Source organism: Allorhodopirellula solitaria, assembly GCF_007859855.1.
GTDB lineage: Bacteria > Planctomycetota > Planctomycetia > Pirellulales > Pirellulaceae > Rhodopirellula > Rhodopirellula solitaria.
Genome location: NZ_SJPK01000020.1, coordinates 1 through 52,797, shown reverse-complemented (window position 1 = coordinate 52,797; position 52,797 = coordinate 1). Strand labels below are relative to the sequence as shown.

The 52,797-nt window shown below is 57.9% G+C and carries 42 protein-coding genes; 25 read left to right on the top strand and 17 right to left on the bottom strand.

From position 1 onward, the window contains the following. Positions 1 to 286 precede the first annotated feature (286 nt). The 7 genes from tilS to CA85_RS22210 all read left to right on the top strand — a co-directional run bounded on the left by tilS (position 287) and on the right by CA85_RS22210 (position 7,824). On the top strand, positions 287 to 1,420 hold the full coding sequence (gene tilS, locus CA85_RS22240; protein WP_146393555.1) for a tRNA lysidine(34) synthetase TilS: 1,134 nt from the start codon (positions 287 to 289) through the stop codon (positions 1,418 to 1,420). Positions 1,421 to 1,655: 235 nt separating this feature from the next. Then, positions 1,656 to 2,132 carry a thioredoxin-dependent thiol peroxidase gene (gene bcp, locus CA85_RS22235; protein ID WP_146393554.1) on the top strand — a complete coding sequence of 159 codons (477 nt, stop codon included), beginning with the start codon at positions 1,656 to 1,658 and terminating at the stop codon, positions 2,130 to 2,132. Between the two features lie 2 nt (positions 2,133 to 2,134). Then, positions 2,135 to 4,066: an Hsp70 family protein gene (locus CA85_RS22230; protein ID WP_146393553.1), complete on the top strand. Its 1,932-nt coding sequence runs from the start codon at positions 2,135 to 2,137 to the stop codon at positions 4,064 to 4,066. A gap of 46 nt (positions 4,067 to 4,112) precedes the next feature. Then, a complete protein-coding gene (gene map / locus CA85_RS22225; protein WP_146393552.1) occupies positions 4,113 to 4,910 on the top strand; it encodes a type I methionyl aminopeptidase in 798 nt (265 codons plus the stop codon). 112 nt (positions 4,911 to 5,022) lie between these two features. Beyond that, a complete protein-coding gene (locus tag CA85_RS22220; protein ID WP_186775138.1) occupies positions 5,023 to 6,444 on the top strand; it encodes a S41 family peptidase in 1,422 nt (473 codons plus the stop codon). Between the two features lie 140 nt (positions 6,445 to 6,584). Next, on the top strand, positions 6,585 to 6,974 hold the full coding sequence (locus tag CA85_RS22215) for a heavy-metal-associated domain-containing protein (protein ID WP_146393551.1): 390 nt from the start codon (positions 6,585 to 6,587) through the stop codon (positions 6,972 to 6,974). 1 nt (position 6,975) lies between these two features. Further along, positions 6,976 to 7,824 carry a sirohydrochlorin chelatase gene (locus tag CA85_RS22210; RefSeq protein WP_146393550.1) on the top strand — a complete coding sequence of 283 codons (849 nt, stop codon included), beginning with the start codon at positions 6,976 to 6,978 and terminating at the stop codon, positions 7,822 to 7,824. A gap of 286 nt (positions 7,825 to 8,110) precedes the next feature. Here the strand turns inward: CA85_RS22210 and CA85_RS22205 are convergent, their stop codons facing one another. Continuing rightward, complete coding sequence (locus CA85_RS22205) at positions 8,111 to 8,653, bottom strand: ferritin (RefSeq protein ID WP_146393549.1); 543 nt, start codon at positions 8,651 to 8,653, stop codon at positions 8,111 to 8,113. A 641-nt stretch (positions 8,654 to 9,294) separates the two neighbouring features. On the opposite strand from CA85_RS22205, the gene rnpA reads away from it, so the two are divergent. From rnpA to CA85_RS22165, 8 genes are all read left to right on the top strand, one after another. Beyond that, positions 9,295 to 9,660: a ribonuclease P protein component gene (rnpA, locus tag CA85_RS22200; RefSeq protein WP_315852732.1), complete on the top strand. Its 366-nt coding sequence runs from the start codon at positions 9,295 to 9,297 to the stop codon at positions 9,658 to 9,660. A gap of 194 nt (positions 9,661 to 9,854) precedes the next feature. Beyond that, positions 9,855 to 11,390: a circularly permuted type 2 ATP-grasp protein gene (locus CA85_RS22195; protein ID WP_146393548.1), complete on the top strand. Its 1,536-nt coding sequence runs from the start codon at positions 9,855 to 9,857 to the stop codon at positions 11,388 to 11,390. A gap of 261 nt (positions 11,391 to 11,651) precedes the next feature. Beyond that, positions 11,652 to 12,599, top strand: a complete 948-nt coding sequence (locus CA85_RS22190; RefSeq protein ID WP_146393547.1) for an alpha-E domain-containing protein — start codon at positions 11,652 to 11,654, stop codon at positions 12,597 to 12,599. 50 nt (positions 12,600 to 12,649) lie between these two features. Beyond that, on the top strand, positions 12,650 to 16,057 hold the full coding sequence (locus CA85_RS22185) for a transglutaminase family protein (RefSeq protein WP_146393546.1): 3,408 nt from the start codon (positions 12,650 to 12,652) through the stop codon (positions 16,055 to 16,057). A 239-nt stretch (positions 16,058 to 16,296) separates the two neighbouring features. Further along, positions 16,297 to 18,897, top strand: a complete 2,601-nt coding sequence (locus CA85_RS22180) for a circularly permuted type 2 ATP-grasp protein (protein ID WP_146393561.1) — start codon at positions 16,297 to 16,299, stop codon at positions 18,895 to 18,897. Between the two features lie 2 nt (positions 18,898 to 18,899). Beyond that, entirely contained in the window at positions 18,900 to 19,802 is a 903-nt protein-coding gene (locus tag CA85_RS22175; protein WP_146393560.1) for a transglutaminase family protein, read from the top strand. A 35-nt stretch (positions 19,803 to 19,837) separates the two neighbouring features. Beyond that, positions 19,838 to 21,118: a BaiN/RdsA family NAD(P)/FAD-dependent oxidoreductase gene (locus CA85_RS22170; RefSeq protein WP_146393545.1), complete on the top strand. Its 1,281-nt coding sequence runs from the start codon at positions 19,838 to 19,840 to the stop codon at positions 21,116 to 21,118. Positions 21,119 to 21,775: 657 nt separating this feature from the next. Beyond that, positions 21,776 to 23,266 (top strand): aldehyde dehydrogenase family protein, encoded by a 1,491-nt coding sequence (locus CA85_RS22165; protein WP_146393544.1) that lies wholly within the window; start codon positions 21,776 to 21,778, stop codon positions 23,264 to 23,266. A gap of 26 nt (positions 23,267 to 23,292) precedes the next feature. Here the strand turns inward: CA85_RS22165 and CA85_RS22160 are convergent, their stop codons facing one another. Next, positions 23,293 to 24,624, bottom strand: coding sequence for a sodium:calcium antiporter (locus tag CA85_RS22160; protein ID WP_146393543.1), 1,332 nt, complete (start codon positions 24,622 to 24,624; stop codon positions 23,293 to 23,295). Positions 24,625 to 25,109: 485 nt separating this feature from the next. On the opposite strand from CA85_RS22160, the gene CA85_RS22155 reads away from it, so the two are divergent. From CA85_RS22155 to CA85_RS22145, 3 genes are all read left to right on the top strand, one after another. Then, positions 25,110 to 26,306 (top strand): prenyltransferase/squalene oxidase repeat-containing protein, encoded by a 1,197-nt coding sequence (locus tag CA85_RS22155; protein WP_246113070.1) that lies wholly within the window; start codon positions 25,110 to 25,112, stop codon positions 26,304 to 26,306. 148 nt (positions 26,307 to 26,454) lie between these two features. Next, entirely contained in the window at positions 26,455 to 28,269 is a 1,815-nt protein-coding gene (locus CA85_RS22150) for a peptidylprolyl isomerase (RefSeq protein WP_146393542.1), read from the top strand. A 914-nt stretch (positions 28,270 to 29,183) separates the two neighbouring features. Further along, positions 29,184 to 30,743, top strand: a complete 1,560-nt coding sequence (locus tag CA85_RS22145; RefSeq protein WP_246113069.1) for a peptidylprolyl isomerase — start codon at positions 29,184 to 29,186, stop codon at positions 30,741 to 30,743. A 14-nt stretch (positions 30,744 to 30,757) separates the two neighbouring features. On the opposite strand, the gene CA85_RS22140 is transcribed toward CA85_RS22145, so the two are convergent. From CA85_RS22140 to glyA, 3 genes are read right to left on the bottom strand one after another with little or no spacing between them, the layout of a single operon-like run. Beyond that, positions 30,758 to 31,873, bottom strand: a complete 1,116-nt coding sequence (locus tag CA85_RS22140) for a hypothetical protein (RefSeq protein WP_246113068.1) — start codon at positions 31,871 to 31,873, stop codon at positions 30,758 to 30,760. A gap of 22 nt (positions 31,874 to 31,895) precedes the next feature. Then, on the bottom strand, positions 31,896 to 32,324 hold the full coding sequence (locus CA85_RS22135) for a response regulator (RefSeq protein WP_146393540.1): 429 nt from the start codon (positions 32,322 to 32,324) through the stop codon (positions 31,896 to 31,898). Continuing rightward, complete coding sequence (glyA, locus tag CA85_RS22130; protein WP_146393539.1) at positions 32,324 to 33,586, bottom strand: serine hydroxymethyltransferase; 1,263 nt, start codon at positions 33,584 to 33,586, stop codon at positions 32,324 to 32,326. The genes CA85_RS22135 and glyA overlap by 1 nt, the downstream gene beginning before the upstream one ends. A gap of 159 nt (positions 33,587 to 33,745) precedes the next feature. Here glyA and CA85_RS22125 point away from each other — a divergent pair, with 159 nt between their 5' ends. Together CA85_RS22125 and CA85_RS22120 are read left to right on the top strand one after the other, a co-directional pair. Next, a complete protein-coding gene (locus tag CA85_RS22125) occupies positions 33,746 to 34,915 on the top strand; it encodes a lactonase family protein (protein WP_146393538.1) in 1,170 nt (389 codons plus the stop codon). Between the two features lie 46 nt (positions 34,916 to 34,961). Then, the gene (locus CA85_RS22120) at positions 34,962 to 36,155 is read left to right on the top strand and encodes a serine hydrolase domain-containing protein (RefSeq protein ID WP_146393537.1); all 1,194 of its coding nucleotides are present in this window, start codon (positions 34,962 to 34,964) and stop codon (positions 36,153 to 36,155) included. Positions 36,156 to 36,505: 350 nt separating this feature from the next. On the opposite strand, the gene CA85_RS22115 is transcribed toward CA85_RS22120, so the two are convergent. From CA85_RS22115 to CA85_RS22100, 4 genes are all read right to left on the bottom strand, one after another. After that, the gene (locus tag CA85_RS22115; RefSeq protein ID WP_146393536.1) at positions 36,506 to 37,354 is read right to left on the bottom strand and encodes an SDR family NAD(P)-dependent oxidoreductase; all 849 of its coding nucleotides are present in this window, start codon (positions 37,352 to 37,354) and stop codon (positions 36,506 to 36,508) included. Positions 37,355 to 37,359: 5 nt separating this feature from the next. Next, entirely contained in the window at positions 37,360 to 38,778 is a 1,419-nt protein-coding gene (gene hflX / locus CA85_RS22110) for a GTPase HflX (RefSeq protein ID WP_146393557.1), read from the bottom strand. A gap of 127 nt (positions 38,779 to 38,905) precedes the next feature. Next, positions 38,906 to 40,288, bottom strand: a complete 1,383-nt coding sequence (locus CA85_RS22105) for an excinuclease ABC subunit UvrC (protein WP_391564939.1) — start codon at positions 40,286 to 40,288, stop codon at positions 38,906 to 38,908. A 367-nt stretch (positions 40,289 to 40,655) separates the two neighbouring features. Next, on the bottom strand, positions 40,656 to 41,609 hold the full coding sequence (locus CA85_RS22100; protein WP_222435503.1) for an alpha/beta hydrolase: 954 nt from the start codon (positions 41,607 to 41,609) through the stop codon (positions 40,656 to 40,658). 127 nt (positions 41,610 to 41,736) lie between these two features. Here CA85_RS22100 and CA85_RS22095 point away from each other — a divergent pair, with 127 nt between their 5' ends. Next, positions 41,737 to 42,138, top strand: coding sequence for a hypothetical protein (locus tag CA85_RS22095; protein WP_246113067.1), 402 nt, complete (start codon positions 41,737 to 41,739; stop codon positions 42,136 to 42,138). A 98-nt stretch (positions 42,139 to 42,236) separates the two neighbouring features. Then, a complete protein-coding gene (locus CA85_RS22090) occupies positions 42,237 to 43,454 on the top strand; it encodes a ligand-gated ion channel (protein WP_146393534.1) in 1,218 nt (405 codons plus the stop codon). A 665-nt stretch (positions 43,455 to 44,119) separates the two neighbouring features. Here CA85_RS22090 and CA85_RS22080 read toward each other — a convergent pair. Beyond that, complete coding sequence (locus CA85_RS22080) at positions 44,120 to 44,335, bottom strand: hypothetical protein (protein WP_222435502.1); 216 nt, start codon at positions 44,333 to 44,335, stop codon at positions 44,120 to 44,122. Positions 44,336 to 44,894: 559 nt separating this feature from the next. Beyond that, the gene (locus CA85_RS26235; RefSeq protein ID WP_391564938.1) at positions 44,895 to 45,470 is read right to left on the bottom strand and encodes a class I SAM-dependent methyltransferase; all 576 of its coding nucleotides are present in this window, start codon (positions 45,468 to 45,470) and stop codon (positions 44,895 to 44,897) included. 177 nt (positions 45,471 to 45,647) lie between these two features. Between CA85_RS26235 and CA85_RS22070 the strand changes: the two genes are divergently transcribed. Beyond that, on the top strand, positions 45,648 to 45,845 hold the full coding sequence (locus CA85_RS22070; RefSeq protein WP_146393531.1) for a hypothetical protein: 198 nt from the start codon (positions 45,648 to 45,650) through the stop codon (positions 45,843 to 45,845). Positions 45,846 to 45,851: 6 nt separating this feature from the next. Here the strand turns inward: CA85_RS22070 and CA85_RS22065 are convergent, their stop codons facing one another. From CA85_RS22065 to CA85_RS25195, 5 genes are all read right to left on the bottom strand, one after another. Next, the gene (locus CA85_RS22065; RefSeq protein ID WP_146393530.1) at positions 45,852 to 46,538 is read right to left on the bottom strand and encodes a transposase; all 687 of its coding nucleotides are present in this window, start codon (positions 46,536 to 46,538) and stop codon (positions 45,852 to 45,854) included. Beyond that, positions 46,516 to 46,704: a hypothetical protein gene (locus tag CA85_RS22060; RefSeq protein ID WP_146393529.1), complete on the bottom strand. Its 189-nt coding sequence runs from the start codon at positions 46,702 to 46,704 to the stop codon at positions 46,516 to 46,518. Before CA85_RS22060 ends, CA85_RS22065 begins: the two co-directional genes overlap by 23 nt. Before the next feature lie 50 nt (positions 46,705 to 46,754). Further along, entirely contained in the window at positions 46,755 to 47,111 is a 357-nt protein-coding gene (locus tag CA85_RS22055; RefSeq protein ID WP_146393528.1) for a hypothetical protein, read from the bottom strand. A 205-nt stretch (positions 47,112 to 47,316) separates the two neighbouring features. Then, positions 47,317 to 48,003, bottom strand: a complete 687-nt coding sequence (locus tag CA85_RS22050; protein WP_146393527.1) for a transposase — start codon at positions 48,001 to 48,003, stop codon at positions 47,317 to 47,319. Between the two features lie 518 nt (positions 48,004 to 48,521). Next, a complete protein-coding gene (locus CA85_RS25195) occupies positions 48,522 to 48,842 on the bottom strand; it encodes a hypothetical protein (RefSeq protein WP_186775135.1) in 321 nt (106 codons plus the stop codon). A 334-nt stretch (positions 48,843 to 49,176) separates the two neighbouring features. Between CA85_RS25195 and CA85_RS25190 the strand changes: the two genes are divergently transcribed. After that, a complete protein-coding gene (locus CA85_RS25190; RefSeq protein ID WP_186775134.1) occupies positions 49,177 to 49,542 on the top strand; it encodes a hypothetical protein in 366 nt (121 codons plus the stop codon). A 53-nt stretch (positions 49,543 to 49,595) separates the two neighbouring features. Further along, positions 49,596 to 50,333, top strand: a complete 738-nt coding sequence (locus tag CA85_RS22040; protein ID WP_146393526.1) for a hypothetical protein — start codon at positions 49,596 to 49,598, stop codon at positions 50,331 to 50,333. A 189-nt stretch (positions 50,334 to 50,522) separates the two neighbouring features. Here CA85_RS22040 and CA85_RS22035 read toward each other — a convergent pair whose 3' ends face one another. Further along, the gene (locus CA85_RS22035; RefSeq protein ID WP_146393525.1) at positions 50,523 to 51,209 is read right to left on the bottom strand and encodes a transposase; all 687 of its coding nucleotides are present in this window, start codon (positions 51,207 to 51,209) and stop codon (positions 50,523 to 50,525) included. Between the last annotated feature and the right edge of the window lie 1,588 nt (positions 51,210 to 52,797).

Sequence of the window (52,797 nt, the reverse complement as noted above, 5' to 3'; positions counted from 1 at the left end):
AGCTAACCGAGCCGTGCTGGCTGGCCGACAAACAGTGGACTTTGAGTGTCGAAAAAGCTACCCTATTGGTGGTGCCGCTGAGCGTACGCGCGCACTGCAAATTTTCGTTCTGGATATGACAGTACTCCAAAACCTTCCGCTGTGCTCTGCGCACGCTTCCGTCGGATGAACCGCTATTTCTTGAGTTCGGTGGGAGTGGGATCGCATTGACGTCGGAAAGCCCAACCATGCACAACAAAGTCAACACAACTCTGCCCGTCCCAATCGCTCCGTCAGCAGCCGCGGCATGACCTCGTCTGAGTGCGGATCGACAAAATGGCAATTGCTTGGCGAGCAATTTTGTGCCGACCTGCCGGCCGATGCGATCGCCACGGTGGGCGTTGTGGTGGGGTGTAGCGGTGGTGCGGATAGCGTGGCTTTGACACGGTTGATCGCCGAGCATTCCCAGCGTTTGCCCGAACCCAAGCGGTCGTCACGGCCGCCGTTGCGGATCGCGCATTTCAACCATGGCCTGCGTGGCCAACACTCCGACGCGGACGAGCAATTGGTTCGCGACCTGGCGGATTCGCTGGGCATCGACGTCGTGGTGGGGCGTCCAGGCCGCGAGGATGACGGGGATGCCGAAGCGAACCTACGACAAATTCGCCGCGATTTCTTTCATGACGTCGCCGCTCAAAGCGGCTGCCGCTACGTCGCGTTGGCCCACTCGGCCGACGATCAAGCTGAGACCGTGCTGCATCACTTGCTGCGGGGCACGGGAACACAGGGCATGGCGGGGATACGACCGGCCAGTCCGCTGGGGCGAGATTTCGTGATCCTGCGACCGCTGCTGCGGGCCCGCCGGGAAGCAATCCGCAGTGCGTTGGTCGAACAGGGCTATCGGTGGCGGGAAGACGCGAGCAACGAATCGACGCGGTACACCCGCAATTGGATCCGCAACGATGTGTTGCCGCTGATCGAGACTCGCTTCCCCCATGCGGGCGAAGCACTCCAACGAGCCGCCGACAACCAAAATCAACTCAGCGAGATGCTGGGCCGGCTCGCCCAACAGTGGCTGGCGGCGTTTGTTGAGCTCCCCTCCGCCTCCCGCCCCACCTCGTTGAAAATCCATCGTCCTGGATCAAGCCGGCCCTTGAGATCGCGCCCAGAGCAGCATCCCTGGCCGCACGGTGAGGATCTGGCCTGCGAGCCGGCAATCGTCATCGCGGCCTGCCAGAGCGCATTCGACGCAGCGGGTTGGCCCCGGGGCGAGATGAATCGAGAGCACTGGTCCCGACTCGGCTCAGCGATCGTGCAGCCGAGGGAGGCCATCGACCAGATGTCCGGGGATCCCGCAGTGCGTCTGGGGCACTGGCCCGGACACGTCGAGGGCATTCAGAGGCCTGAATATGTGATCCTACGCAGGGCTTCGCGGGGGTAGGGCAGTTGCTCGCGTGCGGCTTTTCGCAGGCATCGACACAAGTCGTTGAGACCATGTTTTCCAGCGACGACGCTAGGAAATCCCTGTTCGCACTTGCCGATCGACTCGCCGGCAATCGCCAGTCATCGCTCGCGGCCCGGGTCGACGAAATCAGCTCAACAGCGTACATTTTTGCGTATTCCGAGGACGCGCGTCCCTCAATCCCCACAATGAATCCCCCCAGAGAACTGGACCGATGGCTGATTTTTTGGAACCCGGCAAGAAAGCGCCCGCGTTCACGCTCAAGGACCAGGATGGAAACACCGTCAAATTGAGCGATCTGGCGGGTAATCCCGTGGTGATTTACTTCTACCCCCGCGACAACACTCCCGGATGCACGAAGGAAGCCTGTGCGTTTCGCGACCGCTATGCCGAAATTCAAGCCACCGGTGCTCAGCTGTTTGGGATCAGTACGGACACGGCCGAGAGCCACGTTCAATTCCGGGATGAATTTGAATTGCCGTTCCCGCTGCTGGTCGATTCTGACCATGCCATGAGCGAGAAGTACGGGGCGTGGCGAGAGAAGAACAACTACGGCAAGAAATCGATGGGGATGCAGCGTTCGACGTACGTCCTCGACGCTCAAGGGAAAGTCGTCAAGGTTTACAAACGGGTCAAGGTCGATGGCCATGACCAACAGGTGCTCGACGTCTTAGCGGAACTGGAATCCTAACCGTGACGCGTGCTCCGAAATACTGCATCGGTATCGACTTGGGGACGACCAACAGTGTGGTCGCCTACACACCGGCTCTACCCGATGGTGAGCGGGGAGAGCGTGGTGGCGTCGAGCGCGACCAGTCGCCTGAGATCGAACTGCTACCGATCCCCCAAATCGTGGGCCCGGGCCAGATCGAATCGTTGGACTCGTTGCCATCGTTCCTGTATCTGCCCCGCGAAAATGAAATCGACGCGTTGCGAATCGAGACGTCGATGTTGCCCGAGGGGCAGTCGGCGAGCGGTTTTCCTGATCCGCGAGAAGGCGTTGCGGGGACGTACGCCCGTGAGCAATCCGCGGACAATCCACAGCGTGTCGTCGTCGCGGCGAAGAGCTGGCTGTGCCACGTTGGGGTGGGGCGCACCGACGCGGTTTTGCCCTGGCAATCGCCTCCGGAAATCCCGAAGATTTCAGCCTTGGAGTGCACGCGCCGGTACCTGCAGCATTTGATCGCAGCGTGGCAGGCGGCCTTTCCAGACGCACCGATCGATCAACAGCAGGTCGTTTTGACGGTGCCCGCTTCCTTTGATCCGGCGGCGCGAGACCTGACCCGCCAAGCAGCGATCGAGGCCGGGCTGAGCGACCAGTTCGTGTTGTTGGAGGAACCGCAAGCGGCCGTGTACCGCTATCTCGCCTCGACCGGTGGTGCCTGGCGCGAGACGATGAAGCCGAACGATACGTTGCTGGTCGTGGACGTTGGTGGGGGCACGACCGATTTGACCTTGGTCGGTGTGGCCGAGGACGACGGTGATCTCGTTCTCCGCCGGCAAGCGGTTGGGCGCCACCTGCTCGTCGGGGGTGACAACATGGATTTGGCACTCGCCTACCAGGCAACGGAAAAATTTCGCGAGCAAGGCCATGACCTCGATCCGTGGCAGAGCACCTCGTTGTGGCATGCCTGCCGCGAGGCTAAAGAACGATTGATGGCTGGCGACGGCCCCGATGAACATTCGATCTCCGTGCTCGGCCGCGGCAGTTCTCTGATCGGCGGTACGATTACCGTCGCCATCTCCCAAGCGGAGGCAGCCGAAACGCTGGTCGAAGGTTTCTTTCCGATGTGTGAGGCGGGGGCTCGCCCGCAGGCGACTGTCCAGAGCGGTTTCCAGGACATCGGTCTGCCCTACGAATCGGATCCCGCCATTACCAAACAGGTTGCCGCGTTCCTGGCCGACCATTTGAACACGGCCGAGGGTGGCGAAAACGTGGTGACGGAATTGCTGCTCAACGGGGGCGTTTTTCGCAGCGATGCGATTCGCCAGCGGATGCAGACCACGGTGGCGAGTTGGTTAGACCAACCGCCGACGGCCCTCAGCGGTGCCGAGGACCTCGACCATTCCGTGGCGATCGGTGCGGCCTTCTATGGCTGGACCAAACTCGCCGGTGGCATCCGCATCCGTGGCGGAACGGCCAAGTCCTATTACATTGGAATTGAGACCGCAGGACTCGCGATCCCCGGTGCCCCCCGGCCGCTGCGGGCGGTCTGTGTTGCCGCCCAAGGGATGGAAGAGGGCAGCGAAGCAGATGTGCCGGGCGAGGAAGTCGGCGTGCTCGTCGGCTCGCCAGCCCGCTTTCGATTTTTCTCGTCCACGGTGCGTCCCCACGACCGGCCCGGGACACGGCTCGATCGCTGGCCAGCGAACGAGCTGCAAGAAAGCGAACCGATGGAGCTGACCCTCGACAACGAGAATCCCAGCGGAGAGAATTGCAGCGACGAAAATCCCAACGACGAAAGTACCAGTTCCGAGCCAACGACGCGTAGCACCGCAGCGTCATCATTTGTCCCCGTTCGATTCCAATCTCGGGTCACCGAATTGGGCATGTTCGAACTGTGGTGCCACGGCAGCCAATCAGACCGGCAGTGGAAGCTGGAATTCAACGCTCGGGAATCCTAGTGCCTGTCCGATGCGAACAGAAACAATTCAAGATTGAAGGCGACGTATGCTGACCAAGCAGAAAAAACTCATTCTCTCCACCTCCCAACGCAACTCGATGCGGCGGGCCGGGAAGACAAACGGCGAGCTGATGGATTTCGTTCGCCCGCAGATCAAGGCGGGGATCACGACGAATGAGATCGACAAGCTCGTTCACGATTGGACCTACCAACGCGGCCACAAGGCGGCCACACTCGGGTACCAGAAGTTCCCGAAATGCTGCTGCACGAGCGTCAATGAGGTGATCTGCCATGGCATCCCCGACGACTATGTGCTGCAGGAAGGGGATATCGTCAACGTGGACATCACGACGATTGTCGACGGTTGGCATGGTGACCAAAGTGAAACCTTCATTATCGGCCAAACGAGTGAGGAGCGCCGAGCTGTCGTCCAGTGTGCGTTCGACTGCATGCATCTCGCGATCGATGCGCTGACGCCTGGTTGCCGGGTGGCCACGATCGGCGAGGCCATCGTTCCCGAAGCGCAGGGACGTGGGTTTTCAGTCGTTCGTGAGTATGTCGGCCATGGGCTCGGGCGACAGTTCCACCTCGACCCCTCGATCCCTCACTTCCCCAACAAACAGAGCCGCATCGATCGCCTGTATCCTGGAATGTGTTTTACCGTGGAACCGATGATCAACGCGGGAGCCCGTTATGCCAAGAGCGACAAGGTCGACGGCTGGACAGTCCGAACCAAAGACGGTCGGCCGTCGGCGCAGTTCGAGCACTCGGTCTTGATGACCGAAGAAGGACCGGAGATCCTCACCTTGACCCAAGACGGTCCCCAGAAAGGGCACCAGTTTTAAGCGGGCCGAGAGTCGGGCAAAACGGCTTGCCCCCCCAAAGATTGAACAGCGCGGACCTGGGCTGCCACACCACGCTTCGAATTTCAATGCGTCTCTGGACTGATGGATACTGATGCTACCACGCAACCTCACGATCGTCTGTATCACATTCGTCGTCGCAACAGCGTGCCACTCGCTGCAGCAGCGCACCCGCACAGCGATGGTGGTCGGTGAGGCCCTCGCGTTGATCGATCGGTATTACGTCGAGCCGGTTGATGACCGAGATCTCGTCATCGGCGCACTTTCGGGGATGACCTCGACGCTCGATCAGCACAGTGAATTTATCCCACCGGTCGCCTACGACACCTTCCGCGACACCATTCACCAAGAGTTTGCGGGGATTGGCATCTATGTCGATCAACCCGATCCGAATGGGCCCGTCCGCGTGATCACCCCTTTAGTGGGCTCCCCCGCGATCGCCGCGGGCGTCTTGCCGGGAGACCGAATCATCAAAGTGGATGGGACTGGCGTCGCCGGCCTCGGCATCCGCGAAGTCAGTGATCAGCTGCGCGGTCCGGTTGGGACGAAGGTGTCGCTGACGCTGCGCCGGGGCGAGCAGGACATCGAGGCCGATATCATTCGGGCATCGATCCAGATGGAGTCGGTGATTGGAAACCATCGCGACCAGAACAATGCCTGGGTTTATCGCCTGCAATCCAATCCACGGGTTGCCTACATTCGATTGACGAGCTTTGGCGACCGGACCGTCGGCGAGCTCGAAACGGTCCTGAAGTCACTCGACAACGATTTTGATGCTCTCGTGTTGGACCTCCGCGGCAATGGAGGTGGCTTGTTACACGCCGCCGTCGAAGTCTCGGATATGTTCCTCAGTTCGGGGAAGATCGTTTCCACGAAGACGCGCGGTGGCGTTCTGGAACAGGTCGATGTGGCGACCAGCGGCACGCTCGTCGATCCGGCGATCCCCATGGCTGTTCTGATCGACCATGATTCGGCCAGCGCTAGTGAAATTGTGACCGCGGCGTTGCAGGACCACGGCCGGGCAGTCGTCGGCGGAACCCGCAGCTTCGGCAAAGGCACGGTGCAGAACATCTTGCCGCTCGAGTACGGGCGGAGTGCCCTGCGGTTGACCGTGGCCAAGTACTTCCGACCGAGCGACCAAAACATCCATCGCGGCAAGGATGATGGCGAGGAAGACGTGTGGGGAGTGACTCCCGATAGTGGATTGGCCGTCGAAATGCAGCCCGAAAGCTTGGCGAAGTTGATGTTGCTGTGGCAGGAGGCTTCTTACCCCTCACTCAAGGGGATCGACCGTGGAACATTTTCAGCGGCAGCTTCCGAGACACCCGAGAACACGCCGCCAGCCGATGCGGACGCCGACGCAGTCGCAGTCGCCGATGAGACCATCGCGCAGCTCGACAAGCCGCTCGCGGCGGTCGTCGAGCGAATGCTCGGGCAGGGTGACGACTCGGAATCGCCCGGTTCGGAAGAATCCGCCGAACCGGCGGCCGCCCCAACCGTACAGTCAGCTAGCTGAATTCGCTCGATCGCTCCATGGCAATCGCGGTGCGTCTTTCCGACCACGGTAATCATCGACTAGGATACAGCCGCCTTTTTGGATAGGCTGTTAGGCTAATCCCGCCTCAATCCATTCCCCCCTCACCCTTTCGTGTTTCTATGAAAACCATTGTATACGCTGTCGCTGGTATCGCCGCCTTGGGCATTATGATCGCCCTGATCGTCGCTCCGAACGAAGCCCCCGAAACGTCCACCGCTCCGGCAGCCGCTGCGACATCGGTCTCGGCGTCGCCAGCGGTACTGTCCGAAGCGGGCACGTTGACACTCGAAGTCCCTGGAATGCACTGCCAATTCGCATGCTATCCACGCGTCAAAGAGACACTCGAGGGCGCCTCTGGGGTGAGTGAAGTGACCTTGGCCGATCAACCGGACCCGGACACCTTGACCGTGAAGAAAGTAGTCGTGAAGTACGACGCAGGGTTCGACGTCGACAAGGCCCTCGCCAGCCTCAAGCTGGAAGGCTTCAACGACGCGACGCGCATTCAATAACTTGAATGTCTCCAGCGGCGTTTTGCTGGTCGGCCACGGCACGCGAGACACCCAAGGCACGGCTGAATTTTTTCAATTGAGCGACCTGTTGGCCGCTCGGCTCGCCGGCGATGCGGTCGTGCGTCCGTGTCTGCTGGAATTTCAACAGCCCACGATCGCTCAGGCCTGGGAGTCTCTGGTTCGCCGGGGCGTTGACCAGGTCACCGTCGCCCCCCTGCTGCTCTTCGCCGCTGGACATGCCAAAGGGGATATCCCCGGCGAAGTCGCGGCCGCCCAAGCATCGACGGGAAGCTCATCGCTTGTACGGGTTCGGTACGCCCGCCCGATCTCGCGGCAGGCAGCAATGGTCGAGGCGGTCCGTGAACGACTTCGCGAAACCATCTCGCGGGGCGCGAGCGACATCGGGACCTCGGGCCGTACCGCTGTCGTGATGGTGGGACGTGGCAGTCGAGACGTGTGCGCGAGCGCCGACATGCGGTTGCTCAGCGAGGTCGCAGTACGCGGGCGGTCGATGACGACAACCCATTCGATCGCAGCGGAATTTGGGGTCGCGGCCGATGGATTGTGGACGACGTTCTACGCGATGGCCGAGCCACGGCTCACCGATACGCTGAATGAAGTCGCCGCTGCCGGGCGGTTTGACCGAATCGTGGTGCATCCCCACCTGCTGTTTGCGGGGCGGCTCTACGACGCCATCGCCGAACAGACCGATCGCGCCGCGTCAGCCCACCCGGGGATTCAGTTCGACGTCGCACCGTATCTCGGACCATGCGACTGGGTCGCCAGGGCACTGGCGGCACAGATTCACCAAGCCGATCTCGCGGTGCCGACTCGGGCTGTGGATCAGTGAGCCGAGACGCGTCAGCAGCCGGGTTGGCGACGCTATCCGGGGTCTCACGGCCGATGCCATTTATTTTGCCCCCGTTCGGGGCATCATCACGACGGTAACCCGGCGCGTCAGCGAGGAAGATGCAGTGTTTTGCGTGGCGAACGAGTGGACCTCGCTGACGCGCCGGGTTACCGAGACCGCTTCGCGGTCGAAAGTAGATGGCATTGGTCATAAGGCCCGCGGCTCGCCTTGATGGTCCAGCGCCGGCTGGATCGCTGGACGACGTCGACGGGCGGTCGACTGATTTTTACAACACTTCGTCGCGGGGCAGTGTGGCTTCCTGTGATGCAGTGGCTGTGTCGCGGTCGAACTCGTAGAGCCCGGCGTTTCCCGTCTCTTCCCCTGCTGCCAGATTGTATTTGTCGAGCAGTTCGTTGATCAGGGTTTCCTCTTCAATCTGCTCCTTGACGAACCATTGGCCGAAGCTGAACGTTGCCCAGTCCTTCTCTTCGTGGGCGAGATGGACAATCTCGTCGATGGCTTTTGAATTGTTGATCTCATGCTGGAGTGCCTGTCGCAGGCAATCGCCCAAGTCTTTCGGGTCAGCCGGCGGGGCCTCGATCGCCGCGATCCGGGCGTGGCCGCCCCGGTCATTGATGAACTTCAGAAACTTGGACATGTGCATGCGTTCCTCTTCCATGTGCTTGTAGAGGAACTCTGAGATCCCGGTGAAACCGTTAACCTCGGCCCACGAGGCATAGGCCAGATATACCTGGGCCTGGTAGGCCTCGCGAGTCATCTGGGTGTTCAACGCCTTCTCCATCGCTTCTGAGATTCGTTTCGTTTTCATAGTCAACTCCTGTTGCTTAATTCGTTCAAATGCCAAGTGGGCGGGGGACTGCCGTCCACATCCCCACATCCCAGCAAGCCCCAACCGCAGCAAATACTGGGCCGATTGCGTGCCAGATCTTCTCCAGGCGGCGGGCGTGCCGGCGCGTGCGATTTTCGCGATCCAGCCTTTGACGAGCGGCGTTCCTAGGTGATGCCATGGCGAGCTCGGTAGTGGACGAGCCGACGAGTCCCCAATCAGCTGCGAATATCTTGGAAGAGATGATAGGAAATCGCCTTATCGTCAACGAAGTGCCACCTACGGTTTTTCGTTGAAGATGGAGCGTCGACCCCGAAGTGGGTCGCAGACCCCGTCGTGAATGATCTTCAACCCCATTCGGGGTTGGCACTCGTGTTTCGCGGCGTTTCCGGTGGTATTCGCTTGCGCTCGACCACGGGCTATTCTCTTCAACGCCGTCGGCGTAGGAAAACTTGTGGGCAAAGGACAGCTCGTCCGCTACGGGAAGGGAGCGGCAGAATTTGGTAGGGTACGGCTTCTGTGCACATGGACTCGTCGCCTCGTCCACTACGGGAAGGGAGCTGCGTTCTGGTAGCTCCAGTCATAACGATATCACTCTCTCCGATCATCTCGATGGTTACCGCGTGTCGATACTGAATCAGCAATTCCCCAAGTCGATGCGAGTCGTCAAGGGTGACGATTTTACGCGGGCGATCCGCCAGGGCGGGTGTGCTGCCGATGGCACGATCGTTGTGTTCGCGATTCCGCGTGCGAAAGAGCTCGAGGGGCCGACGCGGCTGGGTGTAACGATCCCCAAAAAAACCGGCAACGCTGTTGTTCGCAACCAATGGAAGCGTTTGATCCGGGAGTCCTTCCGCACTCAGCGACCTCGGATCCCCGCCGGATTCGATCTGGTAGTGCGTCCCAAGAAGGACGCAATTTTAGATGGGAGCATCATCCGCAAGGGGCTCCCGCGCTTGGCTGGCAAGGCGATTCAGCGAATCCGCTGAGCACTCCCTCGCAGGTCGGGGGGCATGTTCGGCACCTCAGTCAATGGTTTGTGTATCCCCGCAGGGCCTTTGTTGAACATTCTCGCATCGATCCTGCCGGACAGCTCTCAATGGGGTACACTACCAGCACTTGAGTACCGAAACCTACCACGTTGACAGAGGCGGACTGTTCGACGCGAGAGATGGATCTATCTATGCAGTCGCAGTCACAAACCCAGTCGCAGTCACAAACTCAGACCTCCGATGGTGGTCCCGCAGACGAGATCCCCCGGCTGAGCGGCTATCAGAACGAGGGATTCTATGATGAGGTCGTCACGCACGATGGAGTCGCTCGTCCGGATTCGGTTGCGTTGGTCGACCTGATCAACCGACTACCCGTCGGCGAATTGATGCGTCGGCAGCGAGCGATTGAGCGATCGCTCTATCAGAAAGGGATCACGTTCACCGTCTACAGCGACAATCAGGGCACTGAGAAAATCATGCCGTTTGATATCGTGCCGCGAATTCTATCGGCGGCGGTGTGGGCGGACATCGAAGTAGGTTTGAAACAGCGCATCCGCGCATTGAACCGATTCCTCGACGACGTATACAACGAACGTAGGATCATCAATGAGGGCGTGATTCCTGCCGGGATCGTGGACTCCTGTCCACATTATCTACCGCAATGCCGAGGACTGAAGCCCCCGGCGGGTGTGTGGTGTCACATCACGGGCACCGACTTGGTGCGTGATAATGAGGGCGAGGTATTCGTGCTCGAGGACAATCTGCGATGCCCTTCGGGTGTCTCGTATGTGCTGCAGAACCGTTCGGTGATGAAGAAGAACTTCCCACGCGCCTTCGCCGATTCGAGCGTCCGTCCGGTCGATGACTATCCGGCCCGGCTGTACCACATGCTACGCAAGATGGGCCCTGGCGGGATGCTCAACCCGACGGTCGTTGTCTTGACGCCAGGCGTTTACAACAGCGCCTACTACGAACACTCCTTCCTCGCTCACCAAATGGGCGTGGAACTGGTCGAGGGACGTGATCTCTTGATTGAGAATGACCGGGTGTTCATGCGAACAACCGATGGATTGCAGCCCGTCGATGTCATCTACCGCCGCGTCGACGACACCTTCCTCGATCCCGAAGTCTTCAATGAAGATTCGGTGCTCGGAGTGCCCGGGCTGATGCGAGCTTATCGATCTGGAAACGTGGCCCTCGCCAACGCACCTGGGACAGGTGTCGCTGATGACAAGGTCGTTTACGCGTTCGTCGGTGAGATGATTCGGTTCTATCTCGGCGAAGAGCCGATTCTGAACAATGTCCCGACCTATCTATGTGAGCGAGCCGAGGACCGCAAGTATGTGCTCGCGCACCTCGACGAACTCGTTGTCAAAGCGGCGGGTGAATCGGGTGGTTACGGAATCCTGATTGGCCCCCATGCCAGTCCGGAACAGCGGGCAGAGTTTGCCGAGAAGATTCGGGAGAACCCGCGAAACTATGTCGCTCAGCCCACCTTGCAGCTATCACGTGTGCCCACGATGGTCAGCGACTCGCTCGAGGGCAGGCATGTCGACTTGCGACCATACGTGCTCTGTCGCGGTCCCGATGACGTCTGGGTATTGCCGGGTGGACTAACCCGCGTGGCATTGAAGAAGGGTTCGTTGGTGGTGAATTCCTCCCAGGGCGGCGGCAGCAAGGACACCTGGGTCGTTGCCAGTCCCGGCCAGAGGATCGCACAGCCCTAGCTCGGTCGCCACCATGGATCGCGATCAGCCCCGAGCTTGCCTGCCATGGATGGGACGTCCAACCAAGCATTCTGCCGCGCAAACGAGTGCCTGCCGCCGAGAGCTGGAAAGTGTGGCAAAGTTCACCACCGGAAGGCGATTGCAATCCCGAAGCTAATCTGACTCAGCTCATAGACCACACTCACCCGATTGCCTGAGCGACTGGGTTTTGCGCCAAAACATCTCCGTTTTTCTCCCTCTCAAGTACAGCCCACTCCAACCATGCTTTCCCGCGTCGCTGAATCGGTCTATTGGATGAGCCGCCAAATCGAGCGAGCTGAGAATATCGCTCGGTTTCTCGAAGTCACGTTGCACCTGATCCTGGATCAACCTGAAAACCTGGTGGACCCCTGGGACCCGTTGGTTCGTGTGACCGGTGATGATGAGTGGTTCAAGAAAAAGTACGGCTTGCCCAACCAAGAAAACGTGGTTCAGTTTCTCGCATTTGATGAAGAATACCCACACTCGATGCTGACATGCCTGCGGACGGCGCGCGAGAACGCTCGTGGCGTTCGCGAAAAGCTATCGTCCGAAGCCTTTGAACAGATCAACGAATTCTATCTCTTCGTCAACGACGCTTCACGCAACGAATCGCTGGACCGAACGAGTCAATTTTTCGACGATATCCGTCAACACGCGTTGCTGTGGAGCGGTGTCTTCGCGAGCACGATGGCGCAGGACACGACGTGGCACTTCGCCAACGTCGGACGGATGCTCGAACGGGCCGACAAGACGTCGCGGGTGCTCGACGTCAAGTACTTCAACCTGCTACTGAGCGTGGATCATGTCGGCACGGCGATCGATGATTTGCAGTGGTCGGCGTTGCTGTTAGCCATCAGCGGGATGGAAGCCTATCGTCGCGACCACCACGACATCGACCTCGAGAATGTGATCGCTTTCTTCCTCTTCAACCGCACCTTCCCCCGCAGCGTCCATCATTGCATCGCCTCGGCGGGTTGGTCGCTCGGTGAGATCGATAATTGCTCGCGAGCCCATGAAGCGAGTCAAACGAGCAAGCAGTTGGATGTGCTCCAACATCGACTCGCCAATACCCGTGTCAAGGAAGTCCTCGCTGGTGGAATGCACCAGTTCGTCGATGGCGTGCAACGCGAGGTCAACGAGATCGGCAACTCGCTCGCTGAAGATTTCTTTCAAACCTCCCATCAATAGCTCGCCGACGGGACCCTCGTCCGCTTTCCTCCTCTCCCCTTGGTTCACACATGACGATCCGCGTTGCCCTGCATCACAAGACGTCGTACCAATACGACCGCCAAATCATGCTTGGACCGCAATTGGTGCGGCTGCGTCCAGCCTATCACGGGCGGACACCCATCCCCGCCTACAGTTTGACAGTTTCCCCGAAGGAACACTTCGTTAACTGGCAACAGGATCCCTTCGCCAATCCCGTCGCGCGATTGATCTTCGAGAAACCGACGGATCACTTCAGTGTAACCGTGGATCTGGTTGCGGACATGACCGTGATCAATCCGTTCAATTTCTTCGTCGACGACGCGGCCGGTGAGTTCCCCTTTCAATACGATGCCGAGACGCGCCAGCAATTAGCGAGTTACCTCGAGCCAGGCGAGTTGACGCCGGCGTTGGAAAAGTGGCTAGATTCGCTGCCAAAATCCAACGACCGCACGATCGATTTCATCGTCGAGATTAATCGCGCCGCTCAGCAAAAAGTCGACTACAAGATTCGGCTCGAACCGGGGATGCAGACCCCCGAAGAAACGCTCACGCTATGCAGCGGATCATGTCGCGATTCCGCTTGGATGCTGGTCGAGACGTTCCGTCAAATGGGATTGGCAGCACGGTTCGTCTCGGGATACCTGATTCAGTTGGCAGCGGACCAAGAATCGCTCGATGGGCCATCCGGCCCGACCGAAGATTTCTGTGACCTGCATGCGTGGACGGAGGTTTATCTTCCAGGCGCCGGATGGGTGGGCCTCGACCCAACGAGCGGCTTGCTCGCGGGCGAAGGGCACATCCCTTTAGCGTGTACCCCGTCGTACTCCGGCGCCGCTCCGATCAGCGGCGGACATGAACCCTGCGATGTTTCGTTCGAACACGAAATGAGGGTCACCCGCATCCACGAAGACCCGCGGGTAACCAAGCCGTACACGGATACGACTTGGCAGGAGATTTTGGCTGCGGGCGATCAAATCGACGAGCAACTCGCCGCCGGTGACGTGCGGTTGACCATGGGCGGCGAACCCACGTTCGTTTCGATCGACGACATGGACGATCCGCAGTGGAATACGGATGCCGTTGGTGAAGACAAACGGGTCCTCAGCAATGTGTTGCTCAAACGGTTTCGTGAGAAGCTCGCTGCGTCGGATCAGATTGGCGGCGGAAGTTTGCTGCACTACGGTCAAGGAAAGTGGTATCCGGGCGAGCAGCTGCCGCGTTGGGCCCTGACGTGTTTGTGGCGACGCGATGGTGAGCCGATTTGGCGAGACGAGAAATGGCTCGCCGATGAGGGACGCGATTATGAGCACACCCACGAGGACGCACGGCGCTTCATCCGGACGCTCTCACGCGAACTCGGGGTCAGCGCGAAGATGACGTTCCCGGTCCATGAAGACATTTTTCACTACCTGTGGAAAGAAGATCGCTTGCCGGTCGATATCGATCCCTCCGACCCGCGCCTAAACGATCCAAACGAGCGGGCGATGCTGATGCGCACCTTCGGCAATGGTCTCGGCACGCCCGTGGGGTATGTGCTGCCGTTGCGGCGGGCATGGTGGCAGGCCCAACCGGGATGGATGGGTGGCAAATGGCCGGTGCGCAGCGAGAAGATCTACCTGATTCCGGGTGAGTCGCCGATTGGTCTGCGTTTGCCGCTGGATAAATTGCCGGCCGAGTCAAGGAGCGCCGCGGCGTTCTACTCCGTACCGTTTGATCCCACGATGCAACACGGTCCGCTGCCCGTCGCCGAGCGCAGCGGTGCCGAGCAAGACGACATTCGTGGGAACGAGAGATACGTCGCGGCCCGCCAAGGCGGGACCGGCGGCGGACAGACGGGAGGCCCCAATGAGAATGTGACCGCACCGGTCAATGAGCAAATCCTCGACGACGTCGACGAGGACGATTTGCCAACGCATGACGATGTCGTGCACACGGCGCTGTGTGTCGAAGCCCGCTTCGGCCGGTTGCACGTGTTCATGCCGCCTGCCCAGCGTCTCGAGGACTACCTCGATTTGGTTTCCGCCGTGGAACAAACCTGCGAGATGACCGAACTGCCCGTCGTTGTCGAAGGCTATTTGCCACCGGCCGACGAACGCATGGACTACTTTAAAATCACTCCTGACCCCGGCGTGATCGAGGTCAATACCCAGCCCTCGGCAACATGGCGTTCGCTCGTCAAACTCACCGAGACGCTCTACGAAGAGGCGCGCTTATCACGGCTGGGGACAGAAAAGTTTGACCTCGATGGCCATCATACCGGCACCGGCGGCGGCAATCACATCGTCATGGGCGGTGCCAAGCCGGTCGACAGCCCATTCCTGCGGCGTCCAGACCTGTTGGGAAGCTTGATTCGGTTTTGGCACAACCACCCGTCGCTGTCGTACCTGTTCAGCGGCAAGTTCATTGGTCCGACCAGCCAAGCGCCGCGGATGGATGAGGCACGGAGCGATTCCGTCTACGAAATGGAGATTGCTCTGGAACAATTGCCGCCGGTCGGTGCGGACATTCCGCCATGGCTGGTCGATCGGTTGTTCCGCGATCTGCTCGTCGATACTACCGGCAACACCCACCGCGCTGAGATCTGTGTCGACAAGCTGTACTCGCCTGATAGTTCCACGGGACGGTTAGGGTTGGTCGAGTTGCGCGGGTTCGAGATGCCTCCACATGCTCAGATGAGCTTGGCCCAGCAGCTCCTGATCCGCGCCATCGTTGCATCCTGTTGGGAGAAACCCTACACCGATCCATTGGTCCCTTGGGGGCCGATGCTCTACGACCGTTATCTGCTGCCGTACTTTGTGTGGCAGGATCTACAGAGGTTGACCGGTGAGCTAGCACGATCGGGGTCGCCGGTACGCGCCGAGTGGTTCGCGCCTCACCATGAGTTCCGTTTCCCCATGATGGGTGAGCTCGCCGTAGACGGCGTTCGACTGGAGCTTCGCAGCGCGATCGAGCCTTGGTACGTGATGGGAGAGGAAGCAGGTGCGTCCGGCACCGCTCGGTTCGTCGACTCGTCGCTCGAGCGGCTGCAGATTCTCGTCGAGGGCATCGACCCGAATCGCTACGCCGTCACCTGTTCGGGACGGCGTGTGCCACTGCACCCAACCGGGGTGACCGGACAAGCGGTCGCGGGGGTGAAATATCGAGCCTGGCAGCCGCCACGCTGTCTCCACCCCACGATCGGGATCCAGACCCCGTTGCGTTTCGACTTGATCGATTTGAAGGCGCAGCGAAGCGTGGGCGGTTGTACGTATCATGCGGTCCATCCCGGTGGCGTGTGTAGCGATAACTTCCCCATCAATGCCAAGGAAGCAGAGTCACGCCGGACAGCGAGATTCGACCCGTTCACCCTGACTGGCGGCGAGATTCGGGTGCCTGATTTGCCGGCCACGAACGGATCCGAGCCGTACCCGCTTACAATGGACTTGCGTCGGCGCTAGAATAAGGGGTCAGGCGTTCTCGCGATTCAGGCGGTTGGTTGAAGGAATACCAACAGAGAGCTGGCGCGATTCCATATGCTGCTACTTCGTAACGGTCGATCGATTGATGTCGGGTTGGCCGAGGCAAGGAGTCCTCGTAGTAGGGGCTCGTTTCCTTGGTCACTGCCAACCGCGACACCGATCCTCGGCCGGTCCTGTCGCGGCTTTTCCTCTGGGAACCGATCACATTGTCGACATCCATGGCAGCGCCGTTTTCGCTGGCTCATTGCGAACAACCGGCAGGTCGCTATGACGAGTGCCGCAGTGAAGAGGGGCACATCCGCCCGCACTGGGCAACGATCGAAAGCATGCTCAATCGGATCGGCGCCAGCGGTCTGAACGACCGGTCACTGCAGATCGAACAGCTGATACGCGAACACGGGCTGACCTTTCAATTCGATGTCGATCAGAAACCGGGGCAACTCGGTAGTGTTCCGGTGGCGTTGGAGGATCAGGATTGGACGGGATTGTCCGCCGGATTGGCTCAGCGGGTACGTGTCCTCGAAGCCGTGCTCGACGATTTGCTCGGTCCACAAACACTCATTCGTGAGCGGATCATTCCGCGAGAGGTTTTGTGGGGCAACCCGTTTTTCTATCGCGCGTTCCATCAGTTGCAGCGAACGGAGGAATCGGTATCGGAGGAGTCCGCCGGAATCGGGGCTGTTTCTCGGTCCAAGCGGTTGCACGTCACAGCGTTTGATGTCGTCCGCGGCGATAGCGGGCGGTGGTGGGTGACGGGCGATCGCACACGCGCCCCGAGTGGACTGGGGCATCTGCTGGAGAACCGGATCGTGCTCAGCCGGGCACTGCCGCACGCTCACCGCAGCGCCAACGTGCGCCGCTTGGCCCCCTTTTTCAAGTCGCTTCGTGAGCACTTTCGCGCACTGACGCCGCGAGCGATGGAGAATCCACGCGTCGCATTGCTGACGCCGGGAGCCGGCAGTTATCGTGAATTTGAAGATTCGTATTTGGCACGGTATCTCGGCTATACCTTGGTGCAAGGCCGCGATCTCGCCGTCCGCGGAGAGCGTTTGAACCTCAAGACGCTCGGCGGGTTGTTGCCGATCGAGGTGCTGTGGAGGCACGTTTCCGATCAGAACTGCGACCCTTTGGAACTCGATCCAGCCTCACTCGAAGGTTGCACGGGATTGCTGCAGACGATTCGCGACGGGCACGTCTCGGTCGTCAATTCGATCGGGGCCGCCATTGCCGAGATGCCCGCACTGCTGCCGTTTCTCGATGCCTCGGCGAAAAAATTGTTGGGAGAAGAATTGATTCTTCCTAGCGTCGCGACCTATTGGTGTGGGGACGAACAACCATGCCGGTTCGTCCTGAATAATTTGGACAAGCTCATTATTCGCAGTGCCCACTGGGTTAAAGAATTCGAACCGATGATCCCGGAGCAGATGACCTCGCAACAGCGTGGTGAATTGCGACGCCGGATCAAAGCGCAACCGCATCGATACGTTGGCCAGGAGCGGTTGTCGCATAGTCTCACGCCTGTGTGGAGCGATGGTCAGCTGCAGCCTTGGCATTTCACGCTCCGGTCCTTCCAACTGCAGACCGCTGACGGTGTCGAAGTCCTGCCCGGTGGTTTGGCGCGAGTCAGCCCAGCACCCGAACTGCTCGGTGGGTCTGCTCGATCGGGGCTTATGACTCAAGACTGTTGGATCGTTAGCGATGAGCCGGTCGACCATGAGGAAACGTTGCTGACGGCGGAGTCCCAGACGATTCGGTTGCGGCGCGGCGGCGCGGAATTGCCTAGCCGTGTGGCGGATCACTTGTTTTGGCTCGGCCGCTATACCGAGCGATGTGAATCCATTGCCCGCTTGCTACGGACAACCCTGACACGGCTTGCCGGCGAAGACGAACTCGATGAACTCTCAGAGATGCCACGGTTGATCCATGCCCTCGCCGCGATGGGTCAGTTGGAGCCGGACTATGCGATTGAAGGACTCAATGGGGCGATGCCGCGGCCCGATGTGATGCTACCCGATAGCGTGTTCGACTGTGGGACGACGCGGGGGCTGCAGTCCGCAGCCGTGGGCGCCCTGCGCAATGCCTCGGCCGTCCGGGACCGGATCCCACTCGATGCCTATCGGATTCTACGGAGCTTGCATCATGAGGTGGTCGTGCAAGGCCGACCTCGTGGCGGTGATGTGATCTCTGCGATCGAGCGACTCAACCGCTGCGTCACGTTGCTACTCGCCTTCAGTGGCTTGGCAGCGGAAAGTTTGACACGGACTCACGGCTGGCGTTTTGTTTTACTGGGCCGACGAATTGAGCGGGCACACCAAACCGCCGAATTGTTGCTCGCAACCATGGCCGAACCGATGAGGGATGAGAGCAGCCTGTGTGAAGCAATCCTCGATGCAACCGATAGTCTGATGACGTACCGCTCGCGTTATCTATCCATCACACAGCCCGCCCCCACGATCGATCTGTTGGTGACCGATGAGTCCAACCCAAGGTCGTTGCGATTCCAAATGCAGGACATCGAACAGGTCCTGCTCGAACTCCCAACGTCCGCAAAACAGGTGGGACTCGGCGAAGACGAACGCATTGCTGCGGATCTGACGCGCCGCCTCTTGGTCGCCGATATCGCGAACCTGTGTCACTGTGAGCCCGACATGAAACGGGTCGCACTGGCGGCGCTGCTCGATTCGGTCTGTGCGACGATGCCGAAACTCGCCAACGCGATCGAAGCTCGTTACCTGATCCACACGTCCGTCTCGCAGTCGTTGACGGGCGAGCCAGACAAACACGCGCCGTTGGCCTTTTCACCGATGAGCCTGCCGTGACGATGAAATCTGCTGAATACCAAATTGTCCACGAAACATCCTACCGGTACAGCGAGCCCGTTGCGCTGTGCCAAAACCAACTTCGCATGCGGCCGCGAAACCACTCACACCTGGTTTGCCACTCCTGTGAGGTGGCGATCACACCCACGCCAACCTCGCTGCATCAGCACACCGACTACTTTGGGAACGTGGTCGATTCGTTCTCGATCGAGTCGCTGCATCAGTCGCTGCAAGTGCGCGTCGCTAGCCGGGTGACCGTGTCCATTCCCAGCGACGAGAATCTGTCGGGCGCGCCGGACTGGCGAGAGCTGATTGGGGTGATTCGACGCGGTGAGCAGCCCGCCGATTGGCTGGCGAGCGAATACACATTCGCCTCGCGACGCATCGAGCTTACCGATATGTTCGCGGACTATGCACGCAAAGTCATGCAGCCTCATGCGAGTGTGGTCGATGCCGTGCAGGCGCTCACTGTACAAATCAACAACGATTTCCGGTACGACACCCAGGCCACGGATGTAAACACCTCGACCGAGGAAGCGTTCATCCAGAAGGCAGGCGTTTGTCAGGATTTTGCTCATATCCAGATCGCGTGTTTGAGAAGCCTTGGCCTGGCCGTCCGGTATGTCAGCGGCTACCTGAGAACCTACCCACCACCGGGCAAACCCCGACTGGTCGGTTGCGACGAATCGCACGCCTGGATCGGCGTTTACGCCGGCGAAAAAATCGGCTGGGTTGACTTTGACCCCACCAATGCGGTTCGCGCGGGCACTGATCATATTCCGATGTGCTTGGGACGCGACTACGACGACATCAGTCCGATGCGGGGGATCGTGATGGGTGGCGGCAAGCCGATCTTAAAGGTCAGTGTCGATGTGCTGCCCCTCGATTCGTCACCCACTGCATAATCGCTTTCCGCTTCATCAATACTAGCAACTCACCCATGTCTCATTCGCCCCGCATTATCGTGATTGGCGCTGGTGCCGCTGGGATGATGGCCGCTGCGGCCGCGGCGGGGAGTGGAGGCGACGTCACCGTTCTGGAGAAATCCTCGAAAACAGGTGTAAAAATCCTGATGTCGGGCGGTACACGCTGCAATTTGACTCAGGACACCGACTCACGCGGCATCACGAAAGCATTTGGCCACGCCGCACGATGGCTGCAACCGAGTGTAGGGAAGTGGTCACCGACGGATTCCATCGAGCATTTTCGAACGCTCGGAGTGCCTACCAAACGCGAGGAGACGGGCAAGATCTTCCCGCAGAGCAATCGGGCCATCGATGTTCGCGATGCCTTACACCGAGACATGATCGAGGCCGGCGCTCGGTTGGAGCTCGCATCGGCTGTGCAGGGGATTCGGCCCGGCGCGGACGGTCAATGGATTGTCACGGTGCAGTCCTCGGCGGGGCAACACGAACTCACCGCCGATCGTGTCATCGTCACGGCGGGCGGACGCAGCTGGCCCGGATGCGGCACGACCGGTGACGCGTATGGCTGGCTATCCGAGCTCGGGCATACGATCGTCCGCCCACGACCTGCCTTGGTCCCCTTGGTCGGCGGTACCGAATCGACACGCGCTCTCTCGGGGTTGACGCTCGAAGACGTTGTCGCGGAAGTTCACAAGGCGCCGAGCCAGTCGTCCAAACGACCTCTCGTGCAACGCCGCTCGTCATGGCTGTTCACGCACTTCGGGTTCTCCGGGCCCGCGGCGATGGATGTCAGCGGCACGATTACAGCCGCGCCGGCCTTCGCTGACACCCGTTTGCAATTGGACCTCGTCCCGGAGCTCAGCGAATCGCAATTGCGTGAATTGCTGTCACAGCGGAGCGGGAAGGAGGGGCGGCAGAACGTAACGTCGATCATCAGTCGATGGTTGCCGTCTCGGCTCGCCAGCGAGGTCGCCATCGCCTGCGGCGCCAAGACCGCTAGCGGTGAGAAAACAGTCGCAGAGTTCTCCGCGGCTTCAGGAAACCGCTTGGTCGAGCACCTCAAACGCTGGCAATTGCCCGTCCACGACACACGAGGATTTGCCAAAGCCGAAGTGACCGCAGGTGGCGTGACCTTAGCCGATGTCGACCCACGGTCGATGCGTTCGCGACGCGTCGAGGGACTGTTCATCGCAGGAGAAGTCTTGGATGTCGACGGATGGATCGGAGGCTACAATTTCCAAGCCGCCTTCAGCACCGGCCGAGCTGCGGGATTGGCCGCCGCGGATTCCCAGTAGGTGCCGGTAGAGGACGGGACCCAGAATTGTGGATACCACGTTCATCCGGATCCCGCGTGGGCTCGTCCGACGGGGCTCCCTGTTGATTGAGCCGAGACGCGTAAGGAACTCGGGAGTGATCAGTGTCGTATTGAACGAGGAAACGAGCTGTTGAATTTCCATCAATATCCCGTCAGGGATTTCAGAGAATAGACGTAGGTCAGCGCAGCGCCACCTACGGTTGTTCGTTGGCGATGGAGCGTCGCCCCCGAAGTGGGTCGCAGACCTCGCCGTGAATGATCTTCCACCCCATTCGGGGTTGGCTGTCGTATCCGGTGGTGTTCGCTTACGCTCAAACCACGGGCTATTTTCTTCGACGCCTCGGCCGTAGAAAACTCGTGGGCGATCAACAGTTCGGCGCGTCGTCCACGACGGAGGAACTGTCGCATTGTTCGCCACCTATCGGTCACGCGACGCGCCAGCGGCTGGGCGGGCAATTCGGTTTCGCGAAAGGTTTGAGAACGTTATACTCAGCGGCTATCCGAAAAGCGGACTGACCCATTGGCAGCGAATCGCTGCATTCGGTTATCAATGGTCTCGCCTGAGCGGGCCAGCCCCCCTTTTCCGACGGCTCTAAGCTGCCACGCGACCGCACCCTTTCCCCACGAGGCGAAATTCATGAGTGTCACTGCCCCTACGAAGCTGCTTCCTGAAGTCGAAGCATTTTTGAGCCAGAGCCCTTACCCCTGTTTTGTGGGAGGACAGAATTTTCCTGCCGCATCCGGGGACACGATTGCTACGATCGACCCGGGGTCTGGGGATCAGATCGCCGAAATCCATGACCTGAGTGCTGACGAGGTAGATCGGGCTGTTGAAATTGCTGCCGGTGCCTTTCCGGCCTGGTCGGCGCTCTCGCAAAAGGATCGCGGGGCAATCCTTATGCGGTTGGCCGATGCGGTCGAGCAGCACAAACCGGTCATCGCTCAAATTGAAGCACTCGACGCTGGAAAAATCGAAGCCCAGGCTCAGGGTGATGTGCAGAACCTAGTCGATACGCTGCGATACTTTGTTAAGCTCGCTGGCAATGTCGAAACGCGTGAGAAGATCGATGCCCCCGGTTTCGATGCTTGGAAGTACCGACAGCCCTGGGGTGCGTGCGCTTTCATCTTCCCCTGGAACTTTCCCTTCCTATTGATTGGTTGGGGGATCAGCCCGGCGCTCGCCGCAGGTAATACGGTGGTGATCAAGCCTGCTGAGGACACGTCACTCTCAGCGATCTATCTGGCTCGCTTGGCTAAAGAGGTTGGCGTGCCCGATGGTGTCATCAATGTGATCACCGGAAGCGGTGCGAGGGCCGGGGCGGCGTTGTCCAACAATTCCCAGATCAAACGCATGTCCTTCACCGGATCACCGGAGGTCGGCCGGATGGTCGGCGAAGCCTGCGGGCGTAACCTCGTCCCAGTGAAACTCGAACTCGGTGGCAAAGGCGCCGCTGTTGTCTTCGATGACGTTGATGTCGCCGAGACCGCTGAGAAGCTGGTCAATGCCATCACGTTTCACTCCGGTCAAGTCTGCTGCGACGCGACGCGGTGGCTGGTCCAGGACACGATCTATGACGAATTTGTCCAGGAGTGCACGACGAGAATGAAAAAGTTGCGAGTCGGTCACCCACTCGACCCGGCCAGTGACATGGGACCGGTCGTCAACGCGAAACAATGCAGCCGCGTGCTCGGATATCTCGAGAAAGGCCAAAGCGGTGGCGCCGAGTGCCTGTGCGGTGGAGACGAAGCCGAAGTCGAGGGGTTCACCGGGCATTACATCAAGCCAACCCTGCTCGCCGGATCGCTCGACAATGTGGCCGCCCAAGACGAGATCTTTGGGCCGGTCGCCTACCTCACCAAGTTTGCGAGTGAGGATCAAGCGATCGAAATGGTCAATGACACCGACTACGGCTTGGCCAACAGCGTCTGGACCGAGGACGACAAGCGTGCCGCTCGCGTTGCCGAAGCGATGGTCGCTGGTAATAGCTGGATCAATGCGCACAACGTATTCGCCCAAGGCGTACCGTATGGCGGCGTCAACAAGAGCGGGATGGGTGGCGGGGTGCTATCACCTGAAACGCTGATGGACTACTACCGCAGTACATCGGTCGTCCGACCGCTCGGTTGATTGACACGCCGATCGTCGACGCCAGATCACCCGAAGGCCGGTAACCATTGCAGCAGACTCTGCAGCTGCACCGAAAGGGCCTCAGCGGCGATTGAACCTCGACTGCGGGCAACGATGTAAGATACGAACACCAGGTACAAGGCCAACAGCAGCAGTGCTTTGCCTCGTCCCATCCGCACGTACGTCACACCGTTGCCCGTTACACCCCGGCGACCAATGAAGTAGATGAAAAAGCTGACGATCGTGAGCCCCAACAGCAGCAGTCTCAGTTCGCCACTCTCGGCAGCGATCTCTGCTGGCATTTCGATCGGTCCGTTTATCAAGGTGAACAGAAACAGCGGAAAACCGAGGGCAAAGCAAATGTCGAAGATATTGCTTCCCAGCGCGTTGGCAACAGCGTCGTCGTAATCACCATCGCGTGCGTCTCGGATCGACATGACGAGATCCGGCACGCTCGTTGCCATCGAGGCGAAGATCACCGCCACGAACATCGGGGGCATGCCCATCCCCGTCAGCTGGTTGCCAAACAGCGTGTAGTGGGGCGCCTCAACACTGCCCGTCCCCAACCACTCGCAGGCTTTCACCAGCATCCAACACGAGATGCCGATCATCGCCGTTGAGGTCAATAACAGTGGCCACCCGTTCCAGGTTTCCTTGGTGATCTGTTCCCGCTGCTTGTCACCGATGAACATACTCTCCAAATCCATCAAGGGCCCGAGGGACAACCAATACACCAGGCCGCCGAGGATTCCTCGTGATTCGATCTCGGGTTCCTCCACTTGTTCGTGCGCGTGCTCGTTCGGTAACGCGTCGCTGTTCGCTAGTGCGTCGTCGTTCGTCAGTGCGTCGCTGGGTTGCATGGAGCGGCGCTGCATCGATAGCAACATGAATCCGAAATATGCTGCGTACAGCGCGATCAGGACCAGTCCCTGCCACCAATGAAGTTTCTGGCCGTTGATCAGCAGGATCAAGATGAATTCGCAAAAGATCAGCGACAGCCCGTCCCGGAGCAACACTTTGGTGGACACGTGCACCGAAGCGACTCGGACGCCCATGATCACGGTTCCCACCACGGTCATGATGCAAGCGGCAGGGATGATCATGCCATTGAACATCGCGCTGCCCGCTGTCGTCCCGATCCCGATCGCGAAACCATCTCGATCCGAGAGCACAAAGAGTGCGATCAGGGTGGTGCAGAGTTCTGGGATCGAACTCGAGATCGCGTTGATTGTGCCGCCGCGGACCCCCTCGGACATGTTGCGGCCGATATACTCGGACGCGATCTCAAAGCCATCGCATGCTCGCCAAATCAGCAGGCAGGTGAAGGAAATGAGAATCAGCGGAATAAGAATACCCATGTAGACCCAATAACCAGACAAAAGCGGAGGCGGCACCGTGGAATGCGGCGCCAAGTTACCAGCCTGTTGTTGCCTGTCAATTCTCCGCTGGCGATCGTTCGCCCGTCACGGCCATTCGCTGCCGCTGCTCGTCAGCGTCCTGCCCATGTGGAGGCCATGCGGCTTTTCAGTGCCCTGGTCGCGACGATTGGTCTGGCGTTTGCTAATCCCATGGAAGTGACCTGTCGCGAGGGGATAGAAATCCGTCCCTTGCGAACCTCCCTTGGCCTCCTAATTGCGATCGTTCGGTCGATCGACACGGGGTTTCCATTGCGATCAACCTGAGCACTGCATCCCCCTGGAAGCGGACGTGAGACACTGCCTTGCAAACGGTGTAAAATGCGTCATGCGGTGCGGAAATTCCGCCGCAGCCGGCCCGCCCACCTCACCAATCCGCTTTCCGAAAAAGACTTCCTTCCAAGAATCTCTCGTTTAGGAAAAAGAAAATGCGTTTTAGCAACAAATCCCTGCTCGTATTCACGCTCTGCATGCCCGGACTCGTCAGTTCGCCAGCTGTGCAGGCGGAGACACCGAGCGACACTGCCAATACGGCTCAGGATGCGGCGAACCTCGATGCTCGGATCGATCGCATGGCCGATCGCGGGATCGAGTTCTTGCGAACACGAGGCCAGAGCGACAACGGCGCCTTCAGCGGTGCGACTGGCGCCGCGGTGACGGGCCTGTGCGTGCGAGCGATCCTCGAACATCGCCCAGCAGCACTGCAGGCCGATCCCGTTGTCAAAGATGCGTTGAAGTACGTCGAGTCAATGGTCCGTCCCGATGGCGGGATCTACGAGATCGGTTCGAAACACCGAAACTACGAGACATCCACATCCGTACTGGCACTCATCGCAGCCAACGAGGCGAACGACGAAACGGCCTCGGGCGGGGCAGGGAAATACGACAGCATTCTCAGCCGCGCGGAGGCCTTCCTCAAAGACATCCAGTGGGACGAGGGAGAAGGGCTGACGCCGGCCGATCCGGCCTACGGCGGCGCGGGCTATGGCAGCCATTCAAGGCCCGACCTATCCAATACCTCGTTCATGCTCGATGCCCTCCATGAGCTCGGAAATGATGCCGAAGATGAATCGATTCAGAAAGCACTCAGGTTCGTGGCACGGACCCAGAACTTACCGGCCGCAGACGATATGCAAGCTGTCAACGATACAAAGTACGCTGACAGAGTCGGCGATGGCGGGTTCTACTACACCCCTGCCGCGGGCGGCCAGAGCCAAGCCGGCGAGGCAGGGGCGGGCGGATTGCGCAGCTATGGCTCGATGACGTACGCCGGCCTGAAAAGCATGATTTATGCGGGTTTGACCCCGGAAGATCCTCGCGTTGAAGCGGCACTGGATTTCATCCGCAAAAACTACGCACTCGATACCAACCCGGGCATGGGGCCCCAAGGACTCTATTACTACTACCACACCTTTGCGAAATCACTCGATGTGGCGGGGATCGAAGTCATCGATGTCGAGGGCGGAACGGTGCACGATTGGCGTGCCGATCTCGTCAATCAACTCGAGTCCTCCCAACAGGATGACGGGTCGTGGGTCAATCGCCAGAGTGATCGGTGGATGGAGGGTGACCGCCAACTCGTCACCGCCTACTGCCTGTTGGCGCTGGCACACGCCAAGAAGTAGCCAGATCCGACTTGAGGAAATTTTCGGATTTCTCTAAAGTTCGCGCGATGTTGCCGCATTTGCAACTCGCTCGGTCACCGATGACCAGCGAAAATGGATTGCAATCGGCTCGATCTTTCGAACCGCTCGGATAAAGGAGTGTCCGCCCATGTCGACCTTGCTCGAATTCTGTACACGATTTTCGCATTTGACCTCGCACCGTCGATGCGCGTTTCGCTCGCTCGGGTTGACTGCGGTGCTGTTGGCCGTCTCGGTCACGGGCGTGCAGCCACGAACCCACGCGGCGGAGTCATCCGTTGTCGCCGTCGTCAACGCCGACCCGATCAGTCGCGACGCGCTTGCCACCGCTTCGCTCGAGCGATACGGGGCGGACGTGCTCGACAATCTCGTCAACCGCCACCTGATCATGCAGGAATGCAAACGCCGCGATATTGTCGTGACAGGCGATGATGTGCGTGCCGAGATCGTTCGCGTGGCCAAAAAGTTTGCTCTCTCGGTGGACAGTTACCTGCAGCTGCTCCGCGAAGAACGCGACATCACTCCCGACCAATACAGCAACGAGATCATCTGGCCCATGCTGGCGCTGCGTAGCCTCGTGGCCGATCGCGTGGAAGTCAGCCAAGAGGAGTTCAACCGAGCATTCGTCGCCCAGTTCGGCGAAGCCGTCAAATGCCGGATGATCATGATCGGCGACCAAGAAACGGCCAACCAAGTCTACGCTCAAGCCAAGGCCGCACCGCAAAACTTTGTCCGCTTGGCCAAAGAGTACAGTGAAGACGAAACCAGCGCCAGTGTCGGCGGCTTGATCCCGCCAATCCGTCGCTACATGGGTGATTCTCGCCTCGAGGAAGCCGCCTTCGCGTTGAAGGATGGCGACGTCTCGCCGGTGATCCAAATCGGCGATCAGTGGGTGTTCATGCAAGCGGTGCGACGAATGCCCGCCAGCCAACCGAGCCCGCAGGCGCTGCCAGTCATCAAAGAACAAATCAATGACCAAATTCGCGACGAAAAGATGAAAGGAGCTGCGGCTGAATTGTTCGCCAAGCTGCAGAAAGACGCCCAAGTCGTCAAGGTACTCGGCGTTCCCGAAGCGGAAAAACAGTACCCCGGAGTCGCGGCCATTATCAACGGACAACAAGTCACGATCGCGTCGGTCGCTGGCGAGTGCATCAAGCGGCACGGTGAAGCCGTTCTCGAAGGTGAAATCAACCGAAAACTGCTGACACAGGCTCTCAAGCAGGCTGGCAAAACGGTTTCCCAGCAAGACATTGATGAGGAAATCAATCGCGCCGCGGTCAGCTATGGATACGTTCGGGAGGACGGAGCAGCCGACGTGAACGCTTGGATGGAAGCTGTTCTGACGCAAGGTGAAACCACACGAGAACTCTACGTGGAAGATTCGGTTTGGCCGAGCGTCGCTCTGAAATCCCTTGTGGAAGACGGAGTGAAACTCACGCCGCAGGACATCGAACATGGTTTTGCATCGGCTTTCGGTCCGCGTGCTGAAGTCCTGGCGATCGTGCTGTCCGACCAACGCACCGCCCAGAAGGTCTGGGAACTCGCTCGTGACAACCCCAACGATGAGTTCTTCGGCCAGCTCGCAGAGCAGTACAGCATCGAACCCACCTCCGCCAGCAACTTCGGAAAAGTCCCCCCCATTCGCCAGTTCGGCGGCCAGGGCTCGATCGAGAAAGAAGCGTTTGCGATGAAAGCGGGCGAACTCAGTGGAATCGTAGCCACCGGCGACAAGTACATCATCATGCGGTCGCAAGGTTTCACGGATCCCGTCGTCGATGACATCGAAGCCGTTCGGGGAGAACTCCAACGCGACCTGCTCGACAAGAAGATCAACATCGCGATGGGCCTAAAGTTTGATGAACTCAAGCAATCCGCCCAAATCGACAACTTCTTCTCGGTGGCTCAGGAACAGCCTCGCGTAGCCACACGGCCTGAAGCTCGCTGAGCTCCGCGGCACCGACAACCGACGCAGCGGGCAAACCGCCGAGCCACCTGCGGGGGGCTGTCGAGTCATTGAGCCGATACGCGTGAAGAACGCGGGACAAATATCGCATCGGAGAAGGCAACGAGCTGTTGATTCCCCACAAAATCAGATCCCCTGTCAGCTTGCCTGACAGGAATCGTCGTTTTGTGATCAGAACATTGGAGCGTTCACCCCGCTCCCATGCGGACTTGCCTCGCAGGACAGCAGAGTCTGTCGGCTTGGCTTCCTGTCAGACAAGCTGACAGGGCAACGCGTGACGATGCTGCGGTTTTCAATTTTCAAAACATCGCTTCGGCGTGTGGCAAGCACGCAGGGGAGCAAACTTCTGGGGGAATCAACAGCTCGTCCACTAGCGAAAAGATCTCGCGATATCCGGCCCGAATTGTTCACGCGATAGATAAGCAGTCGGGTGGGCGGCGTCACTCGGGGCCTTACGGCCAGTGCCATCTACCGTCGACCGCGAAGCGGTCTTGGTACCCCGACGCGTCAGCGAGGACCACGTGTTCGCCACGCAAAACACTGCATTTTCCTCGGTGACCGCCGTGTTGCCATCGGGATGATGCCCCGAACGGTGGCAAAATCGATGGCCCTGGCCTTATGGCCCTCGGCTCACCATTGCGGAGCCAACGTCGATTAAATCGTCTACCGGCCGGGCCCTGAACCCCTGTTGATTCCGCGTCTATCATCCCTGTTGGGATCCTTGATGGGGAAGCAAGGGCTACCTTGCGTAGCCCGCTCCCGATTCGCCATTCGTTGATTTAACGGCGCCATGAAAAGCGGGGCATCAGAGATCGCAAAACACTTCTGCCGGTGCGTGCGTAGCAGGCGAGTGAGGACCGCTTTGGCCTCATCTGCCTGCCCTTGCAATCCATTCAATGCCTGTGTTTACGCCGTCTTTTGAACAGAACTCTGCCGCCGCTGAGGCTGAAAATCCCCGGGCTTTCTGCATCGGTCCACGGATCGCGACTTGGGGCGGATGGATCATTTGCATGGTGCTGGCGCTCGGCCCGGCTTCAGCCCAGGAGGCCGCCACCGCTCCGGAGGCGGCCGAAATGGACTCAGCGTCGTCTGCTGCTGAGACGCCTGTGGACGCGGCCGGGCCCGAGACAACTCCGGAGACTGCGGACACGGACCAGTCTGCCCCCTCGGAAGCTCCCAACGCGCACAATCACGACTCGCATGATCACGGCTCGCACACCCACGAGTCGCAGTCACAGGACGAAGGCACCGCCCCGAGCGAGCTGGTGCGGGACGACCCTAGAAAGATCCAAGAAGCTCTCGAAGCACTACCCGACGACGTGCGTGCCGACGCTGAAGTAGCCTTGGAACGCTATCGTGAATCAGAAACCACCCTCGCCGCAGCAACGCTCGCCCTCCGCAGCGATCAGCTGCGATACCGCAATGGTATCGACCAATCACCCGATGCGGCTGATCGATTTCGATTGCAGCGGCACCGCACCTGGGAATTGTTGAAAGAGCAGTTCACCAATGCACTCGATCTGATCCGTTATGTACCGAGTATCGAAGCGGCGAGGTATTTGGTCACCATGGTCCAGTACCACCTCAAACACGACATCTATGACGCGGAGACCTATGAGGCGGCAGCTAGGCTGCTCGACCTTGGCCAAAACTATGAATTCCTGTTCCTCGCCGCTGGCCGTTCTGCCGTGGTAGCGGGCCAGTTCGAAGCCGCCAAGAACATCTACGAAGTCCTCGACAATGAAGGCTTGGAGGATGTGGACCTGCGACTGAAACACCAACTCGATATCCTCGAGGAACAGTACGAAGAGGAACAAGCAGCGATCGAAAGCACCGACGCGGACACGCTGCCGCAGGTTCGATTCGAAACGACTCAAGGCGACGTGCTCATCGAGCTTTTTCCCGACGCGGCGCCGTCCGCGGTAGCGCACTTCCGGAAATTGATCGAAGACGGCTTTTACGAAGGCCTGGACTTCTCGATGGTCTCGCAGAATCTACTGGCCATGACAGGCGACTCGTCGGGCGACGGGCGGGGCAACTCGGGGCAGTTTCTCGTCGACGAGCACGGCCGGGATGAGTCCCGCCATGGGCTACGTGGATCCGTCGTGATGGCCAAGCTCCCTATTGGCGAAGGCAAATTCATCGAGAACTCGGGCAGCTCGCAGATCGCCATTTTGTTCCTGCCGATCCCTGCCATTTCCGATTCTCAATCGGTCATCGGCCGAGTGATCCAAGGGATGGACGTGGTCTCCAAGCTGCGACGAATCGATCCGACGAAAAAGAAGGAGAAGAATCAGATCCAGCTGCCGCCCGACGCTGTACTGCGCACGGAGATCGTCAGATCGGGGCCCGAACTCCCTGAACCGGGGTACGTCGATCTCGAAGCCGAAATCGAGAAGGCCGTCCAAGCGGGCCTGCTCAAACCCAAGGGCGCAGCGGGTTCACCAGCCCAATGATTCGGCGTGTGGCCTCAAAGTCGCCCGACGCAGGGCAGGTTCAATAATTCGGCCACTTCAGGGTCGAAGGTACCGAGCAAGTCGCGTGGTTGTTCATGGACCAACGTGGAGAGCATTCCGGTGAAGTGATCGAGGTCCGGGTCGAGCCGCCGTGACAGAATCTCCTCCACGTCCGCCGTCACCGTTCGCAAGGGGTCAGCGGTAAAGGATGAGGGTGGCGGTATCTCGTTAAACTCCTCGATGGCATTCTCCAACCAACTGTCCACCGCGATCGCCGACGCACCGAGCGCGATCGTTTTCACTGAATCGGCGACTCCAAGTGTATTCTTGCCGAGCGATTTAGGAGGAGCGAGCCAGATCGGGACCTTCTGGATCGTTTCGACGCGGCTGACCAACCGCTGTGTGAACTGAGCGAAAGCGACTCCGGTCATGCGAATCTGGCCCAACCGGATCAAGATCGCATCTGGACGTGCGGCAATGAGATCGGCGAGGTGATCGTCGATCCATTCCGGTGTGACGCTGATCACGATCGCAGCATCGGGAGCGAGCACTCGCAGCTGGGCCACTTTCGATGACAAATTCCCCAGCTCCGAAACGTCCGGGGGCAGCGTCATTGCTGGAATCCATCCACCACCGGACAGAGGCTGGTCTTCCGGTGTGGCTTCCCAGCGTCCTAACTGCATGGCGGAGTAGGCAAACCGGCCGGAATGGTCGCGCCGCGGCGAAAGCTGCATGTCGACGGCCATCGCATGGTCGAAATCGACATCGGCGAGCCCGTAGCGTTCGTTGCGATAGGGAAGCATCCGTGGGATCCCGAGCTCGCTATCAGTCGGCTCACGCTGTGAATGCTGGGCAGCCGCAGACGGATCGTCGGAAGACTCGCTCTCGGACAGATCGGTCAACGGGTTGTTCCGCCCCAATTCACTCTCGAGCGCCGAGACGAGCAATCCTCGTGACTGCATCGCGAGAAAAATCGCTTCGGCAACGAGCGGCGGCCAGGTATGCCAGGGCGGCGTATCCCAGAACAGCGGGAGCGGGAACAGAACCGGCGCCCCGACTTGCCGCGAGAGCAGCATGTCGGCTGGCGCAGGTGAAATTCCGCGGCGAACCTGCCCGATTTTCGGAGGCATCAGGCACAGCGACTCGAGCACCTTACCGCTCTTCCATCTCTTGGATGTATTGCCGCAATCGCTCCAGTTCGTCGGTCGTGCCCTTGAGTTTGAGCATATTCTCGACGCGTTTGACTAACTCAATACGATTGACGGGCTTGCTAAGAAAATCGTCAGTACCGGCCGAAACCGCTCGCTCGATATCACCGAGCTCGCTCAGCGCCGTCACCATCAAAATCATGATTTGACTGGTCGCCGGGTTCTCCTTGATCTGCTTGCAGACCTCGAATCCACTCAGTCGCGGCATCATCACATCGAGCAGAATCAAATCGGGATGAAACGATTCCACTTTGGCAAGAGTATCGGCGCCATCGATGGCGGTTTCGAGTTCGCATTCAACGCGCACCAGATAAGCTTCGAGCAGCTCACGGTTGGCGGCGTTGTCATCAGCGATCAAAATGCGTCTAGTCATCAGGCAACACCACAAGTTTGACCGGAGGCAGCGGGGACGGGGAAATTCGTGCACATCTCGCGAATCTCACCACGAATCGATTCATGCAGTGCGCTGTCCTCGGGATTGCTGAGCGATTGATGGATCCAGTTCCCGATCCGCTGCATCTCGGTTGTGCCCATGCCGCGTGTCGTCAATGCGGGGGTACCGATTCGAATACCCGAGGGGTCCATGGGCTTGCGTTGATCGAACGGGATCATATTCATGTTAACCGTGATCCCGCAGGCATCGAGAACCGCTTCGGCTTGCTTTCCGCCCAATCCCACCGTGGTCACATCGACGAGCACGAGGTGATTGTCGGTGCCGCCACTGACGAGCCTCAATCCAGCTGCCATCAAGGTATCGGCGAGCGATTTGGCGTTGTCGACCACGGCTTGCCCGTAGGCGCGGTACGCGTCCGTCATCGCTTCGCCGAAACAAATCGCTTTGCCGGCGATCACATGCATCAATGGCCCGCCCTGGGTCCCTGGGAACACGTTCCGATTGACCAGCGGCAGGTTTTCAGATTTGCAAAGAATCAAACCGCCGCGTGGGCCGCGAAGCGTTTTGTGCGTCGTCGTGGTGACGTAATCGGCCAGCGGGACGGGGTCGTCGTGGATCTTGGCCGCTACCAAACCTGCATAGTGGGCCATGTCGACGAGCAGCTTCGCGCCGACTTCATCAGCAATTTCCTTGAACTTCGCATGCGGAATTTCGCGAGGGTAGGCGCTCGCCCCCGCCACGATCAGCTTCGGTTTGTGCTCGCGAGCCAACTTGGCAAGTTGGTCGAAATCCAGTCGGTGGTCCTTCTCGTCGACCCCGTAGCTGACGAAATTATACAGCCGGCCGCTCATATTCAGCTTCATGCCGTGCGTCAGGTGGCCGCCCTGCGCCAAATCCAATCCCAGCACCGTGTCACCCACGTCGAGAGCCGCCAGGTAAACCGCAGCATTGGCCTGCGATCCGCTGTGGGGCTGGACGTTGGCGGCCTCAGCCCCAAAGAGTTCCTTGGCACGGTCGAGAGCCAAGGATTCCACCACGTCGACGTACTGGCAACCGCCGTAATAGCGACGCCCGGGATAGCCTTCGGCATACTTGTTCGTCAGCACGCTGCCGGCCGCTTCCATGATCGCTTTGCTGGTGTAATTCTCACTGGCAATCAACTCCAAACCCTCTTGTTGACGGGCGGCTTCAGACTGCATGGCTTCCCACAGGACGGGATCTTGGGATTCAATCGTGCTCATCGACGTGTTTTCGGTGTTTCTTGGGGCAGGGCGGCATGGAAAGGTGCCAAACGAAAGATTGATTGTCGGTGGCAAAGCCGTGAGCGTCAATGACGCTCCTAGAGAGTACAATGTCGGGCACATTCTGCCCATTTCCTCCGCCTGACAAGGTTTCTGTTGATGATTCGCATTCGCTCTCTGGCGTTCGTACCCGCTGTTTGTTTTCCTCTGGTGGCATCACTCGCCTCAGCAGAGACTGTCGACGTATGGTTCGGCACCACGACGCCTCGGCGAGGCGAGAGCCGTGGGATCTACCACAGCTCATTCGATACCGAGACGGGCAAGCTCACGCGACCGACCCTCGCGGCGCAGTGCGACGGGCCAGGGTTCCTCGAACTTCACCCCGACGGCAAAACACTTTACGCTACCGGCAAACCAGGTTCCGCCGACGGGCCACGCGACGCTGTATCGGCGTTTCGAGTGAGCGGAGATGCCGGCACCAGAGAACTGGAGTTCATCGCTGCCGCTGGGACGGGAGACGGCGGCGCTGCCCACGTGTCGACCGATCATGCTGGCAAGGTGCTCTTGTCGGCTCAGTACGGTGGTGGTTCGACGTCGCTCTACCGGTTGGCCGCCGACGGCAGCATCGGTGCATTGGCAGAGGTCAAGGAACACGCGGATCTGCTGCCGAAGGTTGGTAGCGGAGTTGTCGAAGGCCGCCAGAACGCATCCCATGCGCACTGGACCGGAACGTCTCCGGACGACCGATTTGCCTTCGTACCCGACCTGGGAATGGATCGCGTTGTGATCTGGAAACTCGATGCCGACAAACCGTCGCTCACCCATCACGGCTTCGGCGTCTGTCCTCCCGGCGGTGGTCCGCGGCACATGAAGTTTGGCACCGATGGCTCGAAGATTTACGTGCTCAATGAACTGGCACTTTCGATCACAGTGTTTGACTACGACACAGAAAAGGGGGAAATGACTCCGGTGCAGACGATCCCAACACTGTCGGACGAGATCAAGGCAAAGGAGAACTTCAATAGCGCCTCCGAAATCCGCGTGCACCCCAGCGGACGGTTTGTCTATGCCGCTAACCGGGGTCACGATAGCATCAGCGTGTTCCAGGTCGACGACACCGGTAAGCTCGAGGCTGTCGAAGTGGAATCCATTCGTGGCGGTTGGCCACGTAATTTCAATATCGATCCGAGCGGGAAGTGGCTAATCGCCGCTGGTCGTGATAGCAATACCGCGACCGTATTCGCGATCGATGCAGAGACCGGTGAGTTGACATTTACCCGTCAAACCCAGTCTGTCCCCACCCCCATCTGCGTGCTATTCGCTAAGTAAAAGCCCGCCGCCATCGAAGCCCGCCGCCGCATCTTCCGAGCTAGCCATGAATTGGATCCCATCTGTCCGCCGATCCATCGTTTTGGGATCGCTGCTTTCGATCTCCGGTTTTCTATCGACCGCGAGTGCCGAAGAGACCGACGAACCTGGCGAAGGATTGAGAGATAGGCTCGCCGAGATCTGCCGGCAAAATGATTTGCCGGCCATGGCTGTTGCAGTGGTCAACTCCGATGGGCTGGTCGAAGCGGATTGCGTCGGCGTCCGCAAACGAGGCTCGGCGAGCGAGGTTGAGCTGTCAGATCGATTCCCGATCGGGTCCAACTCAAAATCCATGACAGGCACCCTCGCCGCCGTCTTGGTCGATGCGGGCAAGATCCAGTGGACGACGACGATCGATGACGTGTGGCCCTCGACAGCCGGCATGAATGTTCATCCGGACTTGAAAAAGGTTACGTTGGACCAGCTGTTGTCTCACCAAAGTGGGCTGGCAGCAAACGTTTCTGACCTTTCCGAGCAGGCCTGGGCAGACTTCTTCGCTGAGCAGGAAGCTCCGATCGCCGAACGCAAACGGCTGCTCAAACTAGCGCTTTCGCAACCGCCGTCGCAGCCGCAAGGTAGCTTCGGTTACTCGAATCTCGGTTATGCAGTCGCATCGGCGATGCTGGAAAACCGGGGTGGGGAACCGTTCGAGGTGCTCATGAAGAAACACCTGTTCGATCCGCTCGAGATGGACACGGCTGACTTCCGATCCATGAAATCAGCAAAGAAACTCCAACCCCCAATGCTATGGGGCCATCGCGCCGATAGCGGCGAGCCGATCGACCCGCGAATGGCTGGGGCGGAGAACCCAACCATCTACGCCGCCGCGGGAACCATCCACGTCGCGATCGAAGACTACGCCAAATACGCCCGCTGGCAATTGTCAGGCGATCCGTCGCCAGTGCTCCAATCGCAAAGCGCGATGGATCACCTTCGCAAGCCGCAGGTTGCGTACGCGACGGACGGAGCCGAGTACGGCAGCGGATGGATCATCCTGAAAACGGGCCTCGGACAGGCGCTCACACACACAGGATCGAATACCAACACGCTGGCGTTGATTTGGATTTTTCCTGAATCCAACTTCGCCGCCATCGTCTGTACCAATTCAGGGCAATCGGAAGCTTTTCCAGCCTGCGACGAGATGATTCGTTACCTGATGACCGAGCACGCGGCCGTCTCTCGTGCGCCTGAGGCGGATTAGAAACCACGCTGGTGGGTTGTTTTGAAAACGGACTCGTCGCCTCCTGTTGATTACCCACAAGTTTGCTCCCCCGTGTGCTTGTCACACGGGAAGCGAAGTTTTCAAATTAGAAAACAGCGGCATCGACACACGTTCCCCTGTCAGCTTGTCTGGCAGGAAACCAAGTTGATAAACTTTGCTGTCATGCGGGGCAAGCCCGCATGGGAGCGGGGTGAATGCTCCATCTTTATCTAATCACAAAACGGTGATTCCTGTCGGACAAGCCGACAGGGGATCCGATTTTGTGGGTAACGAACAGCTCGTCGCCTCGTCCACTACGGGAATTTTATGCTGCCGCTCGCCTGACCTACTCACTTCTTGGCGAGTACTCTGTCGATCAGCGGTGGTGAGAGCCGGTCGGCATAGACGAGGGCTTTGCCGCCCCAGCTCAAGAGGACTTCACTGCGACATGCAGCGATCGCTGTTAGCGTTGCCTGAGCGACTCGGTCGGGCGGCCAGCTACCCACGCTTTTTGATGTCTGGCCCGGCGACGTGCCGACAAGTGAATCGAAGAACTCGCTTCGGGTCGTGCTGGGGCTGACCAAGACGACTGCGATTCCTGCTGCAGCGAGTTCAGCACGAATGGAATCGGTCCACCCGTGCAACGCGAACTTGCTGGCGCAGTACTCGCTCTTATCGGGCACGGCACGGTGGCCGAGGACGCTGCCGATGTTACAGATCACGGGCGTGCAAGGACGATCGGCTTGGGCGGCTGCGGCGTTTCTCAAACAGGGAATCGCAGCGCGTGACCACTGCGTGACGGCAAAAAAGTTGACTTCCATGACCTCACGCAGCCGCTGTGGATCGGCGTCGAAAAAAGGGCCGATGGCGCCGATCCCCGCATTGTTGATGAGCAGGTCGAGCCGTCCGCCGGCGAGTTGATGCACCTCGCTCATCGCGGCATCGCAGACGCTGGAATCGGTAACATCGCCGACCACGGGAATGATCGTGCCTGACGGTCTCGAAGAGACGACTTCGTCGAGCCGCTCGCGTCGGCGAGCGACCCCGATAACGCGGCAGCCTTGGTCGGCCAACCGCAGCGTCAGTTCGCGGCCAATCCCGCTACTGGCACCCGTCACGATGGCGAGACTGCCTGCGGGGCGCCACCGCGGCTTTCTCCAAAAGGCGAGCGACGAGAGCGAGGGCCGTGATTTCGCCATCGATGTTAAGCGACCTCGCTCGAAGGCGTCTCGGCCCCATCATCGGAACCGTCACCGGATGCATTCGTATCGGCTGCTGAGTCTGAGGGAGCCTGCTCGGAGACTGCCACGTCGCTTTGGATCGTCAACTGAGTGGGCACGACCCGAATCGCTGAGCGATGGACTTCGCCCATCGCCCCTGCGGGCATTCGAACGCGGACGGTGACGTGTGAATCGTGGAAGTCACGTGACTCGACCTTGCCCTTGGCAGACAGATAGGCGAGCAGTTTGCCATCATGGTGGGCGACATCAATTTCCACATCGAGGAATTCTTTGGCCAACGCTGCACCGACGGCTTCGCAGAGTGGCGTGAGCCCCTTTTGCGTCTTCGCACTGACGGGGATCGCGTGGGGATACCGATCGAGCACCCGATTGAGCACACGTGGCCCATCAATCGAATCGATCTTGTTGAGTACGAGCAGCGTGTCCTTCTCTTCGATGCCGAGTTCTTCGAGCACCTGATAGACCGCCGTAATTTGTTCGAACACATTCGGGCTACTGGCGTCGGCAACATGCAGCAACAAGTCGGCTTGCCGGGTTTCCTCGAGCGTCGACTTGAAGCTAGCGACCAGCGAGTGGGGCAGATCGCGAATGAACCCGACGGTATCGCTGAGCAAGACGTGTCCCCAATTGGGAAGCTGCCACCGGCGCGTCCGCGTCTCGAGCGTCGCAAACAGTTTGTCTTGCGCGAGCACCCCAGCATCGGTGAGCGCGTTCATCAAGGTGCTCTTGCCCGCGTTGGTGTATCCGACCAGCGAGATGGTGGGAATTTCATTGCGGCTAGAGACCTGTCGCTCGCGTCGCGACTCGACCTTCTCCAACTCAACCTTCAAGTCATGGATACGTTTCTGGGCCAACCGCCGGTCAACTTCGAGTTGCTTTTCCCCCGGGCCCCGCATGCCAACGCCCATCGATTGACGCGACAAGTGCGTCCACATCCGCTTCAGACGCGGCAGTGAATAGTCGAGCTGGGCCAACTCCACCGCGAGCCGCGATTCATGCGTCCGAGCGCCCGCGGCAAAGATGTCGAGAATCAACTCCGTCCGATCGATCACCTTGGCATTGGTTGCTTTCTCAAGATTGCGAACCTGCGCCGGTGACAGATCGTTGTCGAAAAAGATGACCTCCGCCTCGTGACGCTCGACCATCAAGCGGAGTTCCTCGACCTTGCCCTTGCCGAGATAGGTGGAGTGATCGGGAGTGCCGCGCCGCTGCGTCAGTTCGTCAACGACTTCGGTGCCGGCGGTGGTCGCTAGACCGTGGAGTTCCTCCAGCGGATCGTCATCGACGACGACGCCAGGGAGAATGAGACGCGCCAAGATGCTGCGTTCGGGACCGTTATCGACGAGCGAGATCAAGTCCGAAGAATTGTGTGGTTGAGACACGAGTGAGGTGGGGACTCCAATGGAGAAGGACTGTTGAAACAGACAATCGACCGCCGCTTTCGCCACGGCAGCGACCTGTTTCGTTTCATTCTAACTGATTCGAGGACAGGTTGTCGCGGTCAAAGGTTCAACGATCGAAGGTGGATCGGTTCCGTAAAATATGGTGGTAATGCTGGGCAAAGCGGTGCGATTCGTCGCGGACGTACTGTAAAAGCCGCAGTGCGAAGGCACTTTTGCTCAATCGCAGCGGCTCAGGATTTCCGGGGCGAAATATTTCTTCATCGCGTTTGGCCAGCGAAATGACGGTCGGCGGCGTGATTTCCTGGTCACGAAAGGCCGCCATCGCTGCGCTGAGTTGGCCTTTTCCGCCGTCGATCAGCAAAATATCGGGAAACGTGTCCCCTGAATCGCTCAATCGACGAAATCTGCGGGACACGACCTCATAGATGCTGCGGAAGTCATCGACCCCTTTAACCTCTTGGATCTTGTAGCGACGGTATCCCGGTTTGAACGGCAACCCATCAATGAACTGAACCAGAGACGCGACCGTTTCATTGCCGCCGAGATGGGCGATGTCGACGCCCTCGATCACGCGGGGTGTTTCGCTCAACTGCAGGACCTTTCTCAATCCCGCGAGTCCCTTTTTCGGATCGATGTAGAAGACCTCAGGCTGAGCGTGGGTGTCGAGTTCGCCCCGTTCAGAGAGCCGCTCGAGCATCTGGATCTCATCTCGCAAGACAGCCGCACGTTCAAACTCCAACTCGGCACTCGCCGTCGCCATCTCGGACTTCATGTCCTTGATCAGTTTCGTCTTGCCCCCGTCGAGGAAGGTCTGCAGTCGTTTGATGTCGCGGCGATAGTCCTCTTTGCTGATCCGAAAGTTACACGGCGCGGTGCACTGGTTGATGCTCGCCAGCAGGCAGGGGCGGAACCATTTCCATTTCTCGTCCGATTCGCTGATGTCGAGCGTGCAGGTGCGGAACTTGAAAATCCGCTGCATCACCTGGATCGCGCCCCGCAATGCACCGGCGCTTGTGAACGGACCGTACAGTTTCACGCCCGATGTCTTCGGCTCCCGGGTGACCTCGACGCGTGGGAACTCCTCCCGCGTCGTGATCATCAGGTACGGGAACGACTTGTCGTCCTTGAGGTCTTTGTTGTTACGCGGCTGGATATCTTTGATCAACCGCGACTCCATCAGCAACGCATCAACCTCACTTTCGCACTGCACGTAATCGATGTCCGCGATATCGGTGATCCAGTCTGCGGTACGCGCGTCAACCTCCGCCGCTTTGAGGAAATAGCTCCCGGCGCGGCTGCGAAGATTCTTGGCCTTGCCGACGTAGATAACAACGCCTGCCGCATCCTTCATCAAATAGACGCCCGGCTCATTGGGGAATGTCTTCACCTTGGCTGCAGCGTGTGCGTGCCCCTTGAACTCGAAGGTAGCCGCGGCTTGAGAAGGTTCCGAGGGTTCAGCAGTTTCGTCGGCTGGCGAGGGATCGTTCAGGCGTCTGTCCGTGTGGAATGGGTGTGTAAATACGATCAGTAGTCACAAGACCGCAGGCGGGACGGTGTGAAATCAGCAGCGGTTGCGAAGACACTCCCGCACTGGCAAATTATACCACTGCCTGGCCGGTTCGGGAAATCGACGTTCGTTCCTACGCCGAGGGACGGCCATCTAACTATTGCAGTTTTTCATCCGGCGTTCCTGACCCCCAGCGGGGCGACTATATGAAAGCCCTGGGTTTGGATAGCAGTTTTTCATCCGGCGCTCTAGAGCCCCAACGGGGCGGCTGTATGAAAGCCCAGGGCACCGCCCTGGGTTTGGATAGCGAAATATTTCGGTAGCCCCAACGGGGCGGCCCTCAGCTCAACTACTGTGGTGCGGTCTGAAAACTGCGTTCGACTGAGTCGTCTGGATCGGTGTTGGTCCCATGATCGCGCCACAGCCATCGCATCATGTCGGGTAGGATCGCGCCGCCGTGTCGTGGGCTGTGCTTGCCGATGCCCCAGGTATAGTTGATGTCGTAATCTTTCTCGGTCATCGCTTCGACCAGGCGGACGTTCTGTTTGTACCAGTCCCACGTCTCGTCGTACTCACCACGTCGCTGTCCACGGTTGTCGTTTCGGCCATCTTGAAAGAAGACGCGGATGTCTTTGGGGTCATGCTCGCGAACGATATCGGCATAGGCGTGTCCGCCACGGATATTGGTAAAGCTACCGATCAGACTGAGTACCTTGTGGAACTGATCCGGTCGATGCCACGCTACCGTAAACGCCGCGATCGCCCCCGAACTGGCCCCTCCAATGCCGCGCCGCTTGGGATCGTCCGAAACGTTGTAGTCGGCTGCGAGGGCTGGTAGCAGTTCGTCGACGATCACGCGAGCGTAACGATCATCGAGCGAATTGTACTCCGTCGGGCGATTGGTATTCTTGTCACCCCAATTGCTCGGCGAGGGCTCGGGTTGCTCGGGGGTTCGCCCGGGGTTGATGAACACGCCCAACATGACAGGGATCTCGCGGCGGAATATGAGGTTGTCCAGGACATGCTGCGCCCGAATCGAACCATCTGCTTGCATGAAGGCTTGCCCATCGTTGAAGATCGTCAGGCTGGTAGCCACCGCGGGATCATACTGGGCCGGGACATACACCCAGTACGTGTGCTGCGTCCCCGGGTAAGCTTCCGAGGCGATCACGTGCGGCCCGCTCATTTCACCCTGGGGTACTCCTTCCTGCTCGAGCGAGTCGGGGCCCAACTTGTAATACGCATCCACATTCGGTGTCGCCGCAGATGGATTTTGTCCTAACGCAATTTGTGCAATCGACATCAACACGATGCAACTAGTAAAGCAGTGCCACATTCGAATTTGGTCCCAGAAGTCGAGGTTTTTGTTCGTCAGTTTAGAGGAGAGAATAGGGACAGGCAATGAATAGTTGACTTCGATCGCGGCTTGCATGCCATTACCGATGGTTTCGCTGCTCAAAACCGTGACGCTGACGGAGGTGATGAAGATGCCCAGGCAAGCTCGTGGGGAAATGATCGATCCCGCTACGGGAGATTGTTTCGAGCACCGCAGGGGCTGGATCCGCGACCGAATGGAGTTCCTCGCCTCCGTGTTCGCGATCGATTGTCTGACGTTTTCGATCATGAGCAATCACCTGCATCTCGTCTTAAGAAGTCGCCCGGACGTCGTCGCGGCGTGGTCGGACGAGGAGGTCGCCCAGCGTTGGCTGCGACTGTTCCCCGCGCGTCGCAACTCTGACGGCGGCCCTGCCGTGCCGACGAGACCGGAACTGAACATGATCCTGAATCAGCCCGATGCTCGGTGGCGGCATTCTGTGAGGAGCGGATCGTAGTTAAATCGGCTGAAAAACAAGCCACAGCCCGGGCTAAAAAGTGGGTGGCCCTCTTTCTCCTCTTTCTCCCTATCACGACTTGACAGAATCTCGCGTGAATGTACTGCTTCGCACTTGGAATATCTGAACGCGCCGGCGTTCCGCTTCACCATCCTGAGTCACGAAGAACAAGCGAGAAGAAGTTGGTGGCAGACAAAATCGACGCGAACCCCAAATCCAGCTTCCATTGGAGCACGGCATGCAAGCGGTTTGCCAGCGCGGCTCAATTCGCGTTGTTGGCAATATGTTGTTCGTTAGCGACCGCGGCCGAGCCTGTTACCGCACCGGTGCTGAAGCCGCATCCACTCAATCCCCCAAAATCGGTTGGTTCCGTGTCGGTGCATGCGACTTTTGAACTTCTCACTATTAGTGATATTAACGACGAGGCGGAGCAAGTCGGGTTGTCCGGTATCCTCACGCTCACGTGGAAGGACCCTCGGCAGTCATTCGATCCGGTGCAGGAGGGCGTGAGCGAGAAGGTCTATTCTGGCGATTTTCAGTTCAACGAGGTTTTCGTTGGCTGGTATCCCCAGGTCACCCTTGCGAACACGGCTGGACAGTACGACAGCCTCGCGGTCGTGCTCCGCGTGAAGCCAGATGGAACCTGCACCTTGAGCCAGGCAATCGAGGCGGCTGCGAAGGTAGATCTGAACATGCGGCGGTTCCCGTTCGATCGCCAGCGTTTGGAGATCATCTTCAGGCTATTCGGATTCGATTCCCATAACATCGAGTTTGATAGCGAATCAATCGCCGTTACCACGAAAGAATCGTTTACCAAAGTTCCACAGTGGTCCCTGAGGAAGATCCAAGCGTCGAATCGAACGCTCAACGCGTCCAACACCGTCGGGATGGGCGCTGCTTCCGCGTTTGTCGTGGCCATCGATGTAAAACGAGAACCGCTGTTCATGCTCCGACTCGTCGTGGTGCCCTTGAGTTTGATCGTCTTGCTCTCGTGGTCAGTGTTCTGGATGGACCGCTCCTCCGTGGGCGACCGCGTCAGCGTGTCATTCGTCGGGATCCTCACAGCAGTGGCTTACCAAATCACGCTGGTGGGAATTGTGCCCAACGTATCCATCGTCACGATGATGAATGCGTTCTTGAATCTCAGTTTATTAATCATGTGTGCCCCCGTCTTCATTAGCCTGTACGTGGGCACGGTCGATCGAAGTGGACATAAGCGGGGTGATCGCATTGACCGGCGTTGTCGCTGGCTCTTCCCGCTCACCTACATTGCGCTCAACGCGGTCATACTCTTAGTGTCCTTTTTCGTATTTTGACCGGGATATCGACTGAGGGGATTTCGGGAAACATCTCAGGCACAGAAAAATGGGCACGCAGATTCGAGCTTGCATCAATGCGGAGGGCAGGGCACCCTGATTGAAAAATCGCGACCACCTACGGCAAAATCGGCCCATTGGCCACCGTGAATTGAGCAAGGATCGCTGCGCAGCGGTTGACCGCGCAGCAGACACCCCAAAACTCTGTCTAGAAAACTACCGGCCTGCCCTTCGCTAGACTGACGAGAGGCCCACCGGGTTCTCTCGGGCGCAAAGCCAACCCTGACCTCGACGGCACGCTTCGCCAGCAACGCCTCTCGGGCGTACCCGCCACTCGCTTGAAAATGCGTCCAAACTTTCGCACCACGTCGCACCAACCTTGTGTGTCCAAGCCAATCCGCTGCAGGATCGGTTGCAAATGCTCTGGAATGCTACCGACCTCATCGGACTGCTCATCAATCTCGATGGGACTCATCCAACCGCTGCGCCGCCGTCGACCGCTCCGCTCCCACTCGTGAGTGCTGGGGCGACTGCGATCCTCCCATTCGCTCAGATCATCCATTCGGTCTTTTGCTCAGGTGCAGTCGCTGGTCTCCGGAGTTTCCGCCAAGGCAGCGCGAATTGGATTGAGGTCCACGTACGCCGCGCCAACCAGTAAACTGGATTCATCGAGCGTCCGACAACCGTTTGCGTCGCTCAGCGAGGACCTCGGGCTGTTTGAGAATCATGTCGAGTTCTGGCTTGCTGGGTTCGGCGGGAGAGCCATCCTCGTTGCGTCGGCGTGGGAACAACCGCAGCCAACGTCGAGCGATTTCCTCGTCAGACCACGCTGCGACAACATCGGGACGACTGCGTAGAACCAGGTGAATGTGGTTATGCATGACCGAAAAAGTCAAGCAATCGATCGCGAATACCGAATTCAAGGACTCCAGTCGCTCACGAATCCACACTCGCCGATGCTCGTACGAGTTTCCCGTCAGCGGGTCGTCGCCACAGAGAAACGCACGACGGACGCATCTCTGGATGCAATGCCCACCTGAACTTCAGAGGCGTCGAGAACTTCACCATGGGCTTGACGAGGCATGGCATCCACGCCAGATCGAGCAACAACCGGGCCGCAAAACCCTCGCGACCAATTCCATCCGACGCTTCAACGCGGAGCAGTCAAGAAGAAAATGCCTGTCCCTTTCTGCCTTACTTTCCGACCGACTGGCACGCCATTGATATGACAAACACCCCGAAGCTCTCAACCATGGATCCTATCATCAGGAGGTAAAACGAAATGATCGAGAAGACGATCGCGGCAATGACGCTCAGCGGTGGACGTTTGTCTGGCGGTCGCGGATCGTCTGGCTCATCGACCTCGCATGCCGGCTGGTACGGATTCATCATTTCTCGCCATTGATCATCGGTTTGGCGATTAACTCGATCAGCTCCAGGTCATGGCGAACGAGCTTTACGAAACGATTGGCGTCTCAACGTGAGCCCCCAGTGCCACGAACAGCAGTCCAGTTCAATCAGATCGCTGCTGTCCAATCCGACCGAGTCGCCCAAATCTCGAACCGTCTCCAGTGAAGGACGAATCTCTACAGACGGTCCTCTCGGCGTCGAAATGTCCGATCGCCAATGAATGACACCAATCACGCCACTGGACGAAAGGATTCGGGAAGCTTCACGCAGGAGCTCGAGCGATTGCTCAATATGCAAGATGTTGAATAGCATCACGAAATCTATCGACTGATCATCCAGCTCCGTTCCGTTCTCGCAGCAGTCACGAACACTTACGGCGACATTCGAAAGACCTTGAGCGTCAGCACGGGCCTGTGTGAGTTCCACCATTTCAGGTTCGATATCAAACGCGAAAACTGTTCCTCTCGCTATCTTCGCTGCTGAAATCGTAAATGTTCCGTAGCCGCATCCGAATTCAACTACGTTTCGCCGTGAACCATCGCAACCTAATCGAGAAAGAATGCAGTGGGGATCAAAGAAAGTCTCCCAGTATGCAGGATCCGGCATGCCGCTCTCCCGTCCTTTTGCCATGGTACTTCTTTCAGTTGAGCGAGCGTGTTCACCGCCAATCGGGCGCGTAACAACTCAGTTTAATGACAGCAAACTGAACACAATACGACGCTTGTTTCCGCCTGACAACGACCCATTAGCGGCAGTATTCTTACTGCTTTGGCAGCCTCCGCGTTGGCTGTTGATCATCTGTCGAGCGGCATCGTCGATGGCTCGCGGTATGTCCTCGGGATCGATGTTCAAGAGCGTCTCCTCTTGACTGTCTACGGCTTCGCTGACGACTTCGCAGGCGGTTCGAATGTAAAAAGAAAAGGTGACGAAAAAGAAAAGGTGACGGAAAAAGAAAAGGTGACGGAGGTAATAATTGGGTGATGTTGCTCATTTCGGTTGCGTGAGCTTCTTCCGAGGACGTCCGACCGACCGCATCGTGTACCACAACCCGTGCCTTTCCGCAATTTCGTCAGTCCAGGTCTCGTCACCAAAGGGCCGACCGCGATTGACCGACGTGCGCATTGCTTCGAGTTCCGTTTTCGTGAGCGCTGCATTAACACGCTTGAGCCAGTCTCGTAAACGCGGAATCGCCCACGGCGAGAGGATCTTAGGAGTTGGCTCAGGACGTGTGCACCAACGGTGGAGTGATCCATGTCGCCAGTCCTCTGCTTTATCGACCAGACACGCACGTAAAGGGTTTCGCTCGACGTACCGGCAGACCACGTAAAAATGCTCATCGCTCTGAACTGGGAAGCTCTTGAACCTCGACTGGTAAAGGTGACCGTATCCGTGACGGTGGTAATGTCCATGATAACGCAAAGTGTGAGTCGCTGAGACCCAACGCAGCAATCGTCCCATTTGTCCGTCTTTCCTTGGTCGCAGAACAAGGTGCCAATGATTGGGCATCAGACTGAATGAGAACAATTCGACGGGGTACTTCTGCAATCCTTCATCGACGATGCGAATGAACGCATCGTAGTCCTCAGGCTTCTTGAAAATTTCATTCCGATCATTTCCACGATTCAGGGCATGGTAAATGATCCCCGCTTCGTCAGATCGCTTTTGCCGGGGCATGGCTCGCATCAAGGATGATTGCGTAGAAAGGCTCATTTTGAACGACTGAATCAGCTAAAACTACCCCCGTCACCTTTTTCTTCACTACCCCCGTCACCTTTTTCTTCAAAACTACCCCCGTCACCTTTTTCTTCCCCGCTTCGTCAGATCGCTTTTGCCGGGGCATGGCTCGCCTCAAGGATGATTGCGTAGAAAGGCTCATTTTGAACGACTGAATCAGCTAAAACTACCCCCGTCACCTTTTTCTTCCCCGACGGTAGCAACTTTCTTGATCTTCATCAGAGCGGCTTGTCCGCGATCATATGGGTGGCACTTTATTAGATTGGTGGCAACCATCATGCAGGCAGCGCGCAACCGCCGGTTGCAAATTTTGGCGACACTGCTGCTGCGGTCGACCTCATCGCTTTGGTAGCGAATCTTTTGTGACTTCAGGTACTTGGCGATCGATTTGCTACTGGCCCGTTTGATCGATGCCGACGACGGGAAGTGTTTTGCGACCGCAATCGCGATTGACTTGGTAAACAGTTTGTCGTCTTCAAATAGATCGGCATACCCCGGCATCGATCGGTGCATCAGGTCGCGAATTTGGACCTTCAGGAAAAGAAAAGGTGACGGAGGTAAGAAAAGAAAAGGTGACGAAAAGAAAAGGTGAGAAAAGAAAAGGTGACGGAGGTAAGAAAAGAAAAGGTGACGAAAAGAAAAGGTGAGAAAAGAAAAGGTGACGGAGGTAATAATTGGAAAAGAAAAGGTGACGGAGGTAATAATTGGGCGATGTTGCTCATTTCGGTTGCGTGAGCTTCTTCCGAGGACGTCCGACCGAGCGCATCGTGTACCACAACCCGTGCCTTTCCCCAATTTCGTCAGTCCAGGTCTCGTCACCAAAGGGCCGACCGCGATTGACCGACGTGCGCATTGCTTCGAGTTCCGTTTTCGTGAGCGCTGCATTAACACGCTTGAGCCAGTCTCGTAAACGCGGAATCGGCCACGGCGAGAGGATCTTAGGAGTTGGCTCAGGACGTGTGCACCAACGGTGGAGTGATCCATGTCGCCAGTCCTCTGCCTTATCGACCAGACACGCACGTAGAGGGTTTCGCTCGACGTACCGGCAGACCACGTAAAAATGCTCATCGCTCTGGACTGGGAAACTCTTGAACCTCGACTGGTAAAGGTGACCGTATCCGTGACGGAGGTAATGTCCATGATAACGCAAAGTGTGAGTCGCTGAGACCCAACGCAGCAATCGTCCCATTTGCCCGTCTTTCCTTGGTCGCAGAACAAGGTGCCAATGATTGGGCATCAGACTGAATGAGAACAATTCGACGGGGTACTTCTGCAATCCTTCATCGACGATGCGAATGAACGCATCGTAGTCCTCAGGCTTCTTGAAAATTTCATTCCGATCATTTCCACGATTCAGGGCATGGTAAATGATCCCCGCTTCGTCAGATCGCTTTTGCCGGGGCATGGCTCGCCTCAAGGATGATTGCGTAGAAAGGCTCATTTTGAACGGCTGAATCAGCCAAAACTACCCCCGTCACCTTTTTCTTCCCTAAGTGATCGCTGTCGGTATCGATTCTTGCCGCCCTAAAGTCATGTGATGGGGAAGTCGAGCGTTGGGCGTCAGAAAAGCAATCCCACCGGGATTCGATGCTCGGGGTACGCGCCGAGGGCCGCGAAGACCATCGTTTTCTCGTCCTGTTGGCTCCAATTAGTCGAAACAGCGCTGCTCGACGCCCACAATCGGAGCAACATCACCGATCACACCCTCCAAAACTCAACCATTGCGGTTCGCCTGCGGCCTATCCACCCAACGGATGGGTTCCGCCGGGAACTGCTGCTGCTCCGCTGAGGTTGTTTTCTGGAAGTGACCCTGTAACAATGGGTTTGCGACCGATTACGCCCCTTTACTTCAATCGCGGAAAGTTTGCGAATGTCATCCAGCAGTTCATCGCCAGGATCTTCATCAAGCAGCAGCAGTTCCTCTCATGGTGGTGGCAGCTCGTCTAGTTCCTCGTGGATGGGAAGTTCGTCCAGTTGCTCGTCCTCAAGTAGCTCGTCTGGGTACTCGTCCTCCAGCAGCAGCTCTGCGTGTTCCGCTGTATTTGATCCTTCGAAAGTTAAGACAGGTTTTACGATTCCGGCAGGCCCCGTCGCAGGCAGCAGTTCGTCAAGTAACTCGTCCAGCAGCTCAAGCAATTCGTGTGTCAAGGATATCAAGCGACGGGTAACGATCACGGTTACCCCAAAAGGGCGGACCGATGATTTTGAAATCAATATCTCTGGAATTAGCCGAGTCAGTGTCACGGAGATCTCGCGAGACTCAGGCACCGGTAAGATCGTGATCGATGTGAGAGGTACGTCTGCAACACCTAACACCAAGCCGAACGGTGACACCACTATTGAAGCGAAGCTCGATGGTCATGTCTGTGGTTCCGCACAGGCAGTCGTGATTGTGCCAAAATCGATATGCGGTCCCTGTCACTACGGCACTTCCAGCAGCAGTTCGTCCGGTACGCCAGCCTGCCCGCCGGGCTCACACCGGACGCCAGAAAACCTTGTACTCGACGGCACGACTAGTCCCGCGTTTATAAACTTACCTACCGGAAAAGTGAAATTAATAACCGCGTGGATCGCCTGGGTGACAATGGAAGTTTGTGATCAGTTCGAAGACTCGCTCGATGAGATGTACGAAGGATGTTGTGTCGAAGAAAAGAATCGCGGCAATTGGTACCCGATCAATCAGGCGATCACTAGCGACGGAAAGTATCAGGATCCTGTGATGTGGTACCAAGAACCGGATCCGTCCATCGTAGATGCTGATAGTCAATCTGCCGAAGACTGGCCGGCTGAACAAGCACTAACCATGGCGTCTTCGGCGTGTGCTCCGCAGCGAATTCCTGTGCGAATATGCGGCCATGAGATCGGCAAGACCGACCGCTGGCTCTGTCATCGACAGCTTGACTGTGTATGGATCGTTTGTCCAGATGGAGCCATTGTGGTTTGATCCGCGCTGCCGATATGGTTGTCCCAAATTTGGTTTCGAAGGGAAAGGGCGATATGAAGAATGAACATGAACTGGATGCTTGCGTGCGGTCTCAGCGAAATCTGGGGCACCGCTATTTCCCCGATATCCTTAGCATTGCGATTGCCGTCGCGATGATTTCACTAATCACTCACGCAAGGGGCTACTCCATGTCGCCACAAAATACAACGCAGATTGATCCGAGTTCCTTGGACACGTCAGACGCTTACTTTGAAATGATGGGTCCAAAACTCAAAGTCCATTTTACGATACATCGCTTGTACGGCTCAGACGCGTTGAGCAGTCCAAAGAGGTCTTTCGATCCCTCGGTTTCCACTATTCATGAGCTGATCCGAGAGATCGAGGCGAAGCTGCCGGGCATCCGGGTGATCCTAGACGAAAAAGACAAGAAACATCCGGTGATCCATGTCATCGAAGAAGCCGCCGAAAAGCAGAGCAAGATTTTTGATCGCCTAGTAGACTTAAATTATTCGGGGCCGGTAGGGTTTATTGCCAGAGAACTTCATCGCCGTGATATTACGCAGATTGCGTGGCCGTTGTCTGGAGATAATACGCAAATGTACAACGACACAATAACTGACGTCAAAATCAACGTGAAACATCGCTCTGTTCGCGATGTTTTGACTCATTGTGTGGACAAGGATCGCTATTACTGGATCATCTGGGACGCGACGACATTGCAGGAGTTTGGAGAGTGGACAACACAGATCCGATTTTCACGTTCGATGGACGTCGGTAGCGAACGCGATTAGAGATTTAGCTAAAACGTTGAAGAAATCTAAGCACTGTCATGGTCAAACGTAAACATTGACATGCGCGAGAACCGATATCGGGCACATCCGGGGCCCGTCCTGTCCAAAACCCCGACGACCCATCGGGACCGTGATTCGTTACAAAATGAAAAAGAAAAGGTGACGGAGGTAATAATTGGGCGATGTTGCTCATTTCGGTTGCGTGAGCTTCTTCCGAGGACGTCCGACCGACCGCATCGTGTACCACAGCCCGTGCCTTTCCGCAATTTCGTCAGTCCAGGTCTCGTCACCAAAGGGCCGACCGCGATTGACCGACGTGCGCATTGCTTCGAGTTCCGTTTTCGTGAGCGCTGCATTAACACGCTTGAGCCAGTCTCGTAAACGCGGAATCGGCCACGGCGAGAGGATCTTAGGAGTTGGCTCAGGACGTGTGCACCAACGGTGGAGTGATCCATGTCGCCAGTCCTCTGCCTTATCGACCAGACACGCACGTAGAGGGTTTCGCTCGACGTACCGGCAGACCACGTAAAAATGCTCATCGCTCTGGACTGGGAAACTCTTGAACCTCGACTGGTAAAGGTGACCGTATCCGTGACGGAGGTAATGTCCATGATAACGCAAAGTGTGAGTCGCTGAGACCCAACGCAGCAATCGTCCCATTTGCCCGTCTTTCCTTGGTCGCAGAACAAGGTGCCAATGATTGGGCATCAGACTGAATGAGAACAATTCGACGGGGTACTTCTGCAATCCTTCATCGACGATGCGAATGAACGCATCGTAGTCCTCAGGCTTCTTGAAAATTTCATTCCGATTATTTCCACGATTCAGGGCATGGTAAATGATCCCCGTTTCGTCAGATCGCTTTTGCCGGGGCATGGCTCGCCTCAAGGATGATTGCGTAGAATGGCTCATTTTGAACGACTGAATCAGCTAAAACTACCCCCGTCACCTTTTTCTTCCACATCCTCGTGAAATTAAGCGCAGGCCCAAACCATATCCCACGATGAAACGGTCACGACACGCCCCCAGAAGGTCAGCAGCATGAAGGACTTACGGCTAAAACACGCGGCATTCGGGCCTGACCCATTTGGCCGCTTCCAACCCCGAATCGGTTCGCCACTACCGAACCGAGGAACGTCGCCAGCGAAACGCCCGACGCGACCGAGCCCGTCTCGATCGCCGCCTCAGCCAATCCGAGCCCAAATAAGCGATCCGCCCGCCCCAACTGCACATGGTGCCGTTGGGCGCTTACCCTTCATCAGTGTTTAATCTTCTTCGCGTTTGGAATATCGCATGCAATAGCGTGTTGTTCTTTCTCGGCCTTGAAGCAACGACTTGTATACAATATCAAGCACCGCACCGGAGCCATTGTCGATACAATAACTTACGTGGCCTGATCCTCTCTTCATGCCTAATCTCGTGCAAAGAACGCCATTGACGTAATTAACTGATTCCAGAACGATCGTGTCAGCGTTTCTGTCAAAAACATCAGCATTGTCGACAAAAAGTTCCTCTAAAATAAGAGTGCTGGTTAGGCGAGTTATCCCAGCAACGGCGTTCAGCGTTCTCTCAAGACTCCGGTCCGTTCGAATGACATCTCTAAAGTTCGTGTACTCGCAGACTCTACCCCTGTTCGCAATTTTTATCTCGAACCCATTGCGGTATCTGAACAACAGTTCAGCTGTGCCTTTACGAGTTATCTCAAATACCCCTTTCTCTACACGTTCGCCTTGTTGGTTTTCCGAAAAGACTGTGCCAATCACAGCAAGATCGCTCGGCGACTGATAGTATCTGAGAGCGTTTTTTGTCGCTTCGTGCGTAATTCGAATGTTTTCCGTCTCGTCGGCAAAACAGTGCGACGATATCAAAACTAGAATGCATACAATTGGCATTGACCACAGACGTAACATCTTGAACGCTCCTTAAAATTGCTGGTTTCGCTTTGCGATGGCGTTTCGGAAGACTCGGTCAGATCACCAAAGTCTAGGTGGGTCATCCAAATAACGCTCTTCCTCGGGATTCAGATCCCGTGGAGGTTGAGGCGGTACACCACCGGGAAATGGCATTGTACACATCCGCCAACACCGAACTTGGTCTCGATCTGCGTTGTCCAGGTCAAATTCAAGTAAATCCTTCGCTTCCGCTTCACAGTCATCTATCTCCAGATTGCAGTCATCACTGGAAAAGAAAAGGTGACGGAGGTAGAAAAGAAAAGGTGACGGAGGTAGAAAAGAAAAGGTGACGGAGGTAATAATTGGGCGAGGGTGCGATCCGCTTGGTGCGCTCGACGAGTCCTGCATCACGCTGTTTCCAAATTGATAAGGTCGCCGACGGTCGGTTTTGACTGGAGCCAGTTCTCATAGACAGCATCCCACACTCCACTGAGCAGCAGACAACGAAGTGTCATCGTTTGTTGACCGCCTTCCTTCTTCCAACGCATCCCCGACAGCTTCATCCGTTCGCT

Coding starts and splice junctions, on each gene's coding strand:
- CA85_RS22145 (WP_246113069.1), top strand. CDS start 29,184: ATGCCTGTGTTTACGCCGTCTTTTGAACAGAACTCTGCCGCCGCTGAG.
- CA85_RS22220 (WP_186775138.1), top strand. CDS start 5,023: ATGCTACCACGCAACCTCACGATCGTCTGTATCACATTCGTCGTCGCA.
- CA85_RS22195 (WP_146393548.1), top strand. CDS start 9,855: ATGCAGTCGCAGTCACAAACCCAGTCGCAGTCACAAACTCAGACCTCC.
- map (WP_146393552.1), top strand. CDS start 4,113: ATGCTGACCAAGCAGAAAAAACTCATTCTCTCCACCTCCCAACGCAAC.
- CA85_RS22190 (WP_146393547.1), top strand. CDS start 11,652: ATGCTTTCCCGCGTCGCTGAATCGGTCTATTGGATGAGCCGCCAAATC.
- CA85_RS22080 (WP_222435502.1), bottom strand. CDS start 44,335: ATGCATAACCACATTCACCTGGTTCTACGCAGTCGTCCCGATGTTGTC.
- CA85_RS22215 (WP_146393551.1), top strand. CDS start 6,585: ATGAAAACCATTGTATACGCTGTCGCTGGTATCGCCGCCTTGGGCATT.
- CA85_RS22150 (WP_146393542.1), top strand. CDS start 26,455: ATGTCGACCTTGCTCGAATTCTGTACACGATTTTCGCATTTGACCTCG.
- tilS (WP_146393555.1), top strand. CDS start 287: ATGACCTCGTCTGAGTGCGGATCGACAAAATGGCAATTGCTTGGCGAG.
- CA85_RS22035 (WP_146393525.1), bottom strand. CDS start 51,209: ATGCCCCGGCAAAAGCGATCTGACGAAACGGGGATCATTTACCATGCC.
- CA85_RS22115 (WP_146393536.1), bottom strand. CDS start 37,354: ATGGCGAAATCACGGCCCTCGCTCTCGTCGCTCGCCTTTTGGAGAAAG.
- CA85_RS22100 (WP_222435503.1), bottom strand. CDS start 41,609: ATGTCGATTGCACAAATTGCGTTAGGACAAAATCCATCTGCGGCGACA.
- CA85_RS22050 (WP_146393527.1), bottom strand. CDS start 48,003: ATGCCCCGGCAAAAGCGATCTGACGAAGCGGGGATCATTTACCATGCC.
- CA85_RS22040 (WP_146393526.1), top strand. CDS start 49,596: ATGAAGAATGAACATGAACTGGATGCTTGCGTGCGGTCTCAGCGAAAT.
- CA85_RS22155 (WP_246113070.1), top strand. CDS start 25,110: ATGCGTTTTAGCAACAAATCCCTGCTCGTATTCACGCTCTGCATGCCC.
- CA85_RS22160 (WP_146393543.1), bottom strand. CDS start 24,624: ATGGGTATTCTTATTCCGCTGATTCTCATTTCCTTCACCTGCCTGCTG.
- CA85_RS22135 (WP_146393540.1), bottom strand. CDS start 32,324: ATGACTAGACGCATTTTGATCGCTGATGACAACGCCGCCAACCGTGAG.
- CA85_RS22140 (WP_246113068.1), bottom strand. CDS start 31,873: ATGCCTCCGAAAATCGGGCAGGTTCGCCGCGGAATTTCACCTGCGCCA.
- CA85_RS22170 (WP_146393545.1), top strand. CDS start 19,838: ATGTCTCATTCGCCCCGCATTATCGTGATTGGCGCTGGTGCCGCTGGG.
- CA85_RS22060 (WP_146393529.1), bottom strand. CDS start 46,704: ATGCCCCGGCAAAAGCGATCTGACGAAGCGGGGAAGAAAAAGGTGACG.
- glyA (WP_146393539.1), bottom strand. CDS start 33,586: ATGAGCACGATTGAATCCCAAGATCCCGTCCTGTGGGAAGCCATGCAG.
- CA85_RS26235 (WP_391564938.1), bottom strand. CDS start 45,470: ATGCCGGATCCTGCATACTGGGAGACTTTCTTTGATCCCCACTGCATT.
- CA85_RS22055 (WP_146393528.1), bottom strand. CDS start 47,111: ATGCACCGATCGATGCCGGGGTATGCCGATCTATTTGAAGACGACAAA.
- CA85_RS22205 (WP_146393549.1), bottom strand. CDS start 8,653: ATGAAAACGAAACGAATCTCAGAAGCGATGGAGAAGGCGTTGAACACC.
- CA85_RS22120 (WP_146393537.1), top strand. CDS start 34,962: ATGAATTGGATCCCATCTGTCCGCCGATCCATCGTTTTGGGATCGCTG.
- CA85_RS22165 (WP_146393544.1), top strand. CDS start 21,776: ATGAGTGTCACTGCCCCTACGAAGCTGCTTCCTGAAGTCGAAGCATTT.
- CA85_RS22175 (WP_146393560.1), top strand. CDS start 18,900: ATGAAATCTGCTGAATACCAAATTGTCCACGAAACATCCTACCGGTAC.
- CA85_RS22125 (WP_146393538.1), top strand. CDS start 33,746: ATGATTCGCATTCGCTCTCTGGCGTTCGTACCCGCTGTTTGTTTTCCT.
- CA85_RS22095 (WP_246113067.1), top strand. CDS start 41,737: ATGCCATTACCGATGGTTTCGCTGCTCAAAACCGTGACGCTGACGGAG.
- CA85_RS22090 (WP_146393534.1), top strand. CDS start 42,237: ATGTACTGCTTCGCACTTGGAATATCTGAACGCGCCGGCGTTCCGCTT.
- bcp (WP_146393554.1), top strand. CDS start 1,656: ATGGCTGATTTTTTGGAACCCGGCAAGAAAGCGCCCGCGTTCACGCTC.
- CA85_RS22065 (WP_146393530.1), bottom strand. CDS start 46,538: ATGCCCCGGCAAAAGCGATCTGACGAAGCGGGGATCATTTACCATGCC.
- CA85_RS22185 (WP_146393546.1), top strand. CDS start 12,650: ATGACGATCCGCGTTGCCCTGCATCACAAGACGTCGTACCAATACGAC.
- CA85_RS22180 (WP_146393561.1), top strand. CDS start 16,297: ATGGCAGCGCCGTTTTCGCTGGCTCATTGCGAACAACCGGCAGGTCGC.